The organism is Cellulomonas jepli (genome assembly GCF_047229345.1).
GTDB lineage: Bacteria > Actinomycetota > Actinomycetes > Actinomycetales > Cellulomonadaceae > Cellulomonas_A.
In genome coordinates this window covers 1-56,858 of the sequence record NZ_JBFTER010000002.1, presented here as the reverse complement: position 1 = coordinate 56,858, position 56,858 = coordinate 1, and the positions used below count along the sequence as shown (strand labels likewise).

General features: G+C 75.0%; 49 protein-coding genes and 2 pseudogenes (1 of these 51 running past the window's edge). 36 read left to right on the top strand and 15 right to left on the bottom strand.

Translation table 11 applies throughout. The annotated features are described in order from the left end of the window. Positions 1-550, bottom strand: the 5' portion of a protein-coding gene (locus tag AB6N24_RS00860) for a DUF5709 domain-containing protein (protein WP_412867572.1). The gene continues 65 nt to the left of window position 1, outside the view; only the first 550 of its 615 coding nucleotides appear in the window; the start codon lies at positions 548-550; the stop codon falls past the left edge of the window. A gap of 124 nt (positions 551-674) precedes the next feature. Here AB6N24_RS00860 and AB6N24_RS00855 point away from each other — a divergent pair, with 124 nt between their 5' ends. The 7 genes from AB6N24_RS00855 to AB6N24_RS00825 all read left to right on the top strand — a co-directional run bounded on the left by AB6N24_RS00855 (position 675) and on the right by AB6N24_RS00825 (position 7,627). Next, the gene (locus tag AB6N24_RS00855) at positions 675-2,357 is read left to right on the top strand and encodes an ABC-F family ATP-binding cassette domain-containing protein (RefSeq protein ID WP_412867571.1); all 1,683 of its coding nucleotides are present in this window, start codon (positions 675-677) and stop codon (positions 2,355-2,357) included. 266 nt (positions 2,358-2,623) lie between these two features. Then, entirely contained in the window at positions 2,624-3,073 is a 450-nt protein-coding gene (gene rplM, locus AB6N24_RS00850) for a 50S ribosomal protein L13 (protein WP_258726101.1), read from the top strand. A 44-nt stretch (positions 3,074-3,117) separates the two neighbouring features. After that, positions 3,118-3,606 (top strand): 30S ribosomal protein S9, encoded by a 489-nt coding sequence (gene rpsI / locus AB6N24_RS00845; protein WP_258726102.1) that lies wholly within the window; start codon positions 3,118-3,120, stop codon positions 3,604-3,606. A 106-nt stretch (positions 3,607-3,712) separates the two neighbouring features. Next, positions 3,713-5,059: a phosphoglucosamine mutase gene (glmM, locus tag AB6N24_RS00840; protein WP_412867570.1), complete on the top strand. Its 1,347-nt coding sequence runs from the start codon at positions 3,713-3,715 to the stop codon at positions 5,057-5,059. Further along, complete coding sequence (locus tag AB6N24_RS00835; protein WP_412867569.1) at positions 5,056-5,721, top strand: peptide deformylase; 666 nt, start codon at positions 5,056-5,058, stop codon at positions 5,719-5,721. Before glmM ends, AB6N24_RS00835 begins: the two co-directional genes overlap by 4 nt. A gap of 370 nt (positions 5,722-6,091) precedes the next feature. Next, positions 6,092-6,862 (top strand): DedA family protein, encoded by a 771-nt coding sequence (locus AB6N24_RS00830; RefSeq protein WP_412867568.1) that lies wholly within the window; start codon positions 6,092-6,094, stop codon positions 6,860-6,862. A gap of 147 nt (positions 6,863-7,009) precedes the next feature. Further along, on the top strand, positions 7,010-7,627 hold the full coding sequence (locus AB6N24_RS00825; protein WP_412867567.1) for a hypothetical protein: 618 nt from the start codon (positions 7,010-7,012) through the stop codon (positions 7,625-7,627). 85 nt (positions 7,628-7,712) lie between these two features. Here AB6N24_RS00825 and coaA read toward each other — a convergent pair whose 3' ends face one another. Further along, complete coding sequence (gene coaA / locus AB6N24_RS00820; protein ID WP_412867566.1) at positions 7,713-8,678, bottom strand: type I pantothenate kinase; 966 nt, start codon at positions 8,676-8,678, stop codon at positions 7,713-7,715. Positions 8,679-8,792: 114 nt separating this feature from the next. Here coaA and glmS point away from each other — a divergent pair, with 114 nt between their 5' ends. Together glmS and AB6N24_RS00810 are read left to right on the top strand one after the other, a co-directional pair. Beyond that, a complete protein-coding gene (gene glmS / locus AB6N24_RS00815; protein WP_412867565.1) occupies positions 8,793-10,649 on the top strand; it encodes a glutamine--fructose-6-phosphate transaminase (isomerizing) in 1,857 nt (618 codons plus the stop codon). A 94-nt stretch (positions 10,650-10,743) separates the two neighbouring features. Next, positions 10,744-11,103, top strand: a complete 360-nt coding sequence (locus AB6N24_RS00810) for a holo-ACP synthase (RefSeq protein ID WP_412867564.1) — start codon at positions 10,744-10,746, stop codon at positions 11,101-11,103. A gap of 147 nt (positions 11,104-11,250) precedes the next feature. On the opposite strand, the gene AB6N24_RS00805 is transcribed toward AB6N24_RS00810, so the two are convergent. Next, on the bottom strand, positions 11,251-12,237 hold the full coding sequence (locus AB6N24_RS00805; RefSeq protein WP_412867563.1) for an LLM class F420-dependent oxidoreductase: 987 nt from the start codon (positions 12,235-12,237) through the stop codon (positions 11,251-11,253). 227 nt (positions 12,238-12,464) lie between these two features. Between AB6N24_RS00805 and AB6N24_RS00800 the strand changes: the two genes are divergently transcribed. The 8 genes and pseudogenes from AB6N24_RS00800 (at position 12,465) to tsaD (ending at position 20,320) form a co-directional block, all read left to right on the top strand. Further along, positions 12,465-14,063 (top strand): bifunctional ADP-dependent NAD(P)H-hydrate dehydratase/NAD(P)H-hydrate epimerase, encoded by a 1,599-nt coding sequence (locus AB6N24_RS00800; RefSeq protein WP_412867562.1) that lies wholly within the window; start codon positions 12,465-12,467, stop codon positions 14,061-14,063. Continuing rightward, positions 14,060-14,674, top strand: coding sequence for a nucleoside/nucleotide kinase family protein (locus tag AB6N24_RS00795; RefSeq protein WP_412867561.1), 615 nt, complete (start codon positions 14,060-14,062; stop codon positions 14,672-14,674). The genes AB6N24_RS00800 and AB6N24_RS00795 overlap by 4 nt, the downstream gene beginning before the upstream one ends. 233 nt (positions 14,675-14,907) lie before the next feature. Next, positions 14,908-16,236 (top strand): alanine racemase, encoded by a 1,329-nt coding sequence (gene alr / locus AB6N24_RS00790; protein WP_412867560.1) that lies wholly within the window; start codon positions 14,908-14,910, stop codon positions 16,234-16,236. Beyond that, positions 16,233-16,796: a tRNA (adenosine(37)-N6)-threonylcarbamoyltransferase complex ATPase subunit type 1 TsaE gene (gene tsaE, locus AB6N24_RS00785; protein WP_412867559.1), complete on the top strand. Its 564-nt coding sequence runs from the start codon at positions 16,233-16,235 to the stop codon at positions 16,794-16,796. The genes alr and tsaE overlap by 4 nt, the downstream gene beginning before the upstream one ends. A 117-nt stretch (positions 16,797-16,913) precedes the next feature. Further along, a complete protein-coding gene (gene tsaB / locus AB6N24_RS00780; protein WP_412867558.1) occupies positions 16,914-17,648 on the top strand; it encodes a tRNA (adenosine(37)-N6)-threonylcarbamoyltransferase complex dimerization subunit type 1 TsaB in 735 nt (244 codons plus the stop codon). Further along, a pseudogene (gene rimI / locus AB6N24_RS00775) lies at positions 17,645-18,079 on the top strand (ribosomal protein S18-alanine N-acetyltransferase); the annotation flags it as partial. The gene tsaB and the pseudogene rimI, both read left to right, overlap by 4 nt. A 138-nt stretch (positions 18,080-18,217) precedes the next feature. Beyond that, positions 18,218-19,072 (top strand): sulfurtransferase, encoded by an 855-nt coding sequence (locus AB6N24_RS00770; RefSeq protein WP_412867605.1) that lies wholly within the window; start codon positions 18,218-18,220, stop codon positions 19,070-19,072. Between the two features lie 189 nt (positions 19,073-19,261). Continuing rightward, a complete protein-coding gene (gene tsaD / locus AB6N24_RS00765) occupies positions 19,262-20,320 on the top strand; it encodes a tRNA (adenosine(37)-N6)-threonylcarbamoyltransferase complex transferase subunit TsaD (protein ID WP_412867557.1) in 1,059 nt (352 codons plus the stop codon). Positions 20,321-20,403: 83 nt separating this feature from the next. On the opposite strand, the gene AB6N24_RS00760 is transcribed toward tsaD, so the two are convergent. The 4 genes from AB6N24_RS00760 to AB6N24_RS00745 all read right to left on the bottom strand — a co-directional run bounded on the left by AB6N24_RS00760 (position 20,404) and on the right by AB6N24_RS00745 (position 23,778). After that, the gene (locus tag AB6N24_RS00760; RefSeq protein WP_412867556.1) at positions 20,404-20,943 is read right to left on the bottom strand and encodes a hypothetical protein; all 540 of its coding nucleotides are present in this window, start codon (positions 20,941-20,943) and stop codon (positions 20,404-20,406) included. Beyond that, a complete protein-coding gene (locus tag AB6N24_RS00755) occupies positions 20,940-21,308 on the bottom strand; it encodes a PadR family transcriptional regulator (protein WP_412867555.1) in 369 nt (122 codons plus the stop codon). The genes AB6N24_RS00760 and AB6N24_RS00755 overlap by 4 nt, the downstream gene beginning before the upstream one ends. A gap of 74 nt (positions 21,309-21,382) precedes the next feature. Continuing rightward, complete coding sequence (locus AB6N24_RS00750) at positions 21,383-22,528, bottom strand: glutamate--cysteine ligase (protein ID WP_412867554.1); 1,146 nt, start codon at positions 22,526-22,528, stop codon at positions 21,383-21,385. Beyond that, on the bottom strand, positions 22,525-23,778 hold the full coding sequence (locus tag AB6N24_RS00745; RefSeq protein ID WP_412867553.1) for a class I SAM-dependent methyltransferase: 1,254 nt from the start codon (positions 23,776-23,778) through the stop codon (positions 22,525-22,527). Before AB6N24_RS00745 ends, AB6N24_RS00750 begins: the two co-directional genes overlap by 4 nt. Before the next feature lie 244 nt (positions 23,779-24,022). Here AB6N24_RS00745 and groES point away from each other — a divergent pair, with 244 nt between their 5' ends. After that, positions 24,023-24,319 (top strand): co-chaperone GroES, encoded by a 297-nt coding sequence (groES, locus tag AB6N24_RS00740; protein ID WP_183295483.1) that lies wholly within the window; start codon positions 24,023-24,025, stop codon positions 24,317-24,319. A gap of 249 nt (positions 24,320-24,568) precedes the next feature. On the opposite strand, the gene AB6N24_RS00735 is transcribed toward groES, so the two are convergent. After that, entirely contained in the window at positions 24,569-24,865 is a 297-nt protein-coding gene (locus tag AB6N24_RS00735; protein WP_034629095.1) for a WhiB family transcriptional regulator, read from the bottom strand. A 250-nt stretch (positions 24,866-25,115) separates the two neighbouring features. Between AB6N24_RS00735 and AB6N24_RS00730 the strand changes: the two genes are divergently transcribed. The 3 genes from AB6N24_RS00730 to guaB all read left to right on the top strand — a co-directional run bounded on the left by AB6N24_RS00730 (position 25,116) and on the right by guaB (position 28,512). Next, the gene (locus AB6N24_RS00730) at positions 25,116-26,096 is read left to right on the top strand and encodes a MerR family transcriptional regulator (protein WP_412867552.1); all 981 of its coding nucleotides are present in this window, start codon (positions 25,116-25,118) and stop codon (positions 26,094-26,096) included. Between the two features lie 129 nt (positions 26,097-26,225). After that, on the top strand, positions 26,226-26,888 hold the full coding sequence (locus AB6N24_RS00725) for a response regulator transcription factor (protein WP_412867551.1): 663 nt from the start codon (positions 26,226-26,228) through the stop codon (positions 26,886-26,888). A 94-nt stretch (positions 26,889-26,982) separates the two neighbouring features. Further along, positions 26,983-28,512, top strand: coding sequence for an IMP dehydrogenase (guaB, locus tag AB6N24_RS00720; protein WP_412867550.1), 1,530 nt, complete (start codon positions 26,983-26,985; stop codon positions 28,510-28,512). A gap of 134 nt (positions 28,513-28,646) precedes the next feature. Here the strand turns inward: guaB and AB6N24_RS00715 are convergent, their stop codons facing one another. Beyond that, positions 28,647-29,378, bottom strand: coding sequence for an exonuclease domain-containing protein (locus tag AB6N24_RS00715; protein ID WP_412867549.1), 732 nt, complete (start codon positions 29,376-29,378; stop codon positions 28,647-28,649). Positions 29,379-29,552: 174 nt separating this feature from the next. On the opposite strand from AB6N24_RS00715, the gene AB6N24_RS00710 reads away from it, so the two are divergent. From AB6N24_RS00710 to AB6N24_RS00700, 3 genes are all read left to right on the top strand, one after another. Next, positions 29,553-30,677 (top strand): GuaB3 family IMP dehydrogenase-related protein, encoded by a 1,125-nt coding sequence (locus AB6N24_RS00710; protein ID WP_412867548.1) that lies wholly within the window; start codon positions 29,553-29,555, stop codon positions 30,675-30,677. 85 nt (positions 30,678-30,762) lie between these two features. After that, positions 30,763-32,394, top strand: coding sequence for a succinic semialdehyde dehydrogenase (locus AB6N24_RS00705; RefSeq protein WP_412867547.1), 1,632 nt, complete (start codon positions 30,763-30,765; stop codon positions 32,392-32,394). A gap of 334 nt (positions 32,395-32,728) precedes the next feature. Beyond that, positions 32,729-33,463, top strand: coding sequence for an alpha/beta fold hydrolase (locus AB6N24_RS00700; protein WP_412867546.1), 735 nt, complete (start codon positions 32,729-32,731; stop codon positions 33,461-33,463). 130 nt (positions 33,464-33,593) lie between these two features. On the opposite strand, the gene AB6N24_RS00695 is transcribed toward AB6N24_RS00700, so the two are convergent. The 3 genes from AB6N24_RS00695 to AB6N24_RS00685 form a co-directional block, all read right to left on the bottom strand. Beyond that, positions 33,594-34,790, bottom strand: a complete 1,197-nt coding sequence (locus tag AB6N24_RS00695; RefSeq protein ID WP_412867545.1) for an acetate/propionate family kinase — start codon at positions 34,788-34,790, stop codon at positions 33,594-33,596. Next, on the bottom strand, positions 34,787-36,877 hold the full coding sequence (pta, locus tag AB6N24_RS00690) for a phosphate acetyltransferase (RefSeq protein WP_412867544.1): 2,091 nt from the start codon (positions 36,875-36,877) through the stop codon (positions 34,787-34,789). Before pta ends, AB6N24_RS00695 begins: the two co-directional genes overlap by 4 nt. Before the next feature lie 91 nt (positions 36,878-36,968). Then, positions 36,969-39,485 carry a phosphoketolase family protein gene (locus AB6N24_RS00685; RefSeq protein ID WP_412867543.1) on the bottom strand — a complete coding sequence of 839 codons (2,517 nt, stop codon included), beginning with the start codon at positions 39,483-39,485 and terminating at the stop codon, positions 36,969-36,971. 377 nt (positions 39,486-39,862) lie between these two features. Between AB6N24_RS00685 and AB6N24_RS00680 the strand changes: the two genes are divergently transcribed. Together AB6N24_RS00680 and AB6N24_RS00675 are read left to right on the top strand one after the other, a co-directional pair. After that, complete coding sequence (locus AB6N24_RS00680) at positions 39,863-40,930, top strand: SURF1 family protein (protein ID WP_412867542.1); 1,068 nt, start codon at positions 39,863-39,865, stop codon at positions 40,928-40,930. Positions 40,931-41,029: 99 nt separating this feature from the next. Next, positions 41,030-42,184: a pectinesterase family protein gene (locus tag AB6N24_RS00675; RefSeq protein WP_412867541.1), complete on the top strand. Its 1,155-nt coding sequence runs from the start codon at positions 41,030-41,032 to the stop codon at positions 42,182-42,184. Between the two features lie 330 nt (positions 42,185-42,514). Here AB6N24_RS00675 and AB6N24_RS00670 read toward each other — a convergent pair. Beyond that, positions 42,515-42,796 (bottom strand): annotated as a pseudogene (locus tag AB6N24_RS00670) (pyridoxamine 5'-phosphate oxidase family protein); the annotation flags it as partial. 66 nt (positions 42,797-42,862) lie between these two features. Then, positions 42,863-44,335, bottom strand: coding sequence for a DHA2 family efflux MFS transporter permease subunit (locus AB6N24_RS00665; protein WP_412867540.1), 1,473 nt, complete (start codon positions 44,333-44,335; stop codon positions 42,863-42,865). Positions 44,336-44,482: 147 nt separating this feature from the next. Between AB6N24_RS00665 and AB6N24_RS00660 the strand changes: the two genes are divergently transcribed. From AB6N24_RS00660 to AB6N24_RS00650, 3 genes are all read left to right on the top strand, one after another. Continuing rightward, a complete protein-coding gene (locus AB6N24_RS00660) occupies positions 44,483-45,091 on the top strand; it encodes a TetR family transcriptional regulator (protein WP_412867539.1) in 609 nt (202 codons plus the stop codon). Beyond that, positions 45,091-46,002, top strand: a complete 912-nt coding sequence (locus AB6N24_RS00655) for an alpha/beta hydrolase (RefSeq protein ID WP_412867538.1) — start codon at positions 45,091-45,093, stop codon at positions 46,000-46,002. Before AB6N24_RS00660 ends, AB6N24_RS00655 begins: the two co-directional genes overlap by 1 nt. 127 nt (positions 46,003-46,129) lie before the next feature. Continuing rightward, positions 46,130-46,894 (top strand): NADPH-dependent F420 reductase, encoded by a 765-nt coding sequence (locus AB6N24_RS00650; protein ID WP_412867537.1) that lies wholly within the window; start codon positions 46,130-46,132, stop codon positions 46,892-46,894. Positions 46,895-46,955: 61 nt separating this feature from the next. On the opposite strand, the gene AB6N24_RS00645 is transcribed toward AB6N24_RS00650, so the two are convergent. Next, complete coding sequence (locus AB6N24_RS00645) at positions 46,956-47,366, bottom strand: TIGR03618 family F420-dependent PPOX class oxidoreductase (protein WP_412867536.1); 411 nt, start codon at positions 47,364-47,366, stop codon at positions 46,956-46,958. A 225-nt stretch (positions 47,367-47,591) separates the two neighbouring features. Here AB6N24_RS00645 and AB6N24_RS00640 point away from each other — a divergent pair, with 225 nt between their 5' ends. From AB6N24_RS00640 to AB6N24_RS00610, 7 genes are all read left to right on the top strand, one after another. After that, a complete protein-coding gene (locus AB6N24_RS00640; protein WP_412867535.1) occupies positions 47,592-48,623 on the top strand; it encodes a LacI family DNA-binding transcriptional regulator in 1,032 nt (343 codons plus the stop codon). A 151-nt stretch (positions 48,624-48,774) separates the two neighbouring features. Continuing rightward, positions 48,775-49,923, top strand: a complete 1,149-nt coding sequence (gene rhaI, locus AB6N24_RS00635) for an L-rhamnose isomerase (RefSeq protein WP_412867604.1) — start codon at positions 48,775-48,777, stop codon at positions 49,921-49,923. Between the two features lie 108 nt (positions 49,924-50,031). After that, positions 50,032-52,086 (top strand): bifunctional aldolase/short-chain dehydrogenase, encoded by a 2,055-nt coding sequence (locus AB6N24_RS00630; RefSeq protein ID WP_412867534.1) that lies wholly within the window; start codon positions 50,032-50,034, stop codon positions 52,084-52,086. Between the two features lie 4 nt (positions 52,087-52,090). Then, positions 52,091-53,608 (top strand): rhamnulokinase, encoded by a 1,518-nt coding sequence (locus AB6N24_RS00625; protein WP_412867533.1) that lies wholly within the window; start codon positions 52,091-52,093, stop codon positions 53,606-53,608. A 65-nt stretch (positions 53,609-53,673) separates the two neighbouring features. Beyond that, positions 53,674-54,471, top strand: coding sequence for a (Fe-S)-binding protein (locus AB6N24_RS00620; RefSeq protein WP_412867532.1), 798 nt, complete (start codon positions 53,674-53,676; stop codon positions 54,469-54,471). Between the two features lie 14 nt (positions 54,472-54,485). Then, positions 54,486-56,075: a lactate utilization protein B gene (locus tag AB6N24_RS00615; RefSeq protein WP_412867603.1), complete on the top strand. Its 1,590-nt coding sequence runs from the start codon at positions 54,486-54,488 to the stop codon at positions 56,073-56,075. Further along, on the top strand, positions 56,072-56,740 hold the full coding sequence (locus tag AB6N24_RS00610; RefSeq protein WP_412867531.1) for a LutC/YkgG family protein: 669 nt from the start codon (positions 56,072-56,074) through the stop codon (positions 56,738-56,740). Before AB6N24_RS00615 ends, AB6N24_RS00610 begins: the two co-directional genes overlap by 4 nt. The last annotated feature ends 118 nt before the right edge of the window (positions 56,741-56,858 follow it).

The following is a 56,858-nucleotide window of genomic DNA, read 5'->3' as shown; positions in this document are numbered from 1 at the left end:
GGTCGCCCACGACGTCGCGGTCGGTGCCGCCGTCGGCGTCCGCCGACACGTCGTCGACCAGGAGGTCCGTGTCGACACGGGGGTCCTCGTCCTCGAACGTCTCGTCGCCCGCGTCGGCGGTCTCGAGCTGGTCGAGCACGATCTCCTCGTCGTCGACGACGTGGATCGCGGCCTCCTCGGCGCTCACCGTGCCGGCGGTCGAGCCGGTCTCGATCGCGAACGCGTCGGTGCCGTGCGCCGCGACCGCGTCGTCGTCCTCGACGAGCTGACCCGCTCCGTCGGGCGCGACGTTCGGGTCACCGGGCCGCCGCTCCTCCCAGACCTCGGGCTCCTCCTCGTCGAGCCGCTGCGTGAGCGTCTCGCCGTGCGCCTGCTCCCACGCGGTCTCCCCGAAGTGGTTGGGGCGCGGGTGGTCGGGCGGCGAGTAGCCCTCCTCGAGCATCGTGTCGTCGTCGGGCTCCGCGAGCGTGTCCTCGCCGGGCAGCTGGTTCGTGTCGCCCTCGGAGCCGAGGGCCGGGTCGGTGCTGGTGGCCGGGGTGTCTTCACTCATGGCACTCACGATGGCACCGCGGCGCGTGACCTGCGAGGGGAGCGCCCGCCAGCGAGGGCCGCGGCGCGGGCGTGCGCGGGGAAAGAGGTCGCCCGCACCGCTCGCGGCCCGGGACACTGGTGGGGTGGGACACCTCGACATCAGCTCCGTGAGCTACTTCCTGCCCGACGGCCGCCCGCTGCTCGACGAGGTCGACCTGCGCGTCGCGGACGGGGCCAAGGTCGCGCTCGTCGGGCCGAACGGTGCCGGCAAGACGACGCTGCTGCGGATCGTCGCCGGCGACGAGGCGCCGCACGGGGGAGCGGTCGCGCGCAGCGGGGGACTCGGCGTGATGCGGCAGATGGTCGGGCGGATCGACGACGAGCGCTCGGTCCGCGACCTGCTCGCGTCGCTCGCGCCGGCGGCGGTCCGGGACGCCGCGACCGAGCTCGCCGCCGCGGAGCTCGGCATCATGGAGGTCGACGACGAGCCGGCGCAGATGCGGTACGCGACGGCGCTCGTCGACTGGGCGGACGTCGGCGGCTACGAGGCCGAGGCCGGCTGGGACCAGGTCACCGACTCGGTGCTGTCGATCCCCTTCGACCGTGCGCAGCACCGCGAGGTGCGCACGCTGTCCGGCGGGGAGCAGAAGCGGCTCGTGCTCGAGGCCCTGCTGCGCGGGCCCGAGGAGGTCCTGCTGCTCGACGAGCCCGACAACTACCTCGACGTCCCGACCAAGCGCTGGCTCGAGCAGCAGCTCGCGGCGTCGCCCAAGACGGTCCTGTTCGTCAGCCACGACCGCGAGCTCCTCTCGACGACGGCCACGCAGGTCGCGACCCTCGAGCCGACCGCGGCGGGCTCGGGCATCTGGGTGCACGGCGGCTCGTTCCGCACGTACCCGCAGGCGCGCGAGGACCGGCGCTCGCGGCTCGAGGAGCTCATGCGGCGCTGGGAGGAGGAGCACGCGAAGCTCAAGGACCTCGTGTTCACGCTCAAGAACAAGGCGGCGTTCAACGACGGGCTCGCCTCGCGCTACCAGGCCGCGCAGACGCGCCTGCGCAAGTTCGAGGAGGCCGGACCACCGCAGGTCATGGCGCGCGAGCAGAACGTGCGCGTGCGGCTGCGGGGCGGCCGGACGGCCAAGCGTGCGGTCGTCGCGACCGGGCTCGAGCTGACCGGCCTGATGAAGCCGTTCGACCTCGAGGTGTGGTTCGGGGAGCGCGTCGCGGTGCTCGGGTCGAACGGCTCGGGCAAGTCGCACTTCCTGCGGCTGCTCGCGACCGGCGGCTCCGACCCCGGCCCGGAGCACGAGCCCGCGGGGGACGTGAGCGTCGCGCCGGTCGCGCACACCGGCCGCGCGGTCCTCGGCTCGCGCGTGCGGCCGGGGTGGTTCGCGCAGAACCACACGCACCCGGAGCTCGCGGGGCGCACGCTCCTGGAGATCCTGCACCGCGGCGACGGGCACCGGCCCGGGCTCGGCCGGGAGCCCGCGAGCAAGGCGCTCGACCGCTACGAGCTCGTCGCGGCCGCGGAGCAGGCCTACGACACGCTCTCGGGCGGCCAGCAGGCGCGGTTCCAGATCCTGCTGCTCGAGCTCGGCGGCGCGACGCTCCTGCTGCTCGACGAGCCGACCGACAACCTCGACCTGCACTCCGCGGAGGCGCTCGAGGCGGGTCTGGAGGCGTTCGAGGGGACCGTCGTGGCCGTGACGCACGACCGGTGGTTCGCGCGCGGCTTCGACCGGTTCCTGTCGTTCGGGGCGGACGGCGAGGTCGTGGAGACCCCGGAGCCGGTGTGGGACGCGGGCCGGGTGCGACGCGTGCGCTGAGCGCCGTCACCGCGGGTTCAGCCGCCCGCGTTTTGACCCTGCCTGCGCGCGGCGGCTACTCTGGTGTGTCGTTGTGCGTCTCCCGCCTGCGCTGGATGTGCGAAGAGCAGCCGCTACCTGCTCCCGCCCGGGTCCAGCACGGTCGGTCGTGCCGGTGCGATCCCACTCGCCGGCCAGGGATGCTCCACCGACAGCACTCATCGGCGGGACCCCCTGTGGTCCCACGCCGTGAACACATTCAGCAACACGAGACGAAGGCTTAGACCGTGCGCACGTACACCCCGAAGCCCGGCGACGTCGAGCGGAACTGGTACGTCATCGACGCGACCGATGTCGTCCTGGGCCGCCTCGCCACCCACGTGGCCACGCTGCTGCGCGGCAAGCACAAGGCGACCTTCGCCCCGCACGTCGACGGTGGCGACTTCGTCGTCGTCATCAACGCGGGCAAGGTGGCCCTCACGGGCAACAAGCGTGAGACCAAGCTTGCCTACCGCCACTCCGGTTACCCGGGTGGCCTGCGTGCCACCGCGTACGCCGACCTCCTCGACAAGCACCCCGAGCGGGCGATCGAGAAGGCCGTGCGCGGCATGCTCCCGAAGAACTCCCTCTCGCGCGCTCAGCTGAGCAAGCTGAAGGTGTACGTCGGCGCGGAGCACCCCCACGCGGCCCAGCAGCCGAAGCCCTTCGAGATCACCCAGGTCGCTCAGCAGGCCTGAGCCTGCTGCAGCCAGCCACCCAGACAGGACGCGAGGACACACCAGTGGCCGAGACCACGGTCGACATCGACCTTGAGGGCGACGACACGCCCACCAGCTACACCTCCGAGACCGCTGCGCCCACGGGCCGCGGTCAGAGCATCACCGCTCCCGGCCAGGCCCTCGGCCGCCGCAAGGAGGCCATCGCCCGCGTGCGCCTCGTGCCCGGCACCGGGCAGTGGAAGATCAACGGCCGCACCCTCGAGGACTACTTCCCGAACAAGGTGCACCAGCAGCTCGTCAACTCGCCGCTCAAGCTCGTCGACGTCGAGGGCCGCTTCGACATCGTCGCGCGGATCACGGGTGGCGGCGTCTCGGGTCAGGCCGGCGCGCTGCGCCTCGGCATCGCCCGTGCGCTGAACGCGATCGACGCCGACTCGAACCGTCCGGCGCTCAAGAAGGCCGGCTTCCTGACGCGTGACGCACGCGTCGTCGAGCGCAAGAAGGCGGGTCTCAAGAAGGCCCGCAAGGCGCCCCAGTACTCCAAGCGCTGATCCCTCAGCCGTGGCCCGATGGCCCCGACGGTCACCAGACCATCGGGGCCATCGGCGTCTCACGAGCCCGCCGGCACCGCACGACGCACGACGAAGGAGTGATCTGATGGGTCTGTTCGGGACCGACGGGGTCCGTGGCCTCGCGAACCGGGACGTGACGGCCGAGCTCGCGCTCGACCTGTCCGTGGCAGCCGCGCACGTGCTCGGCTCGCTGGGCGAGTTCGAGGGTCACCGCCCGCGAGCCGTGATCGGTCGCGACTCCCGCGCCTCCGGGGAGTTCCTCAGCGCCGCGGTCGCCGCCGGCCTCGCGAGCGCCGGGGTCGACGTGGTCAACGTCGGCGTGCTGCCGACGCCCGCCGTCGCGTTCCTCACGGCGACGCTCGACGTGGACCTCGGCGTGATGCTCTCGGCGTCGCACAACCCGATGCCGGACAACGGCATCAAGTTCCTCGCGCGCGGCGGCCACAAGCTCGACGACGAGCTCGAGGTGGCCATCGAGGCCCGCCTGCGGGAGGACTGGGAGCGCCCCGTCGGTGCCGCGGTGGGTCGCATCCGGATGGACAACGGGCAGGCTGGTGCCGACTACGTCGAGCACCTCGTCTCGACGATCGACGTGAGCCTCGCGGGCCTGCGCATCGCGGTCGACTGCGCGAACGGTGCGGCGAGCGAGGTCGGCCCGGCCGCGCTGCGTGCCGCCGGTGCCGACGTCGTCGTCATCAACGCGTCCCCGGACGGGCGCAACATCAACGAGAAGTGCGGCTCGACGCACCCCGAGCAGCTCCAGGCCGCGGTCGTGGCGTCGGGCGCGGACCTCGGTGTCGCGTTCGACGGCGACGCGGACCGGTGCCTCGCGGTCGACCACACGGGTGCGCTGGTCGACGGCGACCAGATCCTCGGGACGCTGGCCGTCGCGATGCGCGAGCGCGGCACGCTGACCGACGACACCCTCGTGGTGACGGTGATGAGCAACCTCGGGCTGCGGCTCGCGATGACGGCGGCCGGCATCCGCACGATCGAGACCGCGGTCGGTGACCGGTACGTGCTCGAGGAGATGCGCGCGGGCGGCTACGCGCTCGGCGGCGAGCAGTCGGGCCACGTCATCCTCGCGCAGCACGCGACCACGGGTGACGGCGTGCTCACGGCGCTCCAGCTCGCGGCGCGCGTCGCCGGGACGGGGCAGAAGCTCGAGCAGCTCGCCTCGGTCGTCCAGCGGCTCCCGCAGACGCTCGTCAACGTCCCGCGCGTCGACCGGACGCGCGCGTCGACCGACGAGGTGCTCGCCGACGCCGTGCGCGCCGCGGAGACCGAGCTCGGCGACACGGGGCGCGTGCTGCTGCGCCCCTCGGGGACCGAGCCGCTCGTCCGGGTCATGGTCGAGGCCGCGAGCCAGGACGACGCCGAGCGCATCGCGAACGGTCTCGCGGACGTCGTGCGCGCCCAGCTCGCGCTGTGAGCGGCACGCCGTCCGACGCCGGGGCCCTGCTGCGCGAGCAGGTGCACCGCCTGCTCGACGCCGCGGACGCGCAGGACGGCATCGTCCCCGTCGTCCAGGCCGGCCACCCCGTGCTCCGCGCCGTGGCCGAGCCGTACGACGGTCAGCTCGACGCGGAGGAGCTGACCGCGCTCGTCGAGCTCATGCGGCGCACGATGCACGCGGCCCCGGGCGTCGGGCTCGCCGCACCGCAGATCGGGCTCTCGCTCGCGCTCGCCGTCGTCGAGGACCCGGGAATGCTCGACCCCGACGTCGAGCAGGTGCGTGAGCGGCCCCGCCTGCCGTTCCGCGTCCTGGTGAACCCGCGGTACGAGGCGGTCGGCGACGAGCGCGCGTCGTTCTACGAGGGCTGCCTGAGCGTCGTCGGCTACCAGGCCGTCGTAGCACGGCACCGTTCCGTCCGCCTCACGGGCGTCGACGAGGCGGGGAACGCGCTCGACGAGGTGCTCACGGGCTGGCCCGCGCGCATCGTCCAGCACGAGACGGACCACCTCGGGGGGACGCTGTACCTCGACCGGGCCGAGCTGCGCTCGCTCGCGCGGACCGACGAGCTCGGCGCCCGCTGGGCGGGTGAGCCGCGGCCCGAGACGGCCGCACGCGCGCTGGGCTTCCCGCTGCGCTGAGCCGCCGGGCGCGGCCTCTCCCGCCACCACCCCAGGTCGAGCGCGCCGCCGCCGCAGGTCGTGCCGCGCGGTGCTCCCCGGCGCACCTTGGGGCGCCCTCGGTCGTGCGACGGGGTATCAGGTGTCGCTCGGTCGGCCCCTCGGAGTAGCGTCCTGGACGCGATCTCATCCGCTCGACGGACGCGTCACCAGGCCCGTGTCCAGCACGATCGAGGGGAACGGGAGGGCACGCACCCTGGGGTCACCTGGGGGTCGCTGGGGGTCGTCTGGGGGGCTTCCCCCATTCCGGCGCCCGGTGACGGCGACCTACCGTGAGGAGGACGACCTCGCCGGCGGCTTCGCTGCCACGACCTAGTGGAGCTGATGACTGGTGCTGGAGGAGTGGATCCTCGCGCTCGCGGGCTCCGGGTGGATCTACCTGGGGATCTACGTGTTCGCGACGATCGACGGGTTCTTCCCGCCGGTCCCGAGCGAGTCCGTCGTCATCGCCGTCGCGGCGACGGCGATGGTCGGGGACGGGCCGAACCTGTGGCTCCTCGTGGCGTCGGCCGCGGCGGGAGCGTTCACGGGTGACCAGATCGCCTACGCGATCGGCAGCCGGGTCGACGTGCACCGCGTCCGGTTCCTGCGCGGCAGGCGCGGCCGGGCGACGCTGGCGTGGGCCGAGCACGCGCTGGCGAACCGTGGCTCGTCGTTCATCCTCGCCGCGCGGTACATCCCCGTGGGACGCGTCGCGGTGAACATGACGGCGGGCGCGCTGGGCTACCGGCGCCGCCGCTTCGTCGCGCTGACCGGGCTGGCCGCGGTGACGTGGGCGGTGTACGGGACGGCCATCGGGGTCGGCGCGGGGGCGTGGCTGCACGACCACCCCGTCATCGCCGTCGTGGCCGGTGTCGTGATCGGCGTCGTCGTCGGTCTGCTCATCGACTGGGTCCTGCGCCGGTGGCTGCAGCCGGGCGTCCCGGTGCTCGAGCAGAGCATCCTGCGCGACCTCGCCGCAGCGCCCGACCCGGCCGACGACCCCGCGGCGGACGCCGGTCCGGCGGGCCCGCTGCTGCACGAGACGCGCGTGAAGACCGGGACCGACCCCCGCGCGGCGCGGCCGATCACGTCTCCGCAACGATCCGCGCACCCGGGTTAACGATCTGGTCTCGTCCGGCGCCCTCCGCCGGGGTCCGTCCTACGCTGGTCATGGGACGACACCGCTGTCGTCCCTCCCGCCCACCGGACCACCTCTCAGGTGCTCCCTCGGTGCGCGGGCCGGCAGGGGGCGAGCGGGGGATTCGGCATGCGACGACGACACGAGGGGCGTGGGCGAGGGAGCCCCGGAGGGCGCCTGGTCATGCTCGTCGGCGGCGCGCTCGCCTGCGCGGCGCTGGCCGGCTGCGCGGGTGCGGGCGACCCGCTCCCCGCCGAGGCCGAGACGGCACCGCGGGCCGACTGCCTCGCACCGCAGGTCATCGCCTCGCTGGGGCTGCGCGCCGACGACGCGTCGGGCACCGCGCACCCGGACGTCCCCGAGCCGGGGGCCGTCCCCGAGGCCTTCACGCCCGTCACCGCCGTGCAGTGCGTGAGCGGGGAGCGGCTCACGGACGCCGACGGCGTGTGGGCCGCGGTCACCGTGCGGCAGCTCGAGGGCGACCTCGCGCCGCTGCTCGAGGCCCTGGAGCAGCCGTCCGAGCCGGTGCGCTCGGACCAGGCGTGCGCGGCCCCGGCGTCCCCCGCGTGGGAGCTGTGGCTCGTCGACGCGCTCGGGCGCGCGGTGCGGGCGGCGCGCCCCGTGGACTCGTGCGGCGCGCCGACCGAGCAGCTCACGGCGGCGGTCGAGCGGCTCGACACGACGGGCGAGGAGCACTTCCCGGTGGACCTGCTCGCCGCGCGGGTCACCGCGACACCGACTCCGTGAGGGCGGTCACGGGCGGCCCCACGCCCTGACCCGGGTCGCGGCCGCTGTCCGGGGGCCCGCGCCGCGCCGGTCGCCCGCCGGGGGCTCAGAGCTTGCGGAGCCGGACGCGCTGGACGGCGTGGTCGGGGCCCTTGGTGAGCACGAGCGTCGCCCGGCTGCGCGTCGGCACGATGTTGCGCTCGAGGTTCGGGGCGTTGATCGCGTCCCAGATCGCCTCGGCGCGCGTCACGGCCTGGTCGTCGGAGAGCGACGCGTAGCGGTGGAAGTACGACTCGGGGCGGGCGAATGCGGTCGCCCGCAGCGACAGGAACCGGTCCACGTACCACTGGCGGACGTCCGCGGTGCGGGCGTCGACGTAGATCGAGAAGTCGAAGAAGTCGCTCACGGCGAGGTTCGAGACGCCGCCGTCGAGCGACGGGCGGGCCGGCTGCAGCACGTTGAGGCCCTCGACGATGAGCACGTCCGGGCGTCGCACGACGACCTCGGCGCCCGGCACGATGTCGTACGTCAGGTGGTCGTACACCGGTGCGCGGACCTCGGGGCGGCCCGCCTTCACCTTGGTCAGGAACCGCACGAGCGCGCGCCGGTCGTAGGACTCCGGGAAGCCCTTGCGGTCCATGAGCCCGCGGCGCTCGAGCTCGGCGTTCGGGTACAGGAAGCCGTCGGTCGTGAGGAGCTCGACGCGCGGGGTCGCGGGCCAGCGGGCCATGAGCTCGCGCAGCAGCCGCGCGGTCGTCGACTTGCCGACCGCCACGGACCCGGCGACGCCGATGACGTACGGCGTGCTGCCGGTGTCCTCGCGCAGGAACGTGCTCGAGGCCTCGTGCAGGCCGCGCGTCGCGCCGACGTACAGGTCGAGCAGCCGGGAGAGGGGACGGTAGACCGCGTCCACCTCGGCGAGGTCGATCGGGTCGCCGAGCCCGCGCAGGCGCGTGACGTCGGCGTCCGTGAGCGGCAGCGGGGTGGACTCGCTCAGCCGTGCCCACGCGGACCGGTCGAGGTCGACGTACGGGGACGACGGCGCGAGGGCGGAGGGGGCCACGAAGAGCATTCTGCCGGACGGGGCCGTGCCGCCCGGCACGTGCGAGCACGGCGGACGGAGCCGCCCGCCGGACGTGCCGCAGATCACCGTGAGTCCCGCGTGCGCGCCCGTAGACTCCCCCCCATGTGCGGAATCGTGGGATACGTCGGCAGCCAGGATCCGAGCGGCCGTCCGCTCGACGTCGTGCTCGAGGGGCTGCGGCGCCTCGAGTACCGGGGCTACGACTCGGCAGGTGTCGCCCTCACGTGCGGGGACGGCACGCTGACGAGCGCGAAGAAGGCGGGCAAGCTCGCGAACCTCATCGAGGTGCTCGACGCGGAGCCGCTGTGCGCGTCGACCGCTGCGATCGGCCACACCCGCTGGGCCACGCACGGCGCGCCGAACGACGTGAACGCGCACCCGCACGTCGTGGGCAAGCTCGCGCTCATCCACAACGGCATCGTCGAGAACTACGTCGCGCTCAAGGCGGAGCTGCTCGCCGCCGGGGTGGTGTTCGAGTCGGAGACCGACACCGAGGTCGTCGCGCACCTCGTCGCGCGGCAGTTCGAGCAGACGCCCGACCTCACCGCGGCGCTGACGACCGTCGTCCGCCGCCTGCACGGCACCTTCACGCTCCTCGCGGTGCACGCCGACCTCCCCGACGTCGTCGTGGGGGCGCGGCACGACTCCCCGCTCGTCGTGGGTCTCGGCGACGGCGAGAACTTCCTCGGGTCCGACGTCGCGGCGTTCATCGCGCACACCAAGGAGGCGCTCGAGCTCGGGCAGGACCAGGTCGTGACGATCACCTCGACGTCCGTCGAGGTCACCGACTTCGACGGGCGCCCCGCACAGGGCCGTCGCTACACCGTCGACTGGGACGCCGCCGCCGCCGAGAAGGGTGGCTTCCGCTCGTTCATGGACAAGGAGATCCACGACCAGCCCCAGGCCGTCGCGGACACGCTCCTCGGCCGGACCGACCTCCAGGGCCGGCTCGTGCTCGACGACCTGCGCATCGACGAGTCGGTGCTGCGGTCGGTCGACAAGATCGTCGTGATCGCGTGCGGCACCGCCGCGTACGCCGGGCACGTCGCCAAGTACGCGATCGAGCACTGGTGCCGCATCCCGGTCGAGGTCGAGCTCGCGCACGAGTTCCGGTACCGCGACCCCGTCGTCAACGAGAAGACCCTCGTCGTCGCGATCTCGCAGTCGGGCGAGACGATGGACACGCTCATGGCGGTCCGGCACGCGCGCGAGCAGGGCGCCAAGGTGGTCGCGATCGTGAACACGCACGGCTCGACGATCCCGCGCGAGTCCGACGCGGTGCTCTACACGCACGCCGGGCCGGAGATCGCGGTCGCCTCGACCAAGGCCTTCCTGTCGCAGATCACGGCGGCGTACCTGCTCGGGCTCTACCTCGCGCAGCTGCGCGGCAACAAGTTCCCCGACGAGATCGCGGAGATCTTCGAGGACCTGCGCCAGATGCCCGACAAGATCCAGCAGGTGCTCGACCGCGCCGACCGGGTCCGGGAGATCGCCCGCTGGATGTCGGACACGTCCTCGGTGCTGTTCCTCGGCCGGCACGTCGGGTTCCCCGTCGCCCTCGAGGGCGCGCTCAAGCTCAAGGAGCTCGCGTACATCCATGCCGAGGGCTTCGCTGCGGGCGAGCTCAAGCACGGTCCGATCGCTCTGATCGAGCCGGGTCAGCCCGTCTTCGTGATCGTGCCGTCGCCGCGCGGGCGGGACTCGCTGCACTCGAAGGTCGTCTCGAACATCCAGGAGATCCGCGCGCGCGGCGCCCGCACGCTCGTGGTCGCCGAGGACGGCGACGAGGACGTCCGGCCGTTCGCGGACGAGGTGTTCTACGTGCCGCAGTCGCCCGTGCTGCTCGCGCCGCTGCTGGCGGTCGTGCCGCTGCAGATCTTCGCGTGCGAGCTCGCGACCGCGCGCGGCCTCGACGTCGACCAGCCGCGCAACCTCGCGAAGTCGGTCACGGTCGAGTGAGCGCGGGCCGCGGGCGGGTGCCGGCGGTCCGTGCCGCCCCGCTCGCGGGCCCCGCGCGGGTCGACCGGCCGGCTCCGGCTGCGCAGGTCGCCCGGTGATCGTCGGCGTCGGGATCGACGTCGTGGACGTCGCGCGGTTCGTCGCGACGCTCGAGCGCGCCCCGGGCCTGCTCGAACGGCTCTTCACGCCCGACGAGCGCCACCTGCCGCCCGCGTCGCTCGCCGCCCGGTTCGCCGCCAAGGAGGCGATCGCCAAGTCGCTCGGGGCGCCCGCGGGGATGAGCTGGCAGGACGCGACGGTGCGGCGCGTGCCCGGCCAGCAGCCGGTCGTCGAGGTGGTCGGGACGGTCGCGGCCCGCGCCGACGAGCTCGGCGTCGCGCGCTTCCACCTGTCGATCTCGCACGACGCGGGGATCGCGTCGGCGGTCGTGGTCGCGGAGCGCGACCCGGCCTGACCGCGGGCGACGGTCCGAGCACGGGGCCGTGACCCGGTCCTGCCCCGGGGCGCCGCCGGCCAGGGGCGCAGCTCAGCCCCGGCACGACGCGGGCCGCCCTCCCGCAGGAGAGCGGCCCGGCCGAGCGGTGCGGGTCGGGGGCGCCGGTCAGCGCAGCGCCGGGACGACCTCGCGCTCGAACAGCTCGATGCCCGAGCGGTCGTACGCGGCCTCGGCGAAGTACGTGATCGCGTACGTCATCCCGAGGCCCTCGAGCTCGCGGAGCTTGTCGACGATCTGCTCGGGCGTCCCGACGAGCGGGCCGTGCCGCAGCTGCTGGGCGAGCTCCGGGGCCTTGTTCGGGACCGTGAGCGCGTAGTGCTCCTCGGCCCACGCGATGCGGTCGTCCACCTCGGCCTCGGTCGCGCCGATGACGACGTTGTAGTTGGCCGAGCGCGTGATCTCCTCGAACGGTCGCCCGATCGCCTCGCAGTGCCCCCGCAGCACCTCGGACTTGTGCGTGAACGTCTCGGGCGTCCCGTCGAAGTTCGTGTACTGCGCGTGCTCCGCGGCGATGCGCAGCGTCTTCTGCTCTCCGCCGCCCGCGATCCACAGCGGCGGGCCGTCGGTCTGCAGCGGCAGCGGCGAGAGCTGCGCGCCGTCGACCTGGTAGTGCTTGCCGTCGAGCGTCGCGGTGCCGTTCGTCCAGAGCTGCTTGAAGATCTGCACGCCCTCGTCGAGCATCGCGAGGCGCTCCCCGGCGCGCGGGAAGCCGTAGCCGTACGCGCGCCACTCGTGCTCGTACCAGCCGGCGCCGATGCCCATCTCGACGCGGCCGCCGCTGATGACGTCCGCCGTCGCGGCGACCTTCGCGAGGTACGCGGGGTTGCGGTACGCCATGCACGTGCACATCTGGCCGAGGCGGACGCGGCGCGTGCTCGCGGCGTACGCGTTGATGAGGCTCCACGCCTCGTGCGTCGCCTCGCCGTTGGGCTCCGGGACGGCGTGGAAGTGGTCGTAGACCCAGATGGACTCCCAGACGTCGCCGGTGTCGGCGTGCTGGGCGAGCCCGTTCATGACGTTCCAGTGGTCGGCCGTGGCGATCCCGGTGAGGTCCTGCCGCCAGCCCTGGGGGATGAAGAGTCCGAAGCGCATGGAACCAGAACCTACCGCCGGGCCCGCTCCGCGCCCGTCGAGAGGCTGCGGTGTCCGCCCCTCGGGCGTCCGGCCTCCCGGCTCTCGGGCGACCTGCCTCCCGCCGCTCGCGCGTCCGGCCTCCCGACGCTCGCGCATCCTGCCTCTCGTGCCCCGCACCCCGCCGCCGCACCCCGCCGCCGCGGGCCGCCGAGCGCAGGCGCCCCCGACTCCGCCAAGATGGGCGCGTGATCGTCGCCTACACCGCCGTGGACGTCCGCGCCGCCGAGGAGCCGCTGCTCGCCGCGGGTGTCCCGCTGATGGACCGGGCGGCGTTCGCGCTCGCCGGGGTGGTCGTCCGGGAGCTGCGTGCGCGGCGCGGGCGCGTGGCGGGGAGCCGGGTCGTGGTGCTCGCCGGCGGCGGGAACAACGGCGGAGACGCCCTGCACGCGGGTGCGCTCCTGGCCCGGCGCGGGGTCACCGTGCTCGCGGTCGCGACGTCCGAGCGGCTGCACGAGGGCGGGCTGGCGGCGCTCCGGTCCGCGGGTGGCAGCGTCGTGAGCGTCGCCGACGGGGGTCCCGGGGTACGGGTGTGGCCGGGCGACGCGATCGCCGAGGCGTTCACGGCCGACGTCGTGCTCGACGGCGTGCTCGGCATCGGCGCGACCGCCGGGCGGGGCGCGGTGCGGGGACCGGGGGCTGAGGTGCTCGCGCTGCTCGGCGAGCTCGTGACGGACGAGCGCGCGCACGGGCGCGGCGACGGCCCGTGCGTCGTGGCCGTCGACGTCCCGAGCGGCGTCGGGGTGGACGACGGCGACGTGCCGCGTCCGGGGTCGTCGAACGGGTCCGGGCACGCCCCGGCCCACGAGCCAGGCGGGGTGCTGCGCGCCGACGTGACGGTGACGTTCGGGGCCCCGAAGCCCGCGCTGCTCGTGCCGCCGGCGTGCGCGTACGCCGGACGCGTCGAGGCGGTGGACATCGGCCTGGCCCTGGGCGACGCCCGGCCCGCCGTCGCGCGCCTCGAGGCCCGTGACGCGGCCGCGCTGTGGCCCGTGCCCGGCCACGGCGCGCACAAGTACACGCGCGGCGTCGTCGGCGTCGTCGCCGGGACGCCCGCGTACCCGGGCGCCGCGGTGCTGACCGTCTCCGCCGCGGTGCACGCCGGGGTCGGCATGGTCCGCTACCTCGGCTCGCCGGGCGTCACCGCGGCCGTCGTCTCGCACCGGCCCGAGGTCGTCGCCGGGGACGGACGCGTCCAGGCGTGGGTGCTCGGCCCGGGGGTCGACCCGACCGACTCGGCACAGGCCGAGCGGGTGCACGGCGCGCTCGCGGGCGTGCTGGCCCAGGAGCTGCCCGCCGTCGTCGACGCGGGCGCGCTGACCCTCCTGCCCGAGCGGCTCGCCCCGTGGGTCGTGCTGACCCCGCACGCGGGGGAGCTCGCGACGCTGCTGAGCGCGCGCGGCGAGGACGTCGACCGCGCGCAGGTCGAGGCGGAGCCGCTGCGCTGGGCGAGGCGCGCCCGCGAGCTCACGCGGGCGACGGTCCTGCTCAAGGGGGCCACGACGCTCGTCGTCGGGCCGGACGACGCCGTGTACGCGCAGGCCGACGGTCCCGCGTGGCTCGCGACCGCCGGTGCGGGCGACGTCCTCGCCGGGGTGCTCGGCGCGCTGCTCGCCGGCCGGGCCCAGGACCTGGCGGGCGAGCCGTCGCTCGTCGCGGCGCTCGCGGCGTGCGCGACTCTCGTGCACGGGCGCGCGGCGCACGTCGCGAACCCCGGGGGCCCGGTCGGGGCGCTCGCGGTCGCGGAGGCGCTGCCCCGGACCGTCGCCGAGCTGCTCGCGTCGTGATCCTCACCGAGGCGCTCGCGGACCGCGTGCGGGCGCTGCTCGCACGCGGCGGGCGGCAGCTGCTCGGGATCGCGGGCGCGCCGGGCGCGGGCAAGTCGACGCTGGCCGCGGAGCTCGCCGCGACGTTCGGCGCGCGGTGCGTCGTCGTCCCGATGGACGGGTTCCACCTCGCGCAGACCGAGCTCGAGCGCCTCGGGCTGGCGGACCGCAAGGGTGCGCCGGACACGTTCGACGCGGCGGGCTACGTCGCGCTGCTGCACCGGCTGCGCGGCGGGGACGACGACGTCGTGTACGCACCCGAGTACCGGCGCGACCTGCGCAACGGCGTCGCGGGCGCCATCGCCGTCCCGGCGACCACGCCCCTCGTCGTCACGGAGGGCAACTACCTGCTGCTCGACGACGCGGGGTTCGGGCCGGTGCGGGCGCTGCTCGACGAGGTGTGGTTCGTGGAACCGGACGACGACGTGCGCCTGGCACGGCTCGTCGCGCGGCACGAGCGGTTCGGCAAGGACCCCGACGCCGCGCGCGCGTGGGCGCACGGGCCGGACGAACGCAACGCCCGGCTCGTCGCCGGGACACGGGCGGGGGCGGACGTGGTCGTCCGGGTCTAGCGGGCCGGACGCCGTGGACGGGGCCGTGGTGCGTCCCAGCCGTTGACAGGACCGGGTGCGGCCCAGCCGTGGACCGGGGTGCGTCCCAGCCGGACATGGGTGGTCGCGCGGACGCACGCGTCTCGGCGTACCGGGACTGCGTCGCCCCCGGGGCGCCGGTGGACCGGCCACGGACGCGCCGGGTCCTCGCCGGGTGACCACGAGCGGTCGTCCACCGGTGGGAGACTGGCCGGGTGAGCGACTACCCCGCCCGTGCCGTCGTCGACCTCGCCGCGATCCGCGGGAACGTCCGCGCGCTCGCGCAGCACGCGCCCGGCGCGCAGGTCATGGCGGTGGTCAAGGCCGACGCCTACGGTCACGGCCTGGTGCCGAGCGCACGCGCGGCGCTCGCCGGGGGAGCGACGTGGCTCGGTGCCGCGCAGGCCGCCGAGGCGCTCGAGCTGCGGGCGGCCGGCGTCGGCGGGCGCCTCCTGACGTGGCTGCACGCCCCCGGTGCCCCGTTCGACGCGCTGCTCGAGGCGGACGTCGACGTCTCGGTCGCCGGCGCCTGGGCGCTCGACGCGGTCGTCGACGCGGCACGCCGCACCGGCCGCACCGCGCGCGTGCACCTCAAGGTCGACACGGGGCTCGGCCGCAACGGCCTGACCCCCGCCGACCTCCCGGACGTCCTCGACGCCGCGCTGCGCGCGCAGGCCGAGGGCGCGGTCGAGGTCGTCGGCATCTGGTCGCACCTCGCGTTCGCCGACGAGCCGGCGCACCCCACGGTGCTCGCGCAGGCCGAGGTCTTCGCGGACGCCGTCCGCCTCGCGGAGTCCCGCGGCGCGCACCTCGAGGTGCGCCACCTCGCGAACTCCGCGGCGACGCTCACGAGCCCCGCGGTGCACTACGACCTGGTGCGCCCCGGGATCGCGGTGTACGGGCTCTCGCCCGTCCCGCAGCTCGGCGGTCCCGCGGAGTACGGGCTCGTCCCGGCGATGACGTTCGAGGCGCAGCTCGCGACCGTCAAGACCGTCGGCGCCGGTCAGGGCGTCTCGTACGCGCACGCCTACACGACGTCGACCCGCACGGTGCTCGGCGTCGTCCCCGTCGGGTACGCCGACGGCATCCCGCGCCACGCGTCGGGCGGCCCGGGTCACCCGGGGGCGCCCGTCCTCGTGGGCGGTCGGCGGGTGCCGATCGCCGGTCGGGTGTGCATGGACCAGGTCGTTCTCGACCTCGGGCCGGACGCGGGGGAGCAGCCGGGCGACCGGGTCGTGCTGTTCGGCACCGGCGCGGACGGCGGCCCCACGGCCGAGGACTGGGCGCGCTCCGCGGGGACCATCAGCTATGAGATCGTGACGCGCCTCGGTGCGCGGGTGCCCCGCGTGCACGTCGACAGCGAGCAGGCGGTGGACGGCGCCGCGGACGGGACCGCGCGCACCGCCGCCGCTCCCGCGTCGTCGGGCGTGTCGGGTGAGCGGACGATGCTCGACGCCGGGGACGCGCCGCCGCCACCCCGGACGTCAGCCGTTCCCGGGACCGCCGCTCCCGTGACCACCGAGCCCGCGCGGGCCGGCCGGTGAGCGGGGCGGGCGAGCAGCGCGTCGTCGTCGAGCTGGCCGACGCCGACGCGACGCGCGCGTACGGCCGGGCGCTCGCGGGAGTGCTGCGGGCGGGCGACCTCGTGATCCTCACGGGTGACCTCGGCGCCGGGAAGACGACGCTCACGCAGGGCATCGGCGCAGGGCTCGGCGTGCGGGGGCAGGTCGCGTCGCCGACGTTCATCATCGCGCGCGTGCACCCGCCGCTGGCCCGTTCGGCTGCGGACGAGGCCGACGGCGCGCACGCGGGAGCGGTGACGACGACGGGAACCCCCCTCGTGCACGTCGACGCGTACCGGCTCGGCTCGCTCGACGAGGTCGACGCGCTCGACCTCGACGCGAGCCTCGACGAGTCCGTGACCGTGGTCGAGTGGGGTGAGGGGCTCGTCGAGGCGCTCGCGCAAGACCGGCTCGAGATCGCCCTTCGCCGACCGCGCGGCGACGCGGCGACCGGGTCGGACGACGACCCCTCCGCGGGGGTGCGGACCATCACGGTCACCGCCGTGGGCGAGCGGTGGGCCGGCGTCGCGCTGCCGGGGTGACGCCCGCTCCTCCCGGGTGACCTGCGCACCTCCCGGGTGACGTGCGCGGCCGCCGCGTCCGTGGGGCCGGAGCACCCCGGCCCGCAGCCACCCGGCCGGGGATGGGATGCTGGACCCGTGCCCGTTCTCGCCCTCGACACGTCCAGGTCCGTCGCCGTCGCGCTGACCGACGCGGCCGGCCGCACGCTCGCTGCGCGGTCCGCCCCTGAGCAGCGCCACCACGCCGAGCTCCTCGCCCCGATGATCGAGGCCGTCCTGACCGAGGCCGGCGTCGACCGGACCCAGGTCACCGCGGTCGTCGCGGGCACCGGTCCGGCGCCCTACACCGGGCTGCGGGTCGGGCTCGTCACGGCGCGGACGCTCGCGCTCGCCCTCGGGGTGCCGGTGCACGGCGTGAGCAGCCTCGACGCGCTCGCGGCCGAGGCCGCCGACCGGCTCGGGCTCACGGCCGGCGACGAGGTGCTCGTCGCGACCGACGCGCGACGCCGCGAGGTCTACTGGGCGCGCTACCGGGTCACCGCGACCGGCCCGACGCCCGCCGGGGACGCCGGAGTGCCAGGAGGCGCGCTGGTCGAGGTCGTCGCGGGCCCGTCCGTCGGTAGCGCGGCCTCGGTCGCCGCCGAGGGGCGTGCGGCCGGTGCGGTCGTCGTCGGGCGCGGTGCCCAGCAGTACGCCGCCGAGCTCCCGCCCGCCGCCGACGGGCCCTCGGACCCCGACCCGACGGTGCTCGCACGCCTGGCTCTCGCCCGGCTCGCAGCCGCACCCGCCGGGACGCTGCTGCCGTCGGAGCCGCTCTACCTGCGCCGGCCCGACGCCGTCCCGCCCGCCGAGCGCAAGCGCGCGCTGGCATGACGGTCGCGCACCCGGGCGTCACCGTCGACCGTCTCGTCGCGACGGACCTCCCCGTGCTCGCCCGGCTCGAGCGCGAGCTGTTCGGGGCCGGCGCCTGGTCGCTCGCGTCGCTCGCGGACGAGCTCGCGGGCGAGGACCGCTGGTACGTCGCCGCGCGCGACCCGCGGGGGGAGGTCGTCGGCTACGCGGGGCTGTGGTTCGACGGCGACGACGCGCAGGTCATGACCATCGGCACGGCGACGACCCACCAGGGGCAGGGCATCGGGCGCCTGCTGCTCGACGAGCTCGTGGCCCGGGCGCGCGCGCTCGGTGCGGTGCGTGTGCTGCTCGAGGTCCGCGTCGACAACGAGCCGGCGCTCCGGCTCTACGAGCGCGCCGGCTTCGAGCGGCTCGGCCGGCGGCGCGGGTACTACCAGCCCGAGAACGTCGACGCGTGGACGATGGGGCTCGCGCTCGACGCCGTGGCCGACGCCGTCCCGCACGCCGCGGGTGCGGGTGCGGGCGGGGGTGCGACCGCGGCTGCGGGTGCGCCCGACGGGGCCGGCGTCTCGCCCGTCCCGGCCGCCGCGGTGCGCTCCGCGGTCCTCGTCACCGCCGCCGAGCTCGCCGAGCTCCTCGCGCGCGACGGCGACCCTCGCCCGGTCGTGCTCGACGTCCGCTGGGCGCTCGGGCGGTCCGACGGCGCCGAGCAGCACCGCGCGGGTCACGTCCCCGGTGCCGTGTACGTCGACCTCGAGACCGAGCTGGCCGCGCCCCCGACGCCGCAGGACGGCCGCCACCCCCTGCCGGACCTCGCCGTGCTCGAGGCCGCGGCCCGCCGGTGGGGCGTGCGTGCGACGACACCGGTCGTCGCCTACGACGCGGTCGGCGGGATGTCCGCGGCGCGCGCCTGGTGGCTGCTGCGCTGGGCGGGAGTGGCGGACGTGCGGCTGCTCGACGGCGGGCTCGACGCGTGGGTCGCCGCCGGGGGAGCGCTCGAGCCGGGGGACGTCGTTCCGGAGCCCGGAGACGTCGCGCTCTCGGCCGGGCGGCTCCCGACGGTGGACGCCGACGAGGCTGCCGCGCTCGCACGCACCGGGACGCTGCTCGACGCGCGGGCACCCGAGCGCTACCGCGGGGAGGTCGAGCCCGTCGACCCCCGCGCCGGCCACGTCCCGGCGGCGCTGAGCGCACCGACCGCGGGCAACCTCGGCCCCGACGGTCGCTTCCTCCCCGCCGAGGCGCTGCGTGCGCGCTTCGCGGCGCTCGGAGTGCAGCCCGGCTCGGGCGACGTCGCGGTCTACTGCGGGTCGGGGGTCACCGCGGCGCACGAGGTCGCGGCCCTCGCGTCGATCGACGTCGAGGCGCGCCTGTACCCGGGCTCGTGGTCGCAGTGGTCGAACGACCCGGACCGCCCGGCGGCGACGGGTCCCGAGCCGGGCTGACGCGCGGGCCGTGCTCGGGCCGGGCGACGCGCGGCCGGGCCGACGCGCAGTCGGGGCCGACGTGCGGGCGGGCGGACCGACGTGCAGTCGGGGCCGACGTGCGGCCGGGCCGAGGCGCGGGCGGGCCGGTGCCCCTGCCGCGCGGCCCTCCGCGCAGGAGCGCCCCGCACGCCGCCTATCCTGGGCGGCATGTCTGGTGGACCGCTCGTGCTGGGGATCGAGACGTCGTGCGACGAGACCGGGGTCGCGCTCGTGCGTGCGCACGACGACCGCAGCGAGCTGCTCGTCGACGCGGTCGCGAGCTCGATGGACGAGCACGCGCGGTTCGGCGGGATCATCCCGGAGATCGCGTCGCGGGCCCACCTCGAGGCGATGGTGCCGACGATCGAGCGCGCCCTCGGTGAGGCCGGGGTGGCGCTTTCCGACGTCGACGCGGTCGCGGTGACCGCGGGCCCGGGGCTCGTCGGGCCCCTAACCCTCGGGGCGTCGGCGGCGAAGGCGCTCGCGCTCGGGCTGGGCGTCCCGCTGTACGGCGTGAACCACGTGATCGGGCACGCGGCCGTCGACGAGCTCGTCGACGGGCTGTTCCCCGACCGCGTCATGGCGCTCGTCGTCTCCGGCGGGCACTCGAGCCTGCTCCTCGTCGACGACGTCGTCACGGGCGTCACCGAGCTGGGGTCGACGCTCGACGACGCCGCGGGCGAGGCGTTCGACAAGGTCGGCCGCCTGCTCGGGCTCCCGTACCCGGGCGGTCCGCACATCGACCGGCTCGCGCGCGCGGGCGACCCGACGGCGATCCGCTTCCCGCGCGGGCTGACCGCGCCCAAGGACCAGGCGGCGCACGCGTACGACTTCTCGTTCTCGGGGCTCAAGACGGCGGTGGCCCGCTGGGTCGAGGCCCGGCAGGACGCCGGTCAGCCGCTCCCGCTCGAGGACGTCGCGGCGTCGTTCGCCGAGGCCGTCGCGGACGTGCTGACCGCGAAGACCATCGCCGCGTGCCGCCGCCACGACGTGTCGACGCTCGTGGTCGGCGGTGGCTTCTCGGCGAACTCGCAGCTGCGCGACATGGCGGCGAAGCGGTGCGCCGAGGCCGGCATCGAGCTGCGCATCCCGCCGATCCGGTACTGCACCGACAACGGGGCGATGATCGCGGCGCTCGGCGCGGCGGTCGTGCGGCGCGGGCTGCCGGCCTCGTCGCTCGACCTCGCGGTCGACTCCTCGATGCCGCTCACGCAGGTCCTGGTCTAGCCCGGCGGGCACGGGCCGTCGGCCGGACCCGTCCCGGCCCGTCGCACCCGTCGGCCGGCCGAGGTGGATGCAGGCGCGACGCCTCAGGCGGCCGAGGCCGTGCGACGCGGCAGGAGCCGCCAGAGCCGCGAGCCCAGCGCGAAGCCGACGGCCGCGAGCCCGCCGACGACGAGGGCGCCCTGCAGCGTGAGGCTCGTGCCCAGCGCGAGCTCGTCGTCCGTCGCGGTGACCGTGGTCGGCGCCCCGAGGTACTCGAGCGTCACGGTCCCGCCGCCCTGGGCGAGCAGGGTGTCGACCGCTCCGCCCCAGTAGGCGAGCAGGCAGACCCACGCCCCGACGAGCACCAGGCCGAGGACGATGCCGCCGTCCCAGTACCGCGGTCGTTCGCGGTCGAGCTCGGCGTAGTACCCGGCCGCGAGGCGGCGCGGCGAGCCGAGGTCGCGCAGCGCCTGCTCCATGCCGGTGTCCGCCGCGGCGGCGTCGATCTCGGCGACGAGCGACCGGGCGATCCGGCGGTAGTCCTTCGGCGGGTAGTCCTGCATCGCGAGCTCGAAGCGCAGGCGGTACCAGTCGCGGCGGAGGCGGTCGCGCAGACCGGGCCGGGCGGGGGCGGTGGTGGTCATGAGGACTCCTCGTGGCGCGCCGGCGCGCCCGGCAGGGCCCGGGTCAGCACGGCGTCGACGGTGGTGACGAGCCCGCGCCACGCCGCCACGGCGTCGTCGAGCTCCGTGGTGCCGGTGGGCGTGGGGACGTAGTACTTGCGGGCCGGGCCGGCGGAGGAGGCGACGAGCCGCGAGGCGATCAGGCCGTCGCGCTCGAGCCGGGTCAGCACGGGGTAGACGGTCCCCGTGGTGATGTCGGTGAGGCCGTCGGTCTGGAGCCGGGTCACGAGCTCGTACCCGTAGGACTCGTGCTCGGTCAGGAGCGTCAGGACGAGGATCGGCAGCACCCCCTTGAGCAGCTGGGGGTCGCGCGGAGCTGTGGGCACGGACCCAGGCTATACCGACTAGTGGGCATAACCAAGTAGCAGGCCGGCAGGACCGCGCCCGCCTGCGTGGTGGGTCAGAGCGGCCGGCCCGCCCGCATCTCCGCGACGAGCGCCGCGACCACCGCGTCGAGCTCGCCGCCGTGCCGTCGGGCGACGGCGCGCTGCCGTTGGTACGACGCCCCGCGCCGGAGGATGACGCGCACCGCGTCGAGCTCCGCCGTGCAGCCGAGCCGCTCCGCGACCGGCGCGAGCTCGCCGAGCAGGCGCTCGACCGCGTCGGTCACGAGCTCCTCGTCGCCCGCCGCGTTCACGATCACGATCGCGTCCATGCCGTAGCGCGCCGAGCGCCACTTGTTCTCCTGGACGAACCAGGGCTGCATGGTCGGCAGCTCCTCGCCGCGGTCGAGCATCGAGGAGAAGTGCTCGACGAGGCAGTGCGTGAGCGCGGCCAGCGCCGTGACCTCGAGCAGGTTCGACGCGCCGTCGCACACGCGGGTCTCGATCGTGCCGAACCGCGGGGAGGGCCGCACGTCCCAGCGGACCTCGTCGAACTGGTCGATCACGCCGGTGTGCAGCATGTCGGCGACGTAGTCCTCGAGCTGCTCCCAGCGCTCGAACTGGAAGGGCAGCCCTGCGGTCGGCAGCTGCTGGAACATCAGCGCACGGTTCGACGCGTAGCCGGTGTCCCGGCCGCCCCAGAACGGGCTCGACGCCGAGAGCGACTGCAGGTGCGCGAAGCACGTGAGCAGCGCACGCGAGATCGGCAGGACCTTGGCGCGGTCCTCGATGCCGACGTGGACGTGCACGCCGTAGATGAGCATCTGCCGGCCCCACCACTGCGTGCGGTCGATGAGCGTCGCGTAGCGCTGCTTGTCGGTGACCTTCTGCTGCGCCCAGCGGGCGAACGGGTGCGTGCCCGCGCACATGAGCTCGACGCGCAGCGGGTCCGTGACCGTGCGGACCTCCTCGATCGCGCGCGCGAGGTCCGCGCCCGCCTCCCCGACGGTCCGGCACACCCCCGAGACGACCTCGACGGTGTTGAGCAGCAGCTCCTGGCGGATGGCCGGGTGCTCGCGGCCGTCCGCGGGGCGCACGGCGTCGAGCACCGTCTGGGCGACCTGGCGCAGGTCGCCGGAGTCGGCGTCGACGAGCGCGAGCTCCCACTCGAGCCCGACGGACGAGCGCTCCGACCGCGCGAACGGCAGCTCGAGGCGGCTCATGCGCGGTCCTCTCCTGAGCCGGTCGCGTCCCCGCCGGACGCGTCGGCGCCGCCACCGGTCCCGTGCACCGGCTCGACGACGAGCACCTGCTGCGTCCCGGCGACGCGCGTGAGCACGATCGTCGCCTCGTGCGGGCCGCGCAGGTCCAGCTGCCGCCGGAGCTGCTCGGGCACGACCGCGGTGCCGCGCTTCTTGATCGTGAGCCGGCCGACGCCGCGCTCGCGCAGGTAGGTGCGCAGCCGCTTGAGGCCGAAGGGCAGCGTGTCGTGCACCCGGTACGCCGTGGCGACGGGGCTGTCGTGGAGCGCGTCGGACGTCACGTAGGCGATGGTGCGGTCCACGAGCCGCCCGTGCACGCGGGCGGCGACCTCGCCGACGAGCCCCGCGCGGATCGCGGCGCCGTCGGGCTCGTAGAGGTAGCCGCCGACCGGCCCCACGTCGGGGACCGGCGGGCCGTCGGGTCCGCTGCGGAGCACGTGCGTGCCGCCGGCGCCGAGCACGAGCGCGCTGCGTCCCGGGCCCTCGGGTGCGAGCGGCCCGAACCAGAGCCCGACCTCGACGACGTCGCCGTCGACCGAGACCCACTGCGCCTCGGCGTCGTCGGGCAGCGCGCTGTGCGGCAGGCCGGGGCCGAGCTTGAGCCCGAGCGACGGCACGGAGGCGCGCAGCGCGAGCAGCGCGTCGAGCGAGGGTGCGTAGGCGTTCGGGTCGAACACCCGGCTGCCCGACGACGTGCGCCGCGCGGGGTCGGCGTACAGGCCGTCGACGCCCTCCGCGGCGAAGTCGGTCACGAGCCCGTCGCCGTGCCGGACTTCGGCCTCGGGGAAGTGGCGCAGGTTGACGGTCGCGACCGAGGCGGTGACCTCGTCGACGTCGGTCGCGAGAACGGTCAGTCCCATGCTGGCGAACGCCATGGAGTCGGCGCCCACGCCGCACGTGAGGTCCGCGACCTTCGTGATCCCCGCCGCGGTGTACCGGCGCGCGTGGTGCGCGGCGACGACGAGCCGGGTCGCCTGCTCGAGGCCCGCGGGGGTGAAGAGCATGCCGTCCGCGAAGTCGCCGAACTTGGCGTGGGCCTTGGCGCGGAGCCGGGACTGGGTCAGCGCGGCGGCCACGAGCTCGGCGTCGATGCCCTCCTTGCGCAGGCGCTCCGACAGCGCCATCGCGCGGTGCTCGTCGTAGGGGGGGAGGGCGCTCAGCAGCGCCCAGCCCGTCGGGCTCAGGAGCTTGGCGAGGCCGGTGGCGTCCATGCCGCGATCCTTCCACGCCCGCTCCGGCCGGGCCGCTCGGCGCGGGCGACGCGACCCGCGCCGCGCCGGTCTGGCACTCGCCTTGACCGAGTGCTAACCGCTTCCTAGAGTGAGGCGCGCTGGCACTCTCGGGTTGAGTGTGCCAGCAGCACCGGCCGGCTCCCCGGCACCCGCGACGACGGGCGAGCCACTCGGTGCGTCATGGACATCACTGAAGAACTCACATGCGAAGGGGAGGTCCGCTGTGTCGGTCTCCATCAAGCCGCTCGAGGACCGCATCGTCGTCAAGGCCCTCGAGGCCGAGCAGACCACGGCGTCCGGTCTCGTCATCCCGGACAGCGCCAAGGAGAAGCCCCAGGAGGGCGAGGTCCTGGCGGTCGGTCCCGGTCGTGTCGACGACAACGGCAACCGCGTCCCGCTGGACGTGGCCGTGGGCGACAAGGTCATCTACAGCAAGTACGGCGGCACCGAGGTCAAGTACTCCGGCGAGGAGTACCTCATCCTCTCGGCGCGCGACATTCTCGCGGTCGTCGTCAAGTGACGCCCGGTCAGCTCTGCTGACCGCGTGACGAAGCCCCTCCCGGCCTGGCCGGGAGGGGCTTCGTCGTGCTCGGGCCGGACGGATCGGGACGGCCGTGCCGGCCGGGCGCGCGAGCCGGGCCGTGGCTCGCGACGTACATGTCCGGGGACCATATGAAGGTGCCCGGACATGCACGAAGCCCCTCCGGACGAACCAGGAGGGGCCTCGGCGACGTGGGCCCGCGGTGAGGCGGGCGGCCGTGCGGGTGCGTCAGACGGCGGCCTGACGCGTCGACGGCCGGGCGAGGATCGCGGCGCGCTCGTCCTCGGACAGCCCGCCCCAGACGCCGTACGGCTCGCGGACGGCGAGCGACTGCTCGCGGCACTCCTTGAGCACGGGGCACGTGGCGCAGATGGCCTTGGCGGCCTCGGCGCGACGGCGGCGGGCCGAGCCGCGCTCACCCTCCGGGTGGAAGAACAGGTTCTCGTCGGCGTCGCGGCAGGCGCCCTCGAACTGCCACTCCCACAGGTCCATCACCGGTCCGGGCAAACGCGAGATCTCAGCCATGGGGTCCTCCTTGACGAGCTGTGCGCCGGCGGGGGTCCCGCGGGCGGAAGTTGTGTCGACGAGAGACCCGGGCCGCGAAGCCCTGACCTGCTGCGTCTGAAGCGAGACACTACAACCGCGTCAGAAGTTGTTCAAGCCCCCTGTTCGATACCGCTTCACGGACGGGGCGGGCGTGACCAACTTGGTCACGTGCCCGACTCGCTCGCGGAACGCGTTGGCGACCGCGTCAGGACCTGGGCACAATCGCTTCATGGCAACCGCGGACGGGTCTGGCTCGGCGTCCGCAGACCCTTCGCCGCCCGGCGCGGGCGAGGCCCCGGCGCTGACCGTCGCCGCCGTCGCCCGGCGGCTCGGGGTGGCCCCGGCGACCCTGCGGACCTGGGACCGGCGCTACGACCTGGGGCCCTCGGCGCACTCCGCCGGCTCGCACCGGCGCTACACCGCCGAGGACGTCGCGCGCCTGCTCGTCATGCGCGGGCTCACGCTCGACGGCGTCGCGCCCTCCGAGGCCGCCCGCGTCGCGCGCGAGTCGCACGTGCACGCCGACGTCGACGGGCCCCCGGCGCCCGCCGCGCCCCGCGCCGCAGCCCCGGCCGAGGGTCGCGACGTCGCCGCGCCCGCGACGCCCACCCTGGTCGTCGACGCGGCGCTGCGCGGTGACGAGGCGGGAGTGCGCCGGCTGCTCGCGCCGCCGGAGCCCGGCGGTGTCATGGCGTGGTGGACCGAGCTGGTCGAGCCGGCGCGGCACGCCATCGCGTCCCGCACCGTGCTCGCCCGGGCGGGTGAGGACGCCGACGGCCTCGTCGTCGCCGCCGTGCTCGCGGGGCTGCGCGCGCGCACCGCCCCCCTGCAGAACGCCCACGTCGCCGGACGCCGGGTCGTGCTGCTGCTCGCGCCGCCGGGGGAGGAGCGCCCGCTCGTCCTGCACATGCTCGCCGCCGCGTTCGCGGAGCAGTCGGTCGACGCGCGCATCGTGGCCGGGCGCGTCGAGCAGAACCGCCTCGTCGAGATCGCCACGATGACGCGGCCCGCGGCGGTCGTGCTCGTCAGCACCCAGGACGCGCCCAACCTCGCCGTCGTCGCGGCGCTCGCGGCGGCGCACCCGCAGGTCCCGCAGTTCGTCCACGTGCCCGACGACGCCGCCGCGGAGCACGTCCCGCTCGACCGGACGGTCCACCGGTCGCGCTCTCTCCCTGGCCTGCTGCACGAGGTCCTGGCCGTGAGCTCCTGACGGACATCTGTCCAGCTTTGGGCCCCCGGGCCCGCCCTTTCACCCGTTCGGTGGACTAACCTTGCGGAGCGCTGCGTCGATACACAGGCGACGGCCGACGGATGCTCCGCGGCCAGGAGGAGGGATCTGATGGCTGGAGTCGTGGTCTGTCACGGCTCGACGACGGTGCGCGAGCGCCTCGTCCTGACGGCCCTCGGGGTCCCCTCGCTCGCACCCGTCCGGGCCGCGGCCTCGGTCGACGAGCTGGTGACCCTCGCGCGGCGCATGCCGCCGACCATCGTGCTGCTCGACGCGCACCTCGGTGGCGTCGGGCCGATCGAGGCGATCCGCCGCCTGCGCTCGGTCTCGGGCGCCACCACGGTCGTGCTGCTCGCGACGCCCGGTGACGAGGTCGCCCTCGACCGCGCGATCGCGATCGGCGCCCGCGGCTACCTCGCCCCCGACGTGGGGCGCGCCGAGCTGTCCGCGGTCGCCGCGCACGTCCTGGCGACCCCGGTCCTGCCCGCCGCCGTCCCGGTCGGCGCGCGCACCGAGCCGGCGACGGGCGTCATCGAGGCGCTCACCGAGGTCCCCGCCCAGGCGCACGCACCCGAGACGGTCTCGCTGACCAAGCGCGAGATCGAGGTGCTCATCGGCATGAGCAACGGCCGGTCGAACTCCCAGATCGGCGCCGAGCTGTTCCTCTCCGAGGACACCGTCAAGACGCACGCGCGTCGCCTGTTCCGCAAGCTCGGCGCGGCCGACCGCGCGCAGGCCGTCGCGATCGGGCTGCGCCGGGGGCTCATCCGCTGACGCCGCCCGCGGCCCGCATCGACCCGTTCCAGGGAGCTGTCCGTGTGACGGGCGGCACCTCGGAACGCCGGACCCTGCGGCGTATCATCGGCGGATGAGCGACGCTGGCACCCCCGGATCCGCTGCGCCGGCCGACCCGTTCGGCTACATCGGCCTCACCTACGACGACGTGCTCCTCCTCCCCGGGGAGACGGACGTCATCCCGAGCGAGGTCGACACCACGACCCGCCTCACGCGCGAGATCTCGATCGCGATCCCGCTGCTGTCCGCGGCGATGGACACCGTCACCGAGTCGCGCATGGCGATCGCGATGGCGCGCCAGGGCGGCATCGGGATCCTGCACCGCAACCTCTCGATCCGGGACCAGGCCCACCAGGTCGAGCTCGTCAAGCGCTCCGAGTCCGGGATGGTCACCGACCCGGTCACGGTGGGGCCGGACGCGTCGCTCGCCGAGCTCGACGCCCTGTGCGGCAAGTACCGGGTCTCCGGGCTGCCGGTCGTCGACGACCAGCAGCGCCTGCTCGGCATCATCACGAACCGCGACCTGCGCTTCGTGCCGTCCTCGGAGTACGAGACGCGCACGGTCCGCGAGGTCATGACCCAGATGCCGCTCATCACGGCGCCCGTGGGCATCGAGCGCGACGACGCCGCGGCCCTGCTGGCGAAGCACAAGATCGAGAAGCTCCCGCTGGTCGACGCCGCGGGCGTGCTGCGCGGGCTCATCACCGTCAAGGACTTCGTGAAGTCGGAGCAGTACCCGCTCGCCACGAAGGACGCCGAGAGCCGGCTGGTCGTCGGTGCCGCGGTCGGGTTCTTCGGCGACGCGTGGGACCGCGTCACGACGCTCGTCGAGGCCGGGGTCGACGTGCTCGTCGTCGACACCGCGAACGGGCACGCGCGCCTCATGCTCGACATGGTCCGCAGGATCAAGTCCGACCCCGCGACGCGCGGCGTCCAGGTCATCGGCGGCAACATCGCGACGCGCGAGGGCGCCCAGGCGCTCGTCGACGCGGGCGTCGACGCGGTCAAGGTCGGCGTCGGGCCGGGCTCGATCTGCACGACGCGCGTGGTCGCCGGTGTCGGCGTGCCGCAGGTCAGCGCGATCTACGCGGCCTCGCTCGCCGCGAAGCCCGCCGGGGTGCCCGTGATCGGCGACGGCGGCCTGCAGTACTCGGGCGACATCGCCAAGGCGCTCGTCGCCGGTGCGGACTCGGTCATGCTCGGCGGGCTGCTCGCCGGGTGCGACGAGTCCCCGGGCGACCTCGTCTTCGTCAACGGCAAGCAGTTCAAGCGCTACCGCGGCATGGCCTCGCTCGGGGCGATGCAGTCGCGCGGCGACCGCCGCTCGTACTCCAAGGACCGCTACTTCCAGGGCGACCTGTCCGACGACGAGATCATCACCGAGGGCATCGAGGGTCAGGTCCCGTACCGCGGCCCGCTCGCGGCGGTCTCGCACCAGCTCGTCGGCGGCCTGCACCAGTCGATGTTCTACGTCGGCGCGCGGACCGTCCCCGAGCTCCAGGCGCGCGGCAAGTTCGTGCGCATCACGTCGGCGGGGCTCAAGGAGTCCCACCCGCACGACGTGCAGATGATCTCCGAGGCGCCCAACTACTCCTCGCGCTGACGCCCCTCGACGCCGGGCCGCCCCTCGCCGGGCGGCCCGGCGTCGTCGTGCGGTGGGGAGTCCGGAGGGGGACCGGGCCGTGCGCCGGACGTGCACCGGGGTCAACGGGTGGACGCCGCGCCGCGCCGCGCCGCTCAGCCCACGGACACCGGCACGGCCTCGGCGGTCGCACGGGTCGGCCACGTCGTCTCGGCGCCCGGGCCCTCGAGCCCGCGGCCCGCGCGCCACGCGTTGAAGCTCTCGGCCCAGGCCCGGTGGGCGGTCACCTGGTACTCGTGCAGCGTCTCGAGGTCGAGGGTGCGCAGGTGCGGGAACCGCCCGACGAGCCGGTCGAGCACGTCCAGGGTCGCGACGACGTCGACGTCGGCGGTGTGCAGCGCGCCCGGGTCGACGACCTCGTAGTGCCCGCACAGGTCGACGAGCTTGCGCCGGCCGGGTCGGTAGCGGTCCTCGTGCCGGTCGAGCACGAGCGGGTCGATCACGGGCCCGACGGCGCGGCCGAGGCGCGCGGACATGGGACGCAGGCCGTGGCGGCGCAGCTCGGCGTCGAGCAGGCAGAGGTCGAACGACGCGTTGTAGGCGACGACGGGCGTGCCCTCGCGCAGGGCGGCGGCGAGCTCGGTCGCGATCTCCTCGAGCGCGCCCGCCGGGGCTGCGCCGTGCGTGCGGGCGTGCTCGGTCGAGATGCCGTGGATCGCGGCCGCCTCGGCGGGGATCTCGACGCCCGGGTCGACGAGCCACGTCCGGACGTGGGTGCCGTGCGCGTCGCGGCGCACGAGGGCGGCGGTGACGATGCGGTCCTGCTCGACGTCGACGCCGGTCGTCTCGGTGTCGAAGCCCACCAGGGGACCCTGCGTCCAGCTCATCGTCGTGCTCCTCGCTCGCCCTGCTCGTCCAGCCCGCGCGGCCGGCCCACGCACCGCGACCCGGCCACCTCCACCCACCTGCACCTGAGCCGCGCCCACCTGCGCGGCGGCTCGCGCCCACAGTGCCAGCGGGCACCGACACGGAGCGGGACGGCACGCCGGTAACCTGGACCGGTGAGCAACGAGATCGAGATCGGGCGCGGCAAGCGGGGACGCCGCGCGTACTCCTTCGACGACATCGCGGTGGTGCCCTCGCGGCGCACGCGCGACCCCGAGGAGGTCTCGGTCAGCTGGCAGATCGACGCCTACCAGTTCGAGCTCCCGGTGGTCGCCGCGCCGATGGACTCCGTCATGAGCCCCGCGACGGCGGTCGCGCTCGGCCGGGCGGGCGGGCTCGGCGTGCTCGACCTCGAGGGCATCTGGACGCGCTACGAGTCGCCGGAGCCGCTGCTCGCGGAGATCGCCGAGCTCGACAGCGCGGACGCGACGGCCCGCATGCAGGAGATCTACGCCGCGCCGATCGACGCCGACCTCATCGCGCTGCGGCTCAAGGAGATCCGCGCCGCGGGCGTGACGGTCGCGGGCGCGCTCTCGCCGCAGCGCACGCGCGAGTTCTCCAAGGTCGTGGTCGACGCCGGCGTCGACCTGTTCGTCATCCGCGGGACCACGGTCTCGGCCGAGCACGTCTCGGGCCGCGCGGAGCCGCTCAACCTCAAGCGCTTCATCTACGAGCTCGACGTGCCGGTCATCGTTGGCGGCGCGTCGACGTACACCGCGGCGCTGCACCTCATGCGGACGGGCGCGGCGGGCGTGCTCGTGGGCTTCGGCGGCGGCGCGGCACACACCACGCGGACCTCGCTCGGCATCCACGCGCCGATGGCCACCGCGGTCGCGGACGTCGCGGCGGCGCGGCGCGACTACCTCGACGAGTCGGGCGGGCGCTACGTGCACGTCATGGCCGACGGCGGCGTCGGGCGCTCGGGCGACATCGTCAAGGCGATCGCGTGCGGCGCGGACGCGGTCATGCTCGGGGCGGCGCTCGCGCGGGCCACCGAGGCGCCGGGCCAGGGCTGGCACTGGGGACCCGAGGCGCACCACCCGGAGCTCCCGCGCGGCGAGCGCGTCCGCGTCGGCTCGTCGGGCACGCTCCAGCAGGTGCTCTTCGGCCCCGGCCACACCGCCGACGGCACCCTCAACCTCATCGGGGCGCTGCGGCGCTCGATGGCGACGACGGGCTACTCGGACCTCAAGGAGCTGCAGCGCGTCGAGGTCGTCGTCTCGCCGTACCAGCCGCACTGACGCACGTCCGGCGCGGGACCGGCCGGTCCCGGGAGAGCGCGGCCGGTCCCTGCCGGTGCCCGGGATGCCCGGTTACCCTGGCCGGATGGCGCACGACGACGAGCACGTCCAGCTGATCGACCCCGAGACCGACCCGCTCGCGACGTACGTGCTCGAGCCCGACGACGTCCGCACGCTCCTTGCGCGCGTCGTGACGTCGCCGGGCCACGAGACCCGCACGACGTACGCACCGTTCACGGGGGGCCCGATCGCCGCCGTCCCGCTCTCGACGCCGGACGACGTCGCGCGCGCCGTGCGGTCCGCGCGCCGCGCGCAGCACACCTGGGCCGCGCTCCCGCTGCGCCGCCGCGCCGAGGTGCTGCTGCGGCTGCACGACCTCGTCCTCGCGCACCAGAGCGACGTCCTCGACCTGGTCCAGCTCGAGAACGGCAAGTCCCGGGCGAGCGCGTACGAGGAGGTCGTCGACGTCGCGCTCGTCGCGCGGCACTACGCCGTCAAGGCCCGCGCGTACCTCGCGCCCCGGCGCAGCGGCGGGATCCTGCCCGGCCTCACGGGCACGCGCGTGCTGCGCCACCCGCTCGGCGTCGTGGGCGTCGTCGCACCGTGGAACTTCCCGCTGACCCTCGCGCTCAGCGACGTCCTCCCGGCGCTCGTCGCGGGCAACGCCGTGGTGCTGCGCCCGGACCCGCAGACGGCGCTCACCGCGCTGTGGGCCGCCGAGCAGCTCGAGGTCGCGGGCCTGCCGCCCGGGGTGCTGCAGGTCGTGGTCGGCGACGGGCCGACGGTCGGGGCGGCGGTCGTCGAGCACGTCGACCAGGTGAGCTTCACGGGGTCGACCGCGACCGGCCGGGTCGTCGCCCGGCGGGCCGCCGAGCGGCTGATCCCCGCGACGCTCGAGCTCGGGGGCAAGAACCCGATGTACGTCGCGGACGACGTCGACGTCGAGACGGCCGCCGAGGGGGCCGTGCGGGCGTGCTTCGCGAGCACGGGCCAGCTGTGCGTGTCGATCGAGCGGCTCTACGTGCACGAGGCGGTCGCCGACGAGTTCCTCGCGGCGTTCGTCCGGCGCACCCGCGCGCTGTCGCTCGGTGCCGGGCTCGACTACCTGGCCGACGTCGGCTCCCTCACGTCGGCCGCACAGCTCGCGACGGTCGTCGAGCACGTCGAGGACGCGCTGACCCACGGCGCGCGCGTGCTCGCGGGTGGCGTGCACCGCACCGACCTCGGGCCGTTCTTCTACGAGCCGACCATCCTCGACGGCGTCACGGAGGACGCCCGGGTGCACCGCGAGGAGACGTTCGGGCCGGTCGTGTCGGTGTACCGGGTCGCGTCCGACGACGAGGCCGTCGCCGCGATGAACGACAGCGACCTCGGCCTCAACGCGAGCGTGTGGACCCGCAGCGCCCGGCGCGGGGCCGCGCTCGCCGCCCGGGTGCGCGCGGGCACGGTCAACGTCAACGAGGGGTACGCCGCCGCGTGGTCCTCGCTCGGTGCGCCGCAGGGCGGCCGCGGCCAGTCCGGCACGGGTCACCGGCACGGTCCGGAGGGCCTGTGGGCGACGACCGCGACCCAGACCGTCGCGGTGCAGCGCGGCGTGCACGGGTTCGCCGGGCTGCCCGGGGTGGGCCTGCGGCGGGTCTACGAGCTCGACGCCGAGCAGTGGACCTCGATGATGACCGGCGCGCTGCGGGTCATGAAGGCGCTGCGCCGGCCGTGACCGGGGGCGCGGCGGACGGCGGACCGGCTCCGGCGGGCAGCGTGCGAGCGGGATGGGATGCGACCGCTGCAGCGGACGCGCGCGGCCCGGTCGACCTCTCCGCGTACGCCGTGCCGACGTTCGGGCGGAACCTGCTGCCGCCGCACGTCGAGGGGGTCGTGCCCGGTGCCCGGAGCCGGCTCGACGTCGCGTACTCGGTTTGGCGCGGCGTGCGCCCGCTGCTGCTCGACCTGCACGTGCCCGCCGGGCCGGCGCCCGCGACCGGGTGGCCGTGCGTGGTGTGGGTGCACGGCGGCGGGTGGCAGGAGGGGCACCGGCGCTCGACGCCCGACGGGTGGCCCGAGGGTGGCTGTTCACGGCGCTCGTGCGCGCGGGGCTCGCGGTCGCGACGGTCGACTACCGCCTCTCGGGCGAGGCGCGGTTCCCGGGACCGCGCGACGACGTGTCGAACGCGGTCCGCCACCTCCGGGTGCACGGCCGGGACCTCGGCCTCGACCAGGACCGGTTCGCGCTCGCGGGCGAGAGCGCGGGCGGCCACCTCGCCGGGGCCGCGGCGCTCGCGGGCTACGGGAGCATCGGGGGCCGGGTCCAGGCGCTCGTCCTGCTCTACACGCCGACCGACCTCGTCGCCCAGGTCGCGAGCAAGGGGCTCACGCCCGAGCAGGAGGCCGACACCCCGGAGGCACGGCTGCTCGGGGGCCGGCCCGCCGACCTCGTCGACGACGACACGAGCCTGCGGGCGTCGCTGCACCGGGCGGTCGAGACGTTCACCGAGCTCGCCGAGCCGGGGGCGCCGCACCCGCCCGTCCTCCTCGTGACCGGCGACTCCGACCGGACGGTCCCGCCCGCACTGAGCCGCCGGCTGCACGACGACCTCGTCGCCGCGGGAGCGCCCGACGTGACGCTCGACGTCGTCCCGGGCGCCGACCACTGCCTGGTCGGGGTCGACCCCGTCCCGGTCCTGGAGCGCGTCGTGGCGTTCCTCGCCGACCGGCTCCGCCCCGAGGTGGCCGCGCGGACCCCGCGGCACGTGCCGGCGTTCGAGCAGGCGGCGGGCGACGAGGACTGACGCGGCGACCCGGGTCCCGGTTCCGGGCCCGGCGCAGGCGGACGCGCAGACGCGGACGGCCGCGACCGGACGTGGTCCGGACGCGGCCGTCGGCTCGCGCGCCCAGCCCGTGCGGGCCGGTGTGCGGACGTCAGCCCGCCGCGATGGTCTCGACCGCCTGGCGGGCGATCTCGAGCTCCTCGTTCGTGGGGATGACGAGGACCGCGACCTCGGCGCCCTCGGGCGAGATGACCGTGTCCTCGGTGACCCGGCCGGTGTTGCGCTCCGGGTCCACCTCGATGCCCAGGCGCTCGAGGCCCGCGAGGGCGCCGGCCCGGACCAGGTGGTCGTTCTCGCCGATGCCCGCGGTGAACACGATCGCGTCGACCCGGCCGAGGTGCGCGTAGTAGCTGCCGACGTAGCCCTTGAGGCGGTGGTAGTACACGTCGAGCGCCGTGCGGGCGTTCTCGTCGCCCGCGTCGACGGCGGCGTGCACGTCGCGCATGTCCGTGTGCCCGGCGAGCCCGAGCATCCCCGACCGGCGGTTGAGCAGGTCGTCGAGCTCGTCGATCGACATCCCGGCGACGCGCGCGAGGTGGAGCAGCACCGCGGGGTCGATGTCGCCCGAGCGCGTGCCCATGACGAGGCCCTCGAGCGGGGTCAGGCCCATCGACGTCTCGACCGACCGCCCGCCGCGGACCGCGGTCGCGGAGGCGCCGTTACCGAGGTGCAGCACGATGACGTTGAGGTCGGCGGGGTCCTTGCCGAGGAACGCGGCCGTCTGCCGGGACACGTACAGGTGCGAGGTGCCGTGCGCGCCGTAGCGGCGGATCGCGTACCGGCGGGCGACCTCACGGTCGATCGCGTACTCGTACGCGGCGGGCTCGAGCGTGCTGTGGAACGCGGTGTCGAAGACCGCGACGTGCGGGGTCGACGGGAACGCGTGCCGCGCAGCCTTCACGCCCGAGACGTTCGCGGGGTTGTGCAGCGGTGCGAGCGAGGAGAGGTCGTCGATCTGCTGGAGGACCGCGTCGTCGATCACCGCGGGACCGGCGAAGACGCTGCCACCCTGCACGATGCGGTGCCCGACGGCCGCGAGCTCCGACTCGACGAGGTGCGGGCCGTGCTCCTCGAACAGCTGCAGGACCAGCGCCATGCCGGCCTCGTGGTCGGGGACGGGCTGCTCGAGCGTCGTCGTGCCCGCGGGCCCGGTGTGCTTGAGCCGGCCGGTCGGCTGGCCGATCCGCTCGACGAGCCCCGTGGCGAGGGCCTCGTGCGTCTCGACGTCGATCAGCTGGTACTTGATCGAGGACGAGCCGGAGTTGATGACGAGGACGCGAGTGCTCACTGGAGGCCTTCCGGGTCGGACGCGCCGAGCGCGTCGAGCGCCTGCGCCTGGATCGCGGTGATCGCGACGGTGTTGACGATGTCCTGGACGAGCGCGCCTCGCGAGAGGTCGTTGACGGGCTTGCGCAGCCCCTGCAGCACGGGGCCGACGGCCACGGCTCCCGCGGAGCGCTGGACCGCCTTGTAGGTGTTGTTGCCGGTGTTGAGGTCGGGGAAGACGAACACCGTGGCCCGGCCCGCCACCGCGGAGTCGGGCATCTTGGTCTGCGCGACCGAGGCGTCGACGGCCGCGTCGTACTGGATGGGGCCCTCGACGCTCAGGTCGGGGCGGCGCTCGCGCACGAGCTCGGTCGCGCGGCGGACCTTGTCGACGTCCGCGCCCGAGCCCGACGCGCCCGTCGAGTACGACAGCATCGCGACGCGCGGCTCGATGCCGAACTGGCTCGCGGTGGCCGCGGAGGAGATCGCGATGTCCGCGAGCTGCTCGGCGGTCGGGTCCGGGTTGACCGCGCAGTCCCCGTACACGAGCACCCGGTCCTCGAGGCACATGAGGAACACCGACGAGACGATCGAGACGCCCGGGACCGTCTTGATGATCTCGAACGACGGCTTGATCGTGTGCGCCGTGGTGTGCAGCGCGCCCGAGACCATGCCGTCCGCGAGCCCGAGCTGGACCATCATCGTGCCGAAGTACGACACGTCCGCGACGATCTCGCGGGCCCGGTCGAGCGTCATGCCCTTGTGCCGGCGCAGCTCGGTGTACTCCTCGGCGAAGCGCTCGAAGAGCTCGCCCGACGCGGGGTCCACGACGTGCGCGTCGTCGAGCCGCAGCCCGAGCTCGACGCCGCGGGCCCGGATCGCCGTCTCGTCGCCCAGCAGCGTGATGTCCGCGACGCCGCGCTGGAGCAGGGTCGACGCGGCGCGCAGGATGCGGTCGTCGTTGCCCTCGGGGAGCACGATCTTCTGGCGCGAGGAGCGGGCCCGGTCGAGCAGCTCGTACTCGAACATGAGCGGCGTGACGACCTCGATGCGCGGGACCTCGAGCGCCGCGAGGAGCGCGGTGCCGTCGACGTGCTTCTCGAACAGCGCGAGCGCCAGGTCGACCTTGCGCTGCGAGTCGCTGCTCAGCCGGCCGCGGGTGCGCGCGGCGGCGCTCGCGCTGCGGAACGTCCCGAGGTCGGTGCGGATGATCGGCAGGCGCGCGCCGAGCCCCTCGACGAGGCGCGCGACGGTCGGCGGCGGGTAGAAGCCGCCGTTGAGGATGATCCCGGACAGCGACGGGAAGCCCTCGGCCGCGTGCGCGGTGAGCAGGCCGAGCAGGATGTCGGAGCGGTCGCCCGGGGTGATGACGACGACGCCGTCGTGCAGCCGGTCGAGCAGGTGCTCGATCGACATCGCGCCGACCAGCACGTCCACGACCTCGCGCGAGAGCAGCTCCTCGTCGCCGACCGTGAGGTGCCCGCCCACGGCCTCCATGAGCTGGCGGACCGTCGGCGCCGACAGGAAGGGCTCCTCGGGCAGCGCCCACGCGGGCACCTCGGAGCCGAGGGCGACGCGGACGGCGTCGAGCGCGCCCGGGTCGCAGCGGTTCGCGACGACCGCGATGGCGTGCGCGTGGTTCGCCTCGAGCTCGGACAGCGAGACCTCGGCGGCCTGCCGGACCGCCTCGGGCGTGCGGCCGTAGCCGCTCACGACGAGCAGGACCGGGGCGCCGAGGTTCGCGGCGATGCGCGCGTTGTACGCGAGCTCGGTCGGGCCCGCGACGTCGGTGTAGTCGGTGCCCACGATGACGACCGCGTCGCACTGCCGCTCGACCGCGTGGTAGCGCTGGACGATCTCGGCGAGCGCCGCCTCGGGGTCCGCGTGCACCTGCTCGTACGTCACGCCGACGCAGTCGTCGTACGCGAGGTCGACGCCGTCGTGCGCGAGCAGGAGCTCGAGGACGTAGTCGCGCGTGTCCGTCGAGCGCGCGACGGGGCGGAAGACCCCGACCCGCTGCACGGTGCGGGTGAGGAGGTCGACGAGCCCGAGCGCGACGGTCGACTTGCCGGTCTCGCCCTCGGAGGACGTCAGGTAGATGCGGGCCACGGGACTGCTTCTCTCTGTGCTGGTCCCCGGGGTGCCGGGGAGGGCGGACGCGGACGGGGCGCCGGGACGGTGGTCCCGACGCCCCGGTGCGTCACTCGTTGTCGCCGCCGGTCGCGGCGGTGGCGTTGTGGCCGGCGAAGGTCTGCCGCTGGCCGTCGTACTCCGTGCCGCTCGCGTCCCGGCCGGTCTCGCCCGCGTCGGGCCAGACCCAGTCGCGCACCTCGGGGATGTCCTCCCCGTGGCGGCGCGTGTACTCCCGGGCCTCGATCCGCCGGTCGTCCATGCGCTGGCGCAGGCTGGCCGCCTTCGAGCGCAGGCCCGGGGTGTGGTCGATGACGTCCATGACCAGGTGGAACCGGTCGAGGTCGTTGAGCATGACCATGTCGAACGGCGTCGTGGTCGTGCCCTCCTCCTTGTACCCGCGCACGTGGATGTTGGAGTGGCCCTTGCGGCGGTACGTCAGGCGGTGGATGAGCCACGGGTACCCGTGGTAGGCGAACACGACCGGCTTGTCGGTCGTGAACAGCGTGTCGAAGTCGCGGTCCGAGAGCCCGTGCGGGTGCTCGCGCTCGTCCTGCAGGCGCATGAGGTCGACGACGTTGACCACGCGCACCTTGAGGTCGGGCAGCTCGCGCTTGAGGATGTCGGCCGCGGCGAGCACCTCGAGCGTCGGCACGTCGCCCGCGCAGCCGAGCACGACGTCCGGGTCCTCGCCCGGGCGCTCGGTTCCGGCCCAGTCCCAGATGCCGAGGCCCCGCGTGCAGTGCGCGACGGCCTGGTCCATCGTCAGGAAGTTCGGCGCGGGCTGCTTGCCCGAGACCACGACGTTGACGTACTGCCGGCTGCGCAGGCAGTGGTCGTACGTCGAGAGCAGCGTGTTCGCGTCCGGCGGCAGGTACACGCGGATGATGTCGGACTTCTTGTTGACCACGTGGTCGATGAAGCCGGGGTCCTGGTGGCTGAACCCGTTGTGGTCCTGGCGCCACACGTGGCTCGAGAGCAGGTAGTTCAGGCTCGCGATGGGCCGGCGCCACGGGATGTCGTCGGTGACCTTCAGCCACTTCGCGTGCTGGTTGAACATCGAGTCGATGATGTGGATGAACGCCTCGTAGCAGTTGAACAGGCCGTGGCGACCGGTCAGCAGGTACCCCTCGAGCCAGCCCTGGCACTGGTGCTCCGAGAGCATCTCGACGACGCGGCCCACGCGGGCGAGGTGGTCGTCGACCTTGTCGCTCTTGTACTCCGCGTTCCAGACCTTGTCGGTCACGTCGAACACGGCCTGCAGGCGGTTCGACGCGGTCTCGTCGGGCCCGAAGATCCGGAAGTTGTCGGGGTTGAGGCGGATGACCTCGGTGAGCCACTGGCCCAGCACGCGCGTCGCCTCGCTGATCGAGCCGCCCGGCACGGGCACGTCGACCGCGAAGTCGCGGAAGTCGGGCAGCCGCAGGTCCTTGAGCAGCAGGCCGCCGTTGGTGTGCGGGTTGTCGCTCATCCGCAGCGTGCCGCCGGGGGACAGGGCCGCGACGTCGTCGACCAGCCGGCCGTCCTCGTCGAACAGCTCCTCGGCACGGTACGAGCGCAGCCAGCCGTCGAGCACCTGGAGGTGCTCCTCGGTGTCGCGCGCGCTCGCGAGCGGCACCTGGTGCGAGCGCCACGAGTCCTCGACCTGCTTGCCGTCGATGACCGGCGGGCACGTCCAGCCCTTGGGGGTGCGGAAGACGATCATCGGCCACTGCGGGCGCGTCTCGTCGCCCTCGTGCGCGCGGGCCTTGATCGCGGCGATCTCGTCGAGCACCTCGTCGAGCAGCGCGGCGAAGCGCGCGTGCACCGCAGCGTGGTCCTCCTGGTCGAACCCGCCCGTGAACACGTACGGCTTGTGGCCGTAGCCGCGCATGAGGTCGAGGAGCTCCTCCTCGGGGATGCGCGCGAGGACCGTCGGGTTCGCGATCTTGTACCCGTTGAGGTGCAGGATGGGCAGCACGACGCCGTCCGTCCTCGGGTCGACGAACTTGTTCGAGTGCCAGCTCGTCGCGAGCGGGCCCGTCTCGGCCTCGCCGTCGCCGATGACGGTCGCGACCAGCAGGTCCGGGTTGTCGAACGCCGCCCCGTACGCGTGCGAGAGCGCGTAGCCGAGCTCGCCGCCCTCGTGGATCGACCCCGGCGTCTCGGGGGCGACGTGGCTCGGGATGCCGCCCGGGAAGGAGAACTGCCGGAACAGCCGGCGCACGCCCTCCTCGTCCTGCGTGATGTCGGAGTAGACCTCGGAGTACGTGCCCTCGAGGTAGGAGTTCGCCACCAGCCCGGGACCGCCGTGCCCGGGGCCCGTGATGTAGATCGTCGACTGCTCGCGCTCCGCGATGACGCGGTTGAGGTGCGCGTACAGGAAGTTGAGGCCCGGGGTCGTGCCCCAGTGACCCAGCAGGCGCGGCTTGACGTGGTCGCGCGTGAGCGGCTCGCGCAGGAGCGGGTTGGCGAGCAGGTAGATCTGCCCGACCGACAGGTAGTTCGCCGCGCGCCACCAGGCGTCGATGCGACGGAGCGTCTCGTCGGTGACGGGGGCGCCGGTGCCCGTCCGCCAGGAGGTGTGCTGCGAGGTCGTCGTGCTCATCTGCTCGTCTCCCCGTGGGTGCTGGGTGCTTGCTCGTCGTTCGTTCCTGCGTGCCCCCGCACCACGCGCGCGCGGCGTGCGGTGCCGGTTCCAGCCTTGCGCGGACCAGGACGTGGAGCCGGGACGTCCGACCCAGGCACGACCTCCGACGGTGCGGTGCGCGGTCGCGCGTCGCGTCGTCCGTCCCCGCCCATACAACCCCATCGGGGTCCGGGCCGCACGACCGTGCGCCGCGGCGCCGAGCCGGCCCGACGCGGCCGCTCGGAGGTGTCCGCGCTGGTCACCGGGGCCGTGGGTGAGCGCCGGGCGCCGCGCACGTCCGCCCGTGCGGGCTGCCGTGCGGGGTCCCGGGCGGCTGCGCGAGGTACCGTGCAGGCGTGCTCGAACCCGCCGGCCCGGACCGTCCCGACGCTGCGCGCGCGGGGCGTGACGTCGGTCACGCCGGGGCGCCCGGTGCCGTGGCGGAGGTCGACGCGGGGGCCACGGCCGGGGCTGCTCCCGAGCGGGACGACGAGGGGCGCGCCGGTCCCGCTGCGGGCGAGGGCGACGCCGGTGCCCCGCCGACGACGTTCCTGCGTGCGGCGGTGCGTCCGCGCATGCTCGTCCTGCTCCTCGTGCTGCTCGCGGCCGCCGCGGTCTGCGCGCGTCTGGGCGTCTGGCAGCTCGACCGCGCCGAGATCCGGGGCGCCTCCGAGGCGGCCGAGCGCCGCGCCGAGCAGGCCGCCGCCGAGCCCGTCGGGATCGGGACGGTGCTCGAGCCGCAGACGACGTTCCGCGGCGAGCTCGTCGGGCAGCACGTCACGGCGCGCGGCGTCTACGAGCCCGCGGGGCAGCTGCTCGTCGAGGGTCGCGCGCTCGACGGGCGCACCGGCTACCTCGTGCTCACCCCGCTGCGCGTGCACGACGCGGACCCGGGCGGCTCGGCGTCGACCCCGGCAGGGGAGTCGGGGTCCGGGGACGCCGGTCGGGCGCAGCCCGGCTCGGGCGACCCGGTGCTCCCGGTCGTGCGCGGGTGGGTCGCGGACCCCGACGACGCCGCCGCGCTCGCGGTCCCGGCGGGCGAGGTCACGGTCTCGGGCTACCTGCAGTCGTCGGAGGGTGCGGGCGACGGCGGCTCGGCGCCCGGGCGCACCGACGCGATCAGCTCGGCGGCGCTGGTCAACGCCTGGGGTGGCCCGATCTGGAGCGGCTACGTGGTGCTGACCCGGTCCGATCCCGGCCAGGGCGACGCGCTCGCGCAGCTCCCGCCGCCGACTCGCTCCGGCTCGGGGCTCAACGTCCAGAACCTCGCCTACGCGGCGCAGTGGTGGATCTTCGGCGGGTTCGCGCTCGTGCTGTGGATCCGGATGGTGCGCGACGAGGCGCGGGGCGGCGTGCCGGGGCTGCCCGACGCTGCGGGCGGGGCGCCGGAACCGTCCGGCGCCCGGCCGGACGCCCGCGGCTGACCGGGCCGCGCCGGCGCCGAGCGCAGGGACCTTGACCGGTCCCCGGCGGGTGCCCTAGCGTCGGCGCGTCCGGAAAGCGCTTTCTACAGTGAGGTAGAGATGCACGCACGACGACGCACCCGACTGCTCGCGATCCCGGTGGCTGTGCTCGGCCTGGTCGTGGGAGCCCTCGCCCCGACCGCTGCCGCGACCGTCCCGGACCCCTCCGGCGAGGCCGCGCCGGACGCCACGCGCGTCGCCGAGCGGGGGAGCGGTGCGGGGCACGACGGCCACCAGGGCCGGCCCGACGCGACCGTCTCCGCCGACGGCCGGGCCGACTTCGCGAGCGTCCAGGCCGCGATCGACGCCGCCCCGGAGGGCGCCACGGAGCCGTGGGTCATCGCGGTCCGCCCGGGCGAGTACCGGGAGCTCGTCAAGGTCCCCGCGACGAAGCCGTTCCTCACCCTCGTCGGCACCGGGCGCCGCGCGCAGGACGTCGTCATCGCCTACGACAACGCGAACGGGACCCCCAAGCCGGACGGCACCGGCACCTACGGCACGAGCGGCAGCGCGAGCGTGACGCTGGACGGCTCCGACTTCACCGCGCGCAACCTCACGTTCGCCAACCTGTTCGACGAGGCCGCGCACCCCGAGATCACCAACCGCCAGGCCGTCGCGGTGCTGACCCGTGCGGACCGGCTCGTCTTCGACGGCGTCCGGTTCCTCGGCAACCAGGACACGCTGTACGTCAACAGCGCGTCGGCGGCGGTCGTCGCGCGCGCCTACTTCCGCGACTGCTACGTCGAGGGCGACGTCGACTTCGTCTTCGGCCGCGGGACCGCCGTGTTCGAGGTCTGCGAGATCCGCTCGCTCACGAGGGGCTCGACGACCAACAACGGGTACGTCACCGCCCCGAGCACGATGATCGCGAACCCGTACGGCTTCCTGTTCACGCGCTGCCGCTTCACGAGCGACGCGCCCGCGGGCACCGTCTTCCTCGGCCGGCCCTGGCACCCGAGCAACGACCCCGACGCGATCGGCCAGGTGCTCGTGCGGGACTCGTGGATCGGTGCGCACGTCGGGGCCACCCCGTGGAGCGACTTCTCGGGTGGTTGGTCCTGGCGCGACGCGCGCTTCGCCGAGCACCACAATCGCGGGCCCGGTGCGCTCGTGACGCCCGACCGGCCGCAGCTCACGCGTGCCGAGGCCGCAGCGTTCACCCCGCGGGCCTACCTCGCGGGCGACGACGGCTGGGCGCCGTTCCGGCGGAGCTGACCGAGCCGGGCGGAGCTGAACCGAGCGGGCGGGGCCGGGCGGGCCGGGCGGGGTGCGCGGCGGTCGACCGGGCCATCGACGCGGTCGAGCTCCCGACGGTCGTGACCGGCCTCGTGGCGCGCGCTCGCGGACGAGCAGCCTAGACGCGGACCTCGACCCGACCGTCGTGCTCGTCGAGGACGTAGACGTGCGACGCCCGGGCCCGGTACAGCCGGAACTGCGCCGCCCCGGTGACGTCCTGCGCGTCCACGTCCGCAGCCCCTGCTCGGCGGTGCGCCGGTTGTAGACGGCGAGCGCGTCCGCCCGGTCGTCCGGGCCGACCTCGGCAGCCTCCGCCTCGACGTACACCGCCGCGGCACCGCCCACCGCGGCGGTCGAGTCGAAGACGACGACGGCCACGGCGGGCTGCGCGGCGACGTTGACGGAGTGACGTGCGCCGGGGCGCGACACCCAGACGAAGTCGGCGCAGTCCCGCTCGGCGAACCACACGGGCGTCGCCCACGGCCGTCCCCGGGCGTCGGCGGTGGCGAGCGTCAGGTAGGTGGCCGCCGCGACCACGCGCCGCGCCTCGTCCGCCACCGTCGCGTCGTCCGCACCGTCGTCGACCGCCATGGTCCTGCCTCCCGGGTCGGGGTCGTCGTCGTGGGGCAGACGCGACGCCCGGCCGGAACTCATCGGTCAGGGGGTGTCCGCCCCCGGGGTCGGCCTGCCGATGAACAAGGTGCCGATGACCGCCCCGACGGCGATGACCCCCGCGGCCGTGAAGGCGCCCCGCCCCGCGGACACCGCTTCGCCGACCGTGAGCGCCCCGGCGTCCGCGGCGCGGGAGGCGATCGTGTAGGCGGAGACGAGCACCGCCCCGCCGGCGGCTCCGGCGAGCTGCTGGGCGGTCGTGAACGCCGCGGTGCCGTGCGGGTAGAGGTCGGCGCGCAGGGACGACAGGGCCGTCGTGGTCAGGGGTGCCCACATCAGGGCCTGGGCGGCGGACATCACGAGGTACGCGACCAGCAGCGTGCCGACGCCCGTGTCCTGGTCCAGCGTGCTGAGGAACCACAGCGAGGCGGTCCAGACCAGCGCACCCGGGATCGTCAGCGGGCGCGGTCCGACGCGGTCGTAGACACGGCCGCCGAGAGCGGACACCAGCGCGATGACCGCCCCGCTCGGGACGAGGAAGAGCCCGATCGCCAGGGTCTCGAGCCCGAGCACGCCGCTGAGGATCAGGGGCAGGACCAGTGCGGTGCCGAACCCGTTCATCGCGACGACGAGCATCACCACGAGCGACAGCGTGAAGGTCCTCGTGCGGAAGATCCGCAGGTCGAGGAACGGCTCGGTGCGCCGTCGCAGCGCGAGCTGGCGCAGCACGAAGGCCGCGACCCCCGCGAGGCCCACGGTGATCGGGACGAGCGGGGGGAGGGCGACGTGACCGGTGACCGACTCCCCGATCGAGGCGAGCCCGAAGACGAGCGCACCGAACCCGACGGCGGACAGGACCAGGGACGGCACGTCGAGCGTGACCGGCTCCGGCGTGGTGATGTTCCGGAGCCTGGCCGCCCCGAGCGCGAGAGCGACCAAGGCGATCGGCAGGACGAGGATGAACAGCCACCGCCAGGGCAGCTGGGACAGCACGAGCCCGGAGACGGCCGGACCGACGGCGGGCGCGATGGCCGGGACGGCGGTGACGAGGGCCATCGTGCGGCCGCGCCGGGCCGCGGGGACCAGGCGCATGGCGGTCGTCATCAGCAGCGGGACGAAGACCGCGGTGCCGACGGCCTGGACGAGCCGGCCGGCCAGCAGCACGCCGAAGCCCGGTGCGGCGGCGGCGATCGCGGTGCCCAGAACGAACAGCGACATGGCACCGAGGAAGATCGTGCGCAGGTGGAAGCGCCGCATGACGAAGCCGGTCGCCGGGACGAGCACGGCGAGCGTCAGCAGGTAGCCGGTCGTCAGCCACTGCCCGGTCGTCGGAGTGATCCGCAGGTCCGCGATCAGGCTGGGCAGCGCCACCCCGAGCAGCATCTCGTTCAGCAGGACGATGAACGCGGACCCCATGAGCAGGCCGATGACCAGCGCGTCGCCGGGCGCGAGCCGCGTGCGGGGATCGGCGGACGAGGCCACCGGGGCAGCTGCTGCTGCCGTCGTCGAGGTCACCATGTCGGTTCGTGCTCCGTCTCTGCGGGGTGGCTTCACCGCGCCCGACGCCTCGAGGCACTGGCGGCGGACGGGTAGATGGAGATAGTCTCCGGTTAGCCGTGACGATACGGAGAGTGTCTCCGGAAAGTCAACGAGAGGACCCCGAACGTGTCGCAGACCACTCCGGGCGCCGGGCGCAAGCCGCGGACCGACGCCCAGCGCAACCGCAGCCACATCCTCGACACGGCCGAGGAGTACTTCTCCGCGCACGGGGTCTCCGGGTCGTTGGACGCGATCGCGAAGCAGGCCGGCGTGGGGCCGGGGACGCTGTACCGGCACTTCCCCAACCGCGAGGCGCTGCTCGCGGCGCTGCTGTCGGCCCGGCGGGAGCGGCTGGAGCAGCGGCGTGAGTCCCTCCGGGCCGGCGCGGGTGACGCGGCTGACGCGCTCGCCCAGTGGCTCGACGCCCTGGCCGAGTGGGCCGGCGCCTTCGACGGTCTGCCCGAGCCGCTGCGCCAGGCGCTCGCCGAGGGCACGTCCCCCCTGGCCCTCACCTGCGAGGGCTTCGTCTCGACCACCGACGAGTTCCTCCGCGCAGCGCAGCGCGAGGGCGGCGCCCGCCCCGAGGTGCGTGGGCGCGACCTGTTCCTCGCGGTGCTGGCGGTCAGCTGGGTCCGCGGGGCCGCGATGGCCGACGACGCGTCGGGAGCGGCACTGTCCGCGCTGCTGCGGACCGGGTGGTCGAGCGCTCCGGCCCGACCCGGCGCGGAGGGCTGATGGAGCTCGACCGCGTCCTGCCGGAGCTGCGGGAGCCGATGCAGCGCGCGCAGGTGAAGGCGCCCCGCTGGCTCGTCCGCGCTGCGGTCCGCGTCATGCGCGTCCCCCGGTCGGAGCGCGTGCGCGTCCGCACGGCGAAGGCCGGTGCCGTCCGGCTCCGCACCTACGTCCCGGTCGGCGTCCGGAGCGGCGCAGGCCTGCTGTGGATCCACGGTGGCGGACTGCTCTTCGGCGACGCCCGCCAGGACGAGGCGCTGTGCCTGTCCACCGCGGAGCGGCTCGGTGTCGTCATCGTCTCCGTCAACTACCGCTTCGCGCCCGAGCACCCGTTCCCCGCGGCGCACGACGACGTGCGTGCGGGGTGGCACTGGTTCGTCGAGCAGGCCGCGCGGCTGGGCGTGGACCTGGGGCGGATCGCGGTCGGGGGAGAGAGCGCCGGCGCGGGGCTGGCGGCCGCGCTCGTGCAGCGCCTGCACGACGGCGGCGGTGTGCAGCCGGTCGCGCAGTGGCTGTTCGCGCCCATGCTCGACGACCGCACCGCGGCTCGGCGGGACCTCGACGCGGTCGAGCACTTCGTGTGGGACAACCGGTCCAACCGCGAGGGGTGGTCCGGTTACCTGCGAGGGGAACCCGGCCGCGCCGATCCGCCGCCGTACGCCGTCCCGGCCCGGCGCACCGACCTCCGCGGCCTCCCGTCGGCGTACCTGGCCTACGGCGACATCGAGCTCTTCGCGGCAGAGGATCGCGCGTACGCGGACGCCCTGGAGGCTGCGGGGGTCCCGGTGACGACCGACGTCGTCGCGGGTGCCCCGCACGGCTTCGAGAACTGGGCCCACCGCACGCCGGTGGCGCAGTCCCTGCTCACGCGTGCCCAGGCCTGGCTGGCGTCGGCCCTCGAGCCGCGGCGCTGACCCGTCCCACGCCGCGGTCGAGCGCCGGGGTCGCGCGACCGCCGGCGGGCCGCGGCTGCGGCCGACGTTGACAAAGCGGAGAACCTCTCCGTAATGTCGGGACAGGCAAGCGGAGGCGTTCTCCGCCTTGCTCCGGCGGCAGGCGGCCGCCGCTCGACGACGCGGGGAGACGACCATGCGCACTCTGGGCATCATCGGGAGCGGGAACATCGGCGCCGCGATCGCGCGGCTCGCCGTCGCAGCCGGGATGGACGTCGTGATCGCCAACTCCCGGGGTCCGCAGAGCCTCGATTCCCTCGTGGCCGAGCTGGGACCGCTGGCGACGGCCGGGACGAGCGACGAGGCGGCGCAGGCCGGCGAGGTCGTGGTGCTGTCCATCCCGTTGCGCGCGCACCCGGACGTGCCGGCGGACCTGCTGGCCGACAAGGTCGTGCTGGACACCACCAACTACTACCCGTCGCGCGACGGGCGGATCGCCGCGCTGGACGCCGGTGAGCTGACCACGAGCGAGCTCGTGCAGCGGCACTTCGCGGACAGCGCGCTGGTCAAGGCGTTCACGAACATCCTCGCCCACCACATCCCGCAGCTCGCGCGTCCGACCGGGGCGGCCGACCGTTCGGCCCTGCCGCTCGCGGGCGACGACGCCGCGGCCAAGGCCACCGCTGCAGCGCTCCTCGACCGGCTGGGCTTCGACACGGTCGATGCCGGGTCCCTGGCCGACAGCTGGCGCTTCGAGCCCGAGTCGGCCGCCTACACCCGCCTGTACCTGGCGGACCCGTCGACTCCGGACGAGCAGCTCCTGCAGGCCCCGGCCGGCCCCCGGTCGTCGGCCGAGGTGCTCCAGGCGCTGCGGAGCGCCGAGCGGGTCGACGTCGCCGCACGCGTCTTCTGACCCGTCGCGGACCCGGAGGGCTCGCGCAGCGCCGGGCCGCACGAGCCTCCGGGGGTCCTGCTCAGTCCTGCTTCGCGGCGCCCCAGCCGTGCCAGCGGTCGATCCGCACCCGGACGCTGACGCGGGCACGGTCACGCGTCGGGTACGGGTTGCCGGTGTAGTGGGTCGACAGGCGGTCGATGTCGACGAGGTCGGTGTCCTCCTCGATCGAGACGACGGTGCCCTGCACGCTCACGTGGGTGTACCAGTTCGACTCGGCGAGCGCGGTCAGCGAGACGCGCGGGTCGGTGCGCAGGTGGTTCAGCCGGGCCCGGGACGCGTCGAGGTTGAGCAGCACGGTGCCGTCCTGCTCGACGAGGTACCACGTCGCGACGGTGACGGGTCGGCCGTCGGACGCGACGGTCGCCATGACCGCCGGGTTCGGGCGGGCGAGCAGCGCGGCGACGTCGTCGGGCAGCGGGGGCACGGGCACGGGGTCCTCCGGGTCGGGTCGAGGGTCGCCGGGCCGGTCGGGCGCCCGACGGGGCACGGCTCATCATGCGCCGACGCCGGCCTCCCTCCCACTCGGTCCCGCACCGTCTCGTGTCGTGGGACGCGCGGGTCCGCGGGTTGCCCGGCCCGCGGACCTAGGCTGGGCGCACGCCTCGCCGCGCAGCGCGCCGGGGCGCCGGACGCCCGCGCGGAGAAGAGGACGGACATGGCTGCCCCGACGTCACGACGGCGAGCGTCCGTGATGGACGTGGCGCGCGAGGCGGGCGTCTCGGTCGGCACGGTCTCGAACGTCCTGAACCGCCCGGACGTCGTCAAGCCGGAGACCCGCACGCGGGTCGAGGACGCCATCGCCGCGCTGAGCTTCGTCCCGAACGGCGTCGCGCGCCAGCTCCGCTCACGCACCGTGACGACCGTGGGTGCGCTGGTGCTCGACATCCGCAACCCGTACTTCACCGACGTCGCCCGCGGCATCGAGGACCGGCTGGGCCTCGACGACCACATGCTCATGCTCGCGAGCTCGGACGACGACCCCGAGCGCGAGCGGCGCTACCTGCGCCTGTTCGAGGAGCACGGCGTGCTCGGGGTGCTCGTCGTCCCGGGGTCGGCCGGCACGCGGGCCGTGGAGGAGGTGCACGCGCGCGGGACCCGCGTGGTGCTGCTCGACCACCCGTCGTCCGTCCCCGGCATCCCCTCGGTCGCGGTCGACGACCGGGCGGGCGGCGCGCTCGCGGCCGGGCACCTCCTCGGCCGCGGGCACGAGCGGCTCGTGCTCCTCAACGGGCCGCACTCGATCCGGCAGTGCGTCGACCGGCAGCGCGGCGTGCGCGACGCGGTCGTGCGGGCGGGGCTCGACCCGGACGAGGTGGTCCGCGAGGTCACGGTCTCCAGCATGGACGCGCGCGGGGGCGACGAGGCGATGCGCCGCCTGGTCGCCGAGCGGGACGGCGCGGCGCCCGAGGCGGTGCTGTGCGTCAACGACCTCGTGGCGATCGGTGCGCAGCGGGCGCTGCGCGCGCTCGGCGGGACGGCGCTGCTGCGCTCGACGGCCCTCGTCGGGTACGACGACCTCGACATCTCGAGCGAGCTCGCCTCGCCGCTCACGTCGGTGCGCCAGCCGGCGCTCGAGATGGGGTACCGCGCGGCGGCGATCCTGCTCGAGGGCGACGACGCCACCGAGCAGGACGTCGTCTTCCAGCCCGAGCTCGTCGTGCGCGACTCGAGCACGCACGCGGGCTGACGGGACCCGGGTCTTGCTCGGCGCAGAGCGTGCGGATAGGCTATGAATCGATTCAAAGGCGAACCGAAGGATCACCGTGACCACTGCTCCGTCGCCCGACCGCAGCCCCGGCACCGCCTCGGGCAGGCTGCCCGGCACGCCGCCGCTCGCGCTGCCTGCCGCGCTCGACGACCTCGCGATCGAGCTGCCCTCGTGGGCGTTCGGCAACTCCGGCACGCGTTTCCGCGTCTGGCCGTCGCCGGGCACCCCGCGCACGGTCCAGGAGAAGCTCGCCGACGCCGCGCAGGTCCACCGGTTCACCGGGCTCGCCCCGGCCGTCGCGCTGCACATCCCGTGGGACGCCGTCGACGACTACGCGGCCCTGCGCCGGCACGCCGACGACCTCGGGGTGCGGCTCGGCACGATCAACTCGAACACGTTCCAGGACGAGCGGTTCAAGTTCGGCTCGCTCGCGTCGCGGGACCCGGCGGTCCGCCGCGCGGCGGTCGAGCACCACCTCGACTGCCTCGAGGTCATGGCGCAGACGGGGTCCCGGGACCTCAAGATCTGGCTCGCGGACGGCACGAACTACCCCGGTCAGGACGACATCCGCGCCCGTCAGGACGCCCTGGCGGAGTCGCTGGCCGCGATCTACGCGCAGGTCGGCGAGGACCAGCGGCTGGTGCTCGAGTACAAGTTCTTCGAGCCGGCGTTCTACCACACCGACGTTCCCGACTGGGGCACCGCGTACGCGCAGGTCACGGCGCTGGGCGAGCGCGCGGTCGTGTGCCTGGACACGGGCCACCACGCGCCCGGCACCAACATCGAGTTCATCGTCGCGCAGCTCCTGCGGCTCGGGCGGCTCGGGTCGTTCGACTTCAACTCGCGCTTCTACGCGGACGACGACCTCATCGTGGGCGCCGCCGACCCGTTCCAGCTCTTCCGCATCCTCGTCGAGGTCGTCCGCGGCGGCGGGCTCGGCCCCGGCTCGGACGTCGCGCTCATGCTCGACCAGTGCCACAACGTCGAGGACAAGGTCCCGGGCCAGATCCGCTCGGTGCTCAACGTCCAGGAGATGACCGCCCGGGCGCTGCTGCTCGACCGCGAGGCGCTCGCAGCGGCGCAGCAGGCGAACGACGTGCTGGGCGCCCACCAGGTGTTCATGGACGCCTTCTACACCGACGTCCGTCCCGCGCTCGCCGCGTGGCGCGAGGAGCGAGGGCTGCCCGCCGACCCCATGGCGGCGTTCCTCGCGAGCGGGTACCTCGCGCGGATCGCCGACGAGCGCGTCGGCGGTACGCAGGCCGGCTGGGGTGCCTGAGCGCCCGAGCACGCACCCTCGAGCCCCGTACTCCCCGCACGCACCGCACGCACGGCCACCGGACCGCCGGGCGACCACGCCCGCACCCCTGACGAGAGGACACGTCGGATGACGCACCCCACTGCGGCCGACCTGATCGCCCGGTCGAACCGCCTCGGCGCCGACCCGCGCACGACCAACTACGCGGGCGGCAACACCTCCGCGAAGGGCACCGCGACCGACCCCGTCACGGGGGAGGACGTCGAGCTGCTCTGGGTCAAGGGCTCGGGCGGCGACCTCGGGACGCTCACCGAGCAGAACCTGGCCGTGCTGCGCCTGGACCGGCTGCGCGCGCTCGCGGACGTGTACCCGGGGGTCGAGCGCGAGGACGAGATGGTCGCCGCGTTCGACTACTGCCTGCACGGCAAGGGCGGTGCGGCGCCGTCGATCGACACCGCGATGCACGGGCTGCTCGACGCCGCGCACGTCGACCACCTGCACCCCGACGCCGGGATCGCGCTCGCGACGGCGGCGGACGGCGAGGCGCTGACCCGCGAGCTCTTCGGCGACCGCGTGGCGTGGGTGCCGTGGCGCCGGCCCGGGTTCCAGCTCGGGCTCGACATCGCCGCGATCGCGGCGGCGAACCCCGAGGCGATCGGCTGCGTCCTCGGCGGCCACGGCATCACCGCATGGGGCAGCACGTCCGACGAGGCGGAGGCGCGCTCGCTCGAGATCATCGCCGCGGCCGAGGGGTTCATCGCGGAGCGCGAGCGCCACCTGGCCGCGCAGGGCGGGCACGCGTTCGGCCCGGTCGTCGCGGGTCGCGGCGCGCTCCCCGAGCCCGAGCGGCGCGCCCGCGCGGCGGCGCTGGCCCCGGTGGTCCGCGGCCTCGCGAGCACCGACCGCCCGCAGGTCGGTCATCTCACCGACACGGACGTCGTCCTCGACTTCCTGTCCCGCGAGAGGCTGGCGGCGCTCGCGGCGCTCGGCACGTCCTGCCCCGACCACTTCCTGCGGACCAAGGTCACCCCGCTCGTCGTCGACCTGCCCGCGGACGCACCCCTCGAGGACGTCGTCGCCCGGCTCCGCGAGCTGCATGCGGCCTACCGCGCCGACTACGCCGCGTACTACGCGCGCCACGCGACGCCGGACAGCCCGCCCATGCGCGGCGCGGACCCCGCGATCGTGCTCGTGCCCGGCGTCGGGATGTTCTCGTTCGGCAAGGACAAGCAGACCGCGCGCGTCGCGGGGGAGTTCTACGTCAACGCGATCAACGTCATGCGCGGCGCCGAGGCGATCAGCACGTACGCCCCGATCGACGAGGCGGAGAAGTTCCGGATCGAGTACTGGGCGCTCGAGGAGGCCAAGCTCCGGCGCATGCCGAGGCCGCGGCCGCTCGCCACCCGTGTCGCGCTCGTGACCGGCGCCGGATCGGGCATCGGGCGTGCGATCGCCGAGCGGCTCGCCGCCGAGGGCGCCTGCGTCGTCGTCGCCGACCTGGACCTCGCCGGGGCGCAGGAGGTCGCCGCGTCGCTCGGTGGCCCCGACGTCGCCGTCGCCGTCCGCGCCGACGTCACGTCCGAGGACGACGTGCGCGCGATGGTCGACGCCGCGGCGCTCGCGTTCGGCGGGGTCGACCTCGTCGTCAACAACGCCGGGCTGTCGATCTCCAAGCCGCTGCTCGAGACCACGGCGCGTGACTGGGACCTGCAGCACGACGTCATGGCCCGGGGGTCGTTCCTCGTCTCGCGCGAGGCCGCCCGGGCGATGGTCGCCCAGGGGATGGGCGGCGACGTCGTCTACATCGCGTCGAAGAACTCGCTGTTCGCCGGTCCGAACAACATCGCGTACTCGGCGACCAAGGCCGACCAGGCGCACCAGGTGCGGCTGCTCGCCGCCGAGCTCGGCGCGCACGGGATCCGGGTCAACGGCGTGAACCCGGACGGCGTCGTGCGGGGGTCGGGGATCTTCGCGGGCGGCTGGGGCGCGCAGCGGGCCGCGACGTACGGGGTGCCGGAGGAGGAGCTGGGCCAGTACTACGCGCAGCGCACGATCCTCAAGAAGGAGGTGCTGCCCGAGCACGTCGCCGCGGCGGTGTTCGCGCTGACCGGCCCGGACCTCGTGCAGACGACCGGGCTGCACGTGCCCGTCGACTCCGGCGTCGCCGCCGCGTTCCTGCGCTGACCCCGTGCGCACCTACGTCGCCGTCGACCTCGGCGCCACGAGCGGCCGGGTGATCGCGGGCCGGGTCGAGGGCGGACGGCTCGTCACCGAGGAGACCGCGCGGTTCGCCAACGTGCCGGTCAGCGTGCCCGGGCCGGGCGGGCGGTCGACTCTGCACTGGGACGTGCTGCGGCTCTGGGCGGGCGTGCAGGACGGCCTGGCGGCGGCGGCCCGGCGGTTCGGTCCGGTGACGTCGGTCGGGATCGACGGCTGGGCGGTCGACCACGGGCTGCTCGACGTCGACGGAGCGCTGCTCGGCAACCCGGTGCACTACCGCGACGCGCGGACCGTGGGCGCGCCGGCGCGGCTGTTCGAGCAGATCAGCCCCGAGCGCCACCACGCGCTCACCGGCGTCCAGGTCCAGCCGTTCAACACCGTGTTCCAGCTCGTCGCCGCGGCCGGCACCGCGCAGCTCGGCGCGGCGCGGCGCGCGCTCCTCGTCCCCGACCTGCTCGCGTGCTGGCTCACGGGCGAGCACGTCGCGGAGCTGACCAACGCCTCGACGACCGGGCTGCTCGACGTCACCACCCGCGCGTGGAGCGCGGAGGTGGCGGGCGCGGCCTCGGCGGTCACGGGGGTCGACGTCGGCGCGCTCCTCCCGCGTCTCGTGGCGCCGGGGTCCGTCGTCGGCACGGTCCGGCCGGAGGTGGGCGCGGCGCTCGGGGTCACCGGCGCCCCCGTGGTCGCGGTCGGCTCGCACGACACCGCGTCGGCGGTCGTCGCGATGCCCCTCGGCGGCCGCGACGCCGCCTGGATCTCGTCGGGCACCTGGTCCCTCGTCGGCCTCGAGCTCGACACCCCGGTGCTGACCGCGGCGAGCCGCGCCGCGAACTTCACCAACGAGCTCGGCGTGCACGGGACGGTGCGCTTCCTGCGCAACGTCACGGGGCTCTGGCTGCTGGAGCAGGCGCTCGCGACGTGGGCCGGGCAGGGTCGCCCGCAGGAGCTCGAGCCGCTGCTCGGGCAGGCCGCGGCGGTGCCCGGGCTGCGCTGCGTCGTCGACGTCGACGACCCGGTCCTCGCCGCGCCCGGCGACGTGCCCGCGCGCGTGGCCGAGCTCGCCCGGTCCACGGGGCAGCCCGTGCCGCACGAGCCCGCCGAGGTCGTGCGGGTGCTCCTCGACTCGCTCGCGCTGGCCCACGCCCGCGCGGTCCGGCAGGCCGCCGAGCTCGCCGGCCGCGACGTCGCCGTCGTGCACCTCGTGGGCGGCGGCTCGCGCAACGCGCTGCTGTGCCGGCTCACCGCGGACGCGACCGGCCTGCCTGTCGAGGCCGGGCCCGCGGAGGGGACCGCGACCGGCAACCTGCTCGTCCAGGCCGCGGCCGGCGGTGACGTCGGCGATGACCTCGCGGCGATGCGGGCCGTGGTGCGTGCCTCGACCCAGGTGCGCCGCTACGACCCGTCCGGCGACCGGGCCGCCTGGGAGCGCGCCGAGGAGACGCTCCGCGACCGTTCCTCGTCCCCGGGTCCGAGGGGATCATGAAGGTGGACGTCAGGTAGCGCGCGCAGCCCGACGCCCACCGCCGCCCGACCCCCAGGAGGGGACGCATGCGCATCGCCCTGTTCACGACCTGCCTCGTCGACGGCCTGTTCCCGCACGCCGCCGCCGCGACCGTCCGCCTGCTCGAGCGCCTCGGCCACGAGGTCGTCGTCCCGCCCGGCCAGGCGTGCTGCGGGCAGATGCACGTGAACTCCGGCTACCCCGCTCAGGCGGAGCCGGTCGTGCGCAACCACGTGCGGGCGTTCTGGCCGGTCGTCGAGGGGGAGTGGGACGCGGTGGTCGCACCGTCGGGCTCGTGCGTCGGGTCGACGCGGCACCAGCAGGCCCGCGTCGCACGGCAGGCGGGCGACGAGCGGCTCGCCGTCGCGGCGGAGCGCGTCGCCGCGCGCACCTACGAGCTGTCCGAGCTGCTCGTGGACGTGCTCGGCGTGACCGACGTCGGCGCGCGGTTCCCGCACACCGTGACCTACCACCCGACGTGCCACTCGCTGCGCCTGCTCCGGGTCGGCGACCGGCCCACGCGGCTCCTCGGGCAGGTCGACGGTCTCCGGCTCGTCGACCTGCCCGACGCCGACCAGTGCTGCGGGTTCGGCGGGACGTTCGCGCTCAAGAACTCGGACACGTCGGCCGCGATGGTCGCGGACAAGGCCGACGCCGTGCTCGCCTCGGGCGCCGACGTCGTGACCGCGGGGGACTGGTCGTGCCTCATGAACATCGACGGCGCCCTCTCGCGGCGGGGCGCGGGGACCCGCGCGGTGCACCTCGCCGAGATCCTGGCCGCGACGCGCGACGAACCCTGGCGCCCGCCGGGCACGCGGCGCGCGACCGCACGGAGCGCCTCGTGAGCACCTACCTCGGCATGCCCGGCGTCCCTCCCAAGCCCGCCGCCGAGCCGCTCGACCCGCTGCGGTGGGGGCCGACGTTCCCCGAGGCGGCCCGCGGCACGCTCGACGACGCGCAGCTGCGCACCAACCTGCGCCGCGCGACCCGCACGATCCGCGACAAGCGCCTCGCGGTCACCGCGGAGCTGCCCGACTGGGAGGCCCTCCGCGACGCGGGCGCCGCGATCAAGGCCGACGCGATGGACCGGCTCCCGGAGCTCCTCGAGCAGCTCGAGGCCGCCGTCACCGCGCGGGGTGGCACCGTGCACTGGGCGCGCGACGCCGCGGAGGCCAACCGGATCGTCACCGACGTGGTGCGGGCCGCGGGTGCCCGCGAGGTCGTCAAGGTCAAGTCGATGGCCACCCAGGAGATCGGGCTCAACGAGCACCTCGAGGCCGAGGGGATCGCCGCGCACGAGACCGACCTCGCCGAGCTCATCGTCCAGCTCGCGGGAGACAGGCCCTCGCACATCCTCGTGCCCGCGATCCACCGCAACCGCGACGAGATCCGCGACGTCTTCCGGAGCCGCATGCCCGGCGCCCCGGGTGGGCTCACCAACGAGCCCGCCGCGCTGGCGGCGGCCGCCCGGGAGCACCTGCGCGCGCTGTTCCTGCGCGCCGACGTCGCGATCAGCGGCGCGAACCTCGCGATCGCCGAGACCGGCACCGTCGCGGTCGTCGAGTCCGAGGGCAACGGCCGCATGTGCCTGACGCTGCCGCGCACGCTCGTCACGGTGATGGGCATCGAGAAGGTGCTGCCGACGTTCCGGGACCTCGAGGTGTTCCTCCAGCTCCTGCCGCGCTCGTCCACGGGCGAGCGCATGAACCCGTACACGACGACGTGGACGGGGGTGACACCCGGCGACGGACCCCAGGACTTCCACCTCGTGCTGCTCGACAACGGCCGGACGCGCGCGCTCGCGGACGAGGTGGGCCGCCAGGCGCTGCACTGCATCCGCTGCTCGGCGTGCCTCAACGTCTGCCCGGTGTACGAGCGCACCGGCGGGCACGCGTACGGCTCGGTCTACCCGGGGCCGATCGGTGCGATCCTCACCCCGCAGCTCCTCGGGCTCGACCACGGCGACGCCGCGACCGCGTCGCTCCCGTTCGCGAGCACGCTGTGCGGCGCGTGCTACGACGCGTGCCCCGTCAAGATCGACATCCCGACGGCGCTCGTGCACCTGCGGGATCGTGCGCTGCACGACGGCGGCCCGCGCCGCCCGACCGCTGCGGGCGCCGCGATGGGAGCCGCTGCTGCGGTCCTGTCCTCGGGCCGACGGTTCCGCTGGGCGCTGCGCGGCGCCGAGATCGCGGGCCGGCTGCTCGGCGGTCGCCGCGTGCGCCGGCTCCCGTGGCCGGGCTCGCTGTGGACCGCGAGCCGTGACCTGCCCGCGCTGCCCGTGCGGTCGTTCCGTGACACCTGGGCGGCGCGCAGCGCCCGGGACGCGCGTGCCACCCGGGACGCAGGCTCCGCCCCGCACGCCGGCTCCGCCCCGGACGCGGGCGCGTCCGGTGACGCCCGGCCCGGCGGGCCGTCGCACGGTGCCGACGGGCGGGGACGGTCGTGAGCGCGCGCGACGAGGTCCTGGCGGCGGTGCGCGCAGCGCTCGGCCGGGACGCGCAGACCCGGTCCACGGGCGACGCCCCCGCCGGCGCCGTCCCGCGCGCCTACCGGGTCGAGACGGGCACCGCGTCCGGGTCCGTCGCCGCGTGCGACCTGCTCGAGCACCGGCTCCTCGACTACCGGGCGCGGGTCACCCGGTGCCGGCCCGACGAGGTCGCGGCGACCGTCGCGCACGAGCTCGCGGGCGCGGCGTCCGTGGCCGTCCCGCAGGGGCTGCCGGAGGCGTGGGTGGCTGCGCTGCGCGCCACCGGGGTCACGGTCCGCCACGACGTGCCCGAGCACCCGCTCGCCGCCGCCGAGCTCGACGGCACCGACGCGGTCGTCACGAGCTGCCGGGTCGCGGTCGCCGACACCGGCACGATCGTGCTCGACGCCGGCCCGGGGCAGGGCCGCCGGGTGCTGACGCTGGTCCCGGACCGGCACGTGTGCGTCGTGCGCTCCGACCAGGTCGTCGGGTCGGTCCCGGAGGCGGTCCGCCTGCTCGAGGCGCACCCCGAGCGTCCGCTGACGTGGATCAGCGGGCCGAGCGCCACGAGCGACATCGAGCTCGTGCGCGTGGAGGGCGTGCACGGTCCGCGCGACCTGCGCGTCGTCCTCGTCGGACCCTGAGGGTCAGGGGCGGCCGTTCCCCTGGCCCGCGGCAGGCGACCCGGCGCCCGACGCACCGCCGCCGGACGCACCGCTCCCGGACGCGCCGCCCCCCGGCGCGGTCGCTGGTGCCGCCGGC

What these genes read in the sequence shown, in the direction of transcription:
- AB6N24_RS00675 (WP_412867541.1), top strand. Translation starts at nt 41,030, where the DNA reads ATGCACGCACGACGACGCACCCGACTGCTCGCGATCCCGGTGGCTGTG.
- AB6N24_RS00825 (WP_412867567.1), top strand. Translation starts at nt 7,010, where the DNA reads ATGCGACGACGACACGAGGGGCGTGGGCGAGGGAGCCCCGGAGGGCGC.
- AB6N24_RS00735 (WP_034629095.1), bottom strand. Translation starts at nt 24,865, where the DNA reads ATGGCTGAGATCTCGCGTTTGCCCGGACCGGTGATGGACCTGTGGGAG.
- AB6N24_RS00685 (WP_412867543.1), bottom strand. Translation starts at nt 39,485, where the DNA reads ATGAGCACGACGACCTCGCAGCACACCTCCTGGCGGACGGGCACCGGC.
- AB6N24_RS00760 (WP_412867556.1), bottom strand. Translation starts at nt 20,943, where the DNA reads ATGACCACCACCGCCCCCGCCCGGCCCGGTCTGCGCGACCGCCTCCGC.
- AB6N24_RS00725 (WP_412867551.1), top strand. Translation starts at nt 26,226, where the DNA reads ATGGCTGGAGTCGTGGTCTGTCACGGCTCGACGACGGTGCGCGAGCGC.
- AB6N24_RS00715 (WP_412867549.1), bottom strand. Translation starts at nt 29,378, where the DNA reads ATGAGCTGGACGCAGGGTCCCCTGGTGGGCTTCGACACCGAGACGACC.
- AB6N24_RS00620 (WP_412867532.1), top strand. Translation starts at nt 53,674, where the DNA reads ATGCGCATCGCCCTGTTCACGACCTGCCTCGTCGACGGCCTGTTCCCG.
- AB6N24_RS00730 (WP_412867552.1), top strand. Translation starts at nt 25,116, where the DNA reads ATGGCAACCGCGGACGGGTCTGGCTCGGCGTCCGCAGACCCTTCGCCG.
- glmM (WP_412867570.1), top strand. Translation starts at nt 3,713, where the DNA reads ATGGGTCTGTTCGGGACCGACGGGGTCCGTGGCCTCGCGAACCGGGAC.
- AB6N24_RS00745 (WP_412867553.1), bottom strand. Translation starts at nt 23,778, where the DNA reads ATGGACGCCACCGGCCTCGCCAAGCTCCTGAGCCCGACGGGCTGGGCG.
- AB6N24_RS00705 (WP_412867547.1), top strand. Translation starts at nt 30,763, where the DNA reads ATGGCGCACGACGACGAGCACGTCCAGCTGATCGACCCCGAGACCGAC.
- guaB (WP_412867550.1), top strand. Translation starts at nt 26,983, where the DNA reads ATGAGCGACGCTGGCACCCCCGGATCCGCTGCGCCGGCCGACCCGTTC.
- AB6N24_RS00640 (WP_412867535.1), top strand. Translation starts at nt 47,592, where the DNA reads ATGGCTGCCCCGACGTCACGACGGCGAGCGTCCGTGATGGACGTGGCG.
- glmS (WP_412867565.1), top strand. Translation starts at nt 8,793, where the DNA reads ATGTGCGGAATCGTGGGATACGTCGGCAGCCAGGATCCGAGCGGCCGT.
- AB6N24_RS00655 (WP_412867538.1), top strand. Translation starts at nt 45,091, where the DNA reads ATGGAGCTCGACCGCGTCCTGCCGGAGCTGCGGGAGCCGATGCAGCGC.
- AB6N24_RS00805 (WP_412867563.1), bottom strand. Translation starts at nt 12,237, where the DNA reads ATGCGCTTCGGACTCTTCATCCCCCAGGGCTGGCGGCAGGACCTCACC.
- coaA (WP_412867566.1), bottom strand. Translation starts at nt 8,678, where the DNA reads ATGCTCTTCGTGGCCCCCTCCGCCCTCGCGCCGTCGTCCCCGTACGTC.
- AB6N24_RS00615 (WP_412867603.1), top strand. Translation starts at nt 54,486, where the DNA reads ATGCCCGGCGTCCCTCCCAAGCCCGCCGCCGAGCCGCTCGACCCGCTG.
- AB6N24_RS00750 (WP_412867554.1), bottom strand. Translation starts at nt 22,528, where the DNA reads ATGAGCCGCCTCGAGCTGCCGTTCGCGCGGTCGGAGCGCTCGTCCGTC.
- AB6N24_RS00665 (WP_412867540.1), bottom strand. Translation starts at nt 44,335, where the DNA reads ATGGTGACCTCGACGACGGCAGCAGCAGCTGCCCCGGTGGCCTCGTCC.
- AB6N24_RS00630 (WP_412867534.1), top strand. Translation starts at nt 50,032, where the DNA reads ATGACGCACCCCACTGCGGCCGACCTGATCGCCCGGTCGAACCGCCTC.
- tsaD (WP_412867557.1), top strand. Translation starts at nt 19,262, where the DNA reads ATGTCTGGTGGACCGCTCGTGCTGGGGATCGAGACGTCGTGCGACGAG.